The following is a 57,671-nucleotide window of genomic DNA, read 5'->3' as shown; positions in this document are numbered from 1 at the left end:
AAGATAGTCCGAGTGAAGAGTTAGCAAAATCGATTCGAGATGTGAATTCTGGAAGAAGGGTATACGCTCCGGAATTGATGGATGATATGTACGCAGGAGATAATCCACTTACTGATCGGGAGTTAGAGGTTCTTGAACTTGTGGCAGATGGGCGGAACACAAAAGAAATTGCCGAAGAACTGAGCATTAAAACAGGTACAGTACGTAATTATATTTCAACGATACTAGATAAATTAGACGTAAAAAACAGAATCGAAGCCATTACTCATTTTAAAGAAAAAGGTTGGTTTAAATAACAGTTCATAACAGCTTTGGAAAATGTATGAAACGACTTTATTTAAGGGCATACTACTCAAAAAAGGAGTAGTTTGAATGTCAATAGAGGTTGGTGCAAAGTTTCAAATTTCAAAAGATATTAAGGGATATTATAATTCAGCAAGATCGTTAACGATTACGAATTTAAGTGGCGGTACCGTTCAGTTTACGTTAGCCGAAGGAAAGGGCCATGGCTCTATGCCTCTCCAACATTTGCAGTATTTAGTGAAAAGAACTGAACTAACTCAAGTCGCTAGTAAACGTCAATATCTTCACGATGAACAATCGGAAGAGGAAATTAGTTAAAGAGAAAAAGGAAGAAGCTGGGACATAACTAGCTTCAGATCATGAGAAAGGTGAATCCTGAGGGTACTCAAATCACCTTTCTCTATTTTTGTATGAACGCAAGACCCATTTCGTTTTTTCCACGTTCAAAAAAATCGAGTGAAACGCAAATTAGCCTTCAAGAATCCCACTCGATTTCCGCTTTGTCTAAAATTCTACTATAAGACCCTAGTTTGCTCCAACTCTCTCACCCCTTAAGCGGAATTTTTCCTGTTATCTCCCCAATGGAGTCCCTTTTAGAGGAAATAACGGAAGATTTTCCGCTTATAGAAGGCAAAATCGTTTATTTTAGCATTTTTACAGGGAATAGCAGGAATTATTCCTGTTATTTCGGCTCTTTTTCATGATGGTTGCTCATTAAGCGGAATTTTTCCTGTTATTTTTTCATACCGATAATCCAACTGTTTATACGAACAATTTATCCGCTCCAAACTGGAATCAACAAGTCGTTACCACCGACTTGTTGATTCCAGCCTCTCTCTTTACACTAAACGTTTCAACAATTGCTTTTCTCGATACATTTCCTGATCTGCTTGTTCAATCATTTCTTGCAGTGTCATGTCTTGATTCGGATCATATGAAATTAAGCCATGGCTAACGGAAATTTGATACGGTTTTGGGGTAGTTTCAGATAAAAGGACTACGATCCTCTCCCACAACTGATGAACTTCATGAACTTCCTTTTCAGTGAACACGATGATGAATTCATCACCGCCATAGCGGAAAAAGAGATCTTGTTCCTCGATCTGTTCTTGGATAATTTGACAAACGGTCTTAATTAAATTATCTCCTTCAGCATGTCCATACTTATCATTGACTATTTTCAAATTATTAACATCAATAAAACAGAGGATAAAAGATTCCCCTGATGTTTTACTATTAACCAGAAGCTCATTAAGATATTGAAGCCCACTTCGACGATTACGAATACCCGTTAGAGGATCAATTGTGGCATGAAGCATAAGCTCGGCTTCGATTTCTTTTAAGCTCGTTACATCTGTAACACCTGCAAGAATACATTGTTCTCCTCCATATTCAACTAACTCATAATTTAATTGGACCCATTTATATTCTCCATTTGCGGTTTTTTGTTCGAGCACGAGATTTTTTACAAAACCATAATTCTTTAGTTGTTCTATCATGTCTACCCGCTGTTTTTCGTTCTTATAAAATTCTCCTGCACGTACTTTGTCGAGTTCATCCTCATTTTTCCCGTAAAATCGAAGGGCTCGTTGGTTAATCTTCACTATTTTCCCATCATTGATCTTCGTTAAGACAAGTGGGTAAGGGTTAATTTCAAAAAGTTTGGCAAAATTCTCTTGATGAAAGTACTCTTTCTTTTTATTTGAGTAGAAAATGATGCCAATAAATAAAGCGATGATGACAGTTGCAGTTGAATTAATTTGCTTCGTTACTAAATCTGCAGAATCATGAACAGTGTAGAGTAAACCGATATAAAGAATAAGATGGGCAATAAGAAAGGCAGGAATGAGAAAAATTGGACTTAGATGAAATAAAACAGCTACTCCTATTACAATTGTGATATAGGCATCTATGTTTCCTGAAAAGTTTTGACTGTTTATAGAGCCTGCTGCACCGAGCAACAAGTACATGGAAATATATGAAACAATTAAGATCGTCGCCTTTTTAGAGTTTATAAATGTCGCGCTCTTTTTTATATTCGGGTAGATACATAAATAAATGATTGAAATGAATAAGCTTAAGAGATGAATAACAATGAGAATGTATCGGAATAAAGTATTTTCAACACTGTTCAACATGACAAAGTCAGCGTATAGATAAAAAAGATACAGTATCGTAAGAATGATGGATACAATGTTTAATCTTTTTAATAGCTGTACATTATTCTCATGGATAAACTCTTGTGGAGTTTCTTTCGTTTGTTTAGATATGAAACGTTTAAATTTGTCTATTAAATTTTTCAATATTCTCAATCCTTTTCTCAATGTCTCTAGGTATTTTAGCATATAGATGAGGGAAAAAAATCCTTTTTTTCTGAATAGCTTATAAAAATTATTCAATCAACCTCTTTGATTAATTTACAGAAAATTTTAAATTAAACATGATATAATTGGTTTGTTAAGAGCAAAAATAGGTTGGTGGATTTATTTGTAAGCGTTAACAAATTATTAGGATAATAAAGTAGTTTCATAACATAGGATATTTTAAGGAGGTTTCTATATGAGAGAAGTCGTGATTGTGGAAGCTGTAAGAACACCTGTTGGAAAAAGAAACGGATTATTGAAGAATGAAAGACCTGATGAATTGGCGGCAAAGGTGTTAAAGGAATTGGTGATTCGTGCAGGCATTTCAGCGGAAATGGTAGAGGACGTTATTTTAGGATGTGTATCTCAAGTAGAAGAACAAGGAGTAAATATCGCTCGTTCGGCTGCATTAATGGCAGATTTTCCTATTGAAGTACCAGGGACTACGATTGATCGGCAATGTGGCTCAGGTCAACAAGCCGTTCATTTTGCAGCGCAAGCTATTTTAAGTGGAGATATGGATATTGTAATTGCTGGTGGAGTGGAAAGTATGTCAAGAGTACCGATGAATTCAACGAGGAAAACAACTGACTGGAGTAAAGCTCTTACTTCCCGTTATGAAATGATTAATCAAGGACTTTCTGCAGAGCGCATTGTTGAGCAATGGGGATTAAAGAGAAATGAGCTCGATAAATTTGCTTTTGAGAGTCATCAACGAGCATTACATGCCCAAGACAAAGGCTATTTTAATCGAGAAATCATGCCAATAGAGATTACTCTTGATGATGGAACGAAACAGATGATGACTCAAGATGAAGGGCCAAGACGAGAAACATCTCTTGAGAAACTGGCAACATTGAAGCCAGTATTTATTGAAGATGGTAAAATTCATGCTGGAAATTCAAGTCAAATGAGCGATGGGGCTGCAGCACTTTTATTAATGTCTAAAGAAAAAGCAGAGGAACTCGGCCTTAAACCAAGATTTAAAATAATTGCTCGTACAGTCGTCGGTTCTGACCCAACATTAATGCTGACGGGACCGATAGAAGCAACAAAGGATGTACTGAAAAAAGCAGGACTTTCAATAGATGCTATTGATACGTATGAAGTAAACGAGGCATTTGCCCCCGTACCGCTTGTTTGGTTAACAGAAATAGGGGCGGATTCTAAAAAGTTAAATCCGAATGGTGGAGCGATTGCATTAGGACATCCGCTTGGAGCAAGTGGGGCTCGACTCATGATTACAATGATGCATGAACTAGAGAGAACAAATGGTAAATATGGCCTGCAAGCAGTATGCGAGGGAGGGGGCATGGCGAACGCTACCATTATTGAAAAATGCTAGATTATGATTAATAAAGGAGATGAGTAGATGAAACTACATAATATCGTAGCCTTAGTCACAGGTGGTGCGTCTGGCTTAGGCGAAGCAACGGTAACACGAATTGTCGAGCATGGAGGCTATGTGGCGATTTTGGATGTAGCAGAGGAAAAAGGGATGGCATTAGTAGAGAAGCTTGGTTCTGAACGTACTCTTTATATCGAGACGGATGTAACAAGTGAAGAACAAGTATTACATGCCATTCGTAAAACGATTGAGAAGTTTGGAGCTCTTCATGCAGTGATCAATTGTGCAGGGATTGGTATTGCTAAAAAAGTACTAGGGCGTGAAGAACCTCATGATTTATCAACCTTCTCGAAAGTGATTCAAGTGAACTTGATCGGAACATTCAATGTCATTCGTTTAGCTGCAGAAAAAATGATTGCGAATACGCCAAACGAAGAAGGAGAACGAGGTGTTATAATTAGCACCGCTTCAGTAGCTGCTTTTGAAGGTCAAATTGGTCAGGCTGCTTACAGTGCTTCGAAGGGCGGAGTTGTTGGGATGACTTTGCCGATTGCAAGAGAGTTAGCTAAATATGGAATACGAAACGTCAGCATCGCACCAGGCCTGATTGATACTCCTATGTTTGAATCACTTCCTACTTCAGCAAAAGAGGCGCTTGGGGCTATGGTTCCTTTCCCTAAGAGATTAGGCTATCCTGCTGAATATGCAATGTTAGCAACAAGCATCATTGAAAATCCAATGCTCAATGGAGATACGATTCGACTTGATGGAGCTATCAGAATGCAACCAAAATAAAGAATGAAAGACAATAAAGAACGGTTATGTAGTCGTCTTTATTGTCTTTTTCAATTTTATGAGAGGAAATGAGATAGAAATTTTCGCATCAACGCTCGATTATTGGTACTATCATTTTATAGGTTTTTTTCTGTACGATTAATGGTTTTGGACTGGCCTAATGTCGACCATTCCGAATAATACGATACCTTAGTAGCACAGATGGAAAAGTCTGTTTTAGGAGAATGAAGGAATGTTTAATTACGCTGATCTATTATTAAAGCAAAGAGCTTATTTTCAAACAGGTGAGACGAAAGATTTAGCCTTTCGCATTGAAGCTTTACAAAAGTTAGGCAACGCAATTCGCGAAGGGGAACAGCAGCTCATACAAAGTTTGAAGGATGATTTGAATAAGTCTGAATTTGATGCCTATTCTACTGAAATTGGCATTGTTCTTGAAGAAATACGCTTCACTTTAAAAAATCTCCGGCGCTGGGCAAAACCGCGAAAAGTGAAAACACCGTTCACTCACATTGGTTCAAAAAGCTATATTTACCCTGAACCGTATGGAGTAACCTTAATAATTGCCCCATGGAATTACCCGTTTCAACTGGCAATTGCTCCACTTATTGGTGCCATTGCGGCAGGGAATTGTGCGATTGTAAAACCATCAGAACTCACACCTAGAACATCAGAAGTTCTTGCTGAACTAATGAAGCGCCATTTTCCAAAAGAATACATTACAGTCGTCGAAGGTGGGGTTGAAACGAGTGAAGCCCTTTTGAATGAAAGACTTGATTACATCTTTTTTACCGGCAGTGTTGAAGTGGGAAAGATTATCATGAAAGCAGCATCGAAACATTTAACCCCAGTGACACTTGAATTAGGTGGAAAGAGCCCATGTATTGTTCATCAAGATGCAAATCTAAAGATTGCTGCGAAACGAATTGCTTGGGGAAAGTTTATGAACGCTGGTCAGACTTGCATTGCTCCTGATTACATATACGTACATAAAAGCATTAAGGAAGCGTTTTTAACTCATTTAAGAAATGCGTTGACAGAACTTTATGGTCTGGAACCTTTAAAAAATATGGAGTATACAAGAATTGTTAGCAAGCGCCATTTTAACAGGCTCGAATCATTTTTATCAGAAGGTTCCATTTTTCATGGTGGGGAAACGTCACTGGAACAATTATTGATTTCTCCAACTGTACTAACGGATATAACATGGGAGGACAAAGTAATGGACAATGAAATCTTTGGTCCAATCCTTCCAGTGCTTGAGTATGAACAGCTACCAGAAGTAGTAACAGAAATCGTTAACCATCCAAAGCCGTTAGCGTTGTATTTATTTACAGAAAGCAATACCGTGCAAGAGAAGATTCTCGCTCATGTTTCATTTGGTGGTGGTTGCATTAATGACACAGTGTACCATATTTCAAGTCCTTATCTACCATTTGGTGGAGTAGGAAATAGCGGAACTGGAGCCTACCATGGTAAGGAAAGTTTTGATACCTTTTCACATAAAAAAAGCATTTTAAAGCAAACGACCTTATTTGATATTCCTCTACGCTATCCTAATGTTAAAAATGGTCTAAAGTATATAAAAATGGTTTTTAAATAGTAAGCAAAAGATTAGGCGCATACATTGTAGTAATTGAACTTTTCCTATAATGAAGGAGGTTTGTGCAATGTATGTGCCTAAAGAAGTGGAAATTATCGAAGTCGGTCCTCGCGATGGTTTACAAAATGAGCCGAAACCGATTGCAATGGTTGATAAAAAAACATTAATTAAAAGATTGGCAGAATGCGGTTTTGCAAGAATTGAAACGGCATCCTTTGTCCACCCTAAATGGGTTCCACAAATGGCAAACGCTGAGGAAATTGCTCACTATTGTCAGGAATTAGGACTGACCTATCTGGCACTTACACCTAATTTGAAAGCACTTGAACGGGCGATTTCTGTTGGGGTTCCACAAGTTGCTGTTTTTATTGGGGCCAGTGAGACATTTAATCGAAAGAATATTAATCGATCCATTGCTGATTCGTTAGTAGAGTGTAAGCAGTTAATTAAATTGGCAAAAAAGAAAGGAATATTTATCCGCGGATATGTTTCCATGTCTTTTTCCTGCCCTTATGAGGGGGATGTTTCGTTTGAACAAGTACGTTACATTTGTGAATCATTGATTCACTACGGAGTAGATGAAATGGACATGGGCGATACGAATGGTCAGGCCAATCCCAAAATAGTCTATGAGCGTTTTATGAGATTGCGAGAGTTCTTTCCAGAAATGACGTTTGTCGCACATTTTCATGACACAGAAAGAATGGCATTAGCGAATGTAATTGCAGCGTTACAAGCAGGAATCACAAAATTTGATAGCTCTATTGCTGGACTCGGTGGTTGTCCTTATTCTCCTGGGGCGACAGGGAATATTGCGACAGAAGATTTGGTCTTGATGCTAGAGAAAATGGGCTGTAAGACAAATGTAAATGTCGAGTTACTGAAGCAGATAATTCCTTATGCTAAAGGATTATCTAGTCATTAATGGTTAATAAATGATAGAACAGGAGGATGAAACTTAAGTAAACACTGTATCCAAAAAAAGAGTAATAGTGTTGCCATGCAGCGTGATGAACAAAAAGGCCAAGGGACTCTGCAAATTTTTCAAATGCTGCCATTAGCGTACTTAATGTAAGGATAAACATCAACTTCATCCACTTTTGTAGCCTTAAGGAAAGGAGTATAAACACGATAATAAAAATGGGGAGGACAATGGTAGTAAATAATAGATTAATCGTAAAGATAGACGGAAAAGGTCGAAGCGGAAAGGAATATAACCCTTTTCCGACAAAGTAGAGATCTAAATAGGTTCCGATTAAGGTAGCTAAAAGGACAGTCGGTAATAGTCTATCCCAATAGTGATACGGCTTTTTTGGCGATGGCTGCGAGTTCAAGTCTTTCAAGGGTTTTACAGTAATCATTTTCGATCTCTCCATTTTCTTCATTTTTTGCTTCGTCGAGCAAATAGTAGATAACTTTCCAGCTTTTATACCAATCTCCTAATTCAGCAGTCTCATGAGCTTGATTATTCCACGCATTCGTTAAGGCTGGGCTATAGAAACGATACGCTCCAGGAATCAGTTGACAGCCTTTCAAACGTCTCTTTAGTTCGGTTCCTGGTACAACTTCTTCAATCGAATTAAAAATATGGGGCCAATAATCCTTTCTTGAGCCGGTATGTGGTGTCCTTTTAGCCCATTCTTGAATTTTTTCTAATCTCCTTTTATCATCGTATAAAATGTTATAGAGTCTTTTGCCGAGGAGGATACGCTCATGCAGACTTTGAAAATGATGAAGAGTTTCTCCGACTAATTGTATTTGTCCATTCTCTTCAAATGGAAATAAAATGTGGTTCATGGAGAGGATGTCCTGTAGCATAAACTCTAAAGAATCTAACACTTCCTTCTTATATGTTGGGTGACGAATGACTCGTTCTTCTAAATAGCTCTGTTCGTTTATGATTAATGCTGTCGTTAATAACGAGGGATCACGATGGGACCAAAAGTCATTCCAGATGGTTTCCATAAATTGAGAAACGTGAAATTGTGGTAATAAATGAAAAAGCTTTTCTCCTCTTTTTAAACTTTCCTCATATAAAAGAAATTGAGGATAGGCATCTTGAAAAATCAGCCAATTTCCTCTCTCTAAAAAGTTGAAGAAGCTGAGAGCTTCATTACTAGAAAGAAGTTTTGTGAGGAATCCACCTTTTAAATCGGTCATATTCCAACCGCCATTTCTGGATACCATATGACCTAAAAAAGCCCATTGGACTTCAGGACGTTTCAAAGAAAAATCAAGATAAGCTTTTGTTCTCGTTACATTATTTACATTCCATTCTTTTGTTTCTTCTTCTATTTTTTTTATGATGTTCCTCTCTTCTAAGGAAGGAGTATGTGGAGACTTTTTCTTGTTTGCTCGTAACCCTTTTTTAATTCGCCTCAAAGACTCAGGTAGAAAGGGAGACTCTTTTGTAAAAAGCTTGCCCAAGCTTTTCTCCTCCTTTGTTTTATGTAGTCATGATTTCTCGTGAATGTTCGGTTTAAGGAGGGAATATGAATATAGAAACAATTTCCTCTACTGGAGTGATAACATTGCAAGAAAATGTACAGGATGGAATCAAATTCTTAATTGATACTTTGAAAAGGGATCAGTCGGAATCAGGGTCATGGGAGTACCCTTTTGAAACAGGAATCTCAACTGATTGCTATATGATCATTTTATTAAGAACGTTAGAGATTGATGATGAAAACTTAATACAGGAACTGACGAAAAGAATTTTGAGTAAACAGGAAGAGAATGGAGCATGGAAGTTATTTTATGATCAAGGTGAAGGGAACGTAACGGCGACTGTAGAAGCATATTATGCGTTATTATATTCTGGATACCTTGAGAAAACAGATAAACGATTAAGAATAGCAAGAAGATATATCTTAGCGAATGGTGGTGCAAATAAGGCTCACTTGTTTACGAAAATTATGCTTGCGATTACTGGTCAATATAAATGGCCCGCTTTTTTCATCCCTTTAGAGTTCATGTTGTTTCCAGTCTCTTTTCCGATTAATTTCTATCAATTATCCGTGTTTGGACGCGCCAATTTGCTTCCCATTATGATTCTAGCAGACCATAAATTTTCGATGAAAACGAAAAATAGTCCAGATTTATCGGAGTTATTTTTGCGGGAAGAAGGAGGAAACGAAGAAGAAATGGAACAATGGCGTTCCTTCACCTCACTTATAACCGATGGAATTAAACAATTAGTAGGACTACCAAGTCAACTTAAGAAGAAGGCAAAAATGAAAGCAAAACAATATATGCTCTCCCATATTGAAAAGGATGGCACTTTTTATAACTATTTCAGTTCAACATTTCTCATGATCTTTGCTTTACATGCTTTACAAGATGATAGCCTGAAACCGTTGATTCAACGAGCTGTCAAAGGGCTTAAGTCAATGAGGACAATCGTAAAAGGGCACAGCCATATGCAATATACAACGGCATCCGTTTGGAATACTTCTTTAATCAGTTACGCCTTACAAGAAGCAGGGGTAACGCCAGAAGATAAGGTTATCGATAGAGCAAACCAATACTTACTAAAGAAACAGCATCATTTGTATGGAGATTGGGTCATCCATAATCCGAATGCATTTCCAGGAGGGTGGGGATTTTCCCATATTAATACGATTAATCCAGATGTCGATGATACAACAGCTTCTTTACGCGCCATCGCACGTTCTGTCACGACTAATACTCATGATCGTCAAGCATGGGAAAGAGGGATTCTTTGGGTACTATCAATGCAAAATGATGATGGGGGCTGGCCAGCATTTGAGAAAAATACAAATCGTTCATTTTTTAAAATGTTGCCAATTGAAAAAGCTGAATTTATCCTCACGGATCCCCCTTCACCAGATTTAACAGGGAGAACCTTGCAGTTTCTAGGAGAATACACCCATCTAACATACACCCATTCTATTGTTCAGGCAGGGATTCAATCACTTGAACGTAATCAAGAAATGGATGGTTCTTGGTACGGTAGATGGGGAATCTGTTATCTATACGGTACATGGGCAGCCATTACCGGTTTAATAGCTGTTGGTGTATCTCCTGCGAATTCGGCTGTTGCCAATGGACTTCTTTGGATTAAAAAAGTTCAAAATGAAGACGGTGGCTGGGGAGAGTCATGTAAAAGTGATAGTGAGAATAAGTTTGTGCCACTTACAAGCACGCTGACTCATACAGCATGGGCAGTTGATGCTCTCATCGCAGCGAATGAACGTCCATCGAAAGAAATCAAGAAGGGGATCACGTATTTACTAAATCACCTAAAACGTGATGACTGGACAACCGATTATCCGAAAGGACAGGGGATGGCTGGAGACTTCTATATTCACTATCATAGTTATCGTTATATTTATCCATTGCTTGCTTTAGCACATTATAAGCAAAAATATGAAGAAGCAGGTCGTTGAAACAAGGGAAATTGTCTCAGACGACCAGAAATATTATTCGCTTTTGACGATTTTAGATGGGTTATTTACCTTATATGGAGCAGGTTCGGGAACTAAGTATTCCTCTTCTACATCCTTTCCATTGGGAAGTTTTTTCTTCACAATTTTCCCATCAAACTCGAGCTTATCTCCTGGAGAGAGTGCAAATTTTTTCAATGTTTTGGAGTGGCTACACCATGCTAGTCCTATTTCTAATGGTGGTTCCTGTGCGATTACGACATCTTTTAGCACAATAACTTCATCATTTTCTTCATTAAAATGGTTCCAGCTATAAGCGAACTGTTGCACCTCTGCAGAGAAATGAACCTTCTCTAAAGGCAGTTCAATTTTTTTCGGTGCTGCCTTCTTTTCTTTTTTAGGTGCTTTTTCGCTTGTGGTAGTTGTCTTTTTCTCGATTTTTTGGCGGGCTTCTTTTTTCGGTTCAACCATCATTTTTTCTGAATCTGTGATGACTGTTTTTGTGAAGCTTGAGGCTTGCATTTCTTTTAAGTAAGCCGGATGGATGCAACTCAATTGACCATCGTCAAATTCAATCACAAGCGTGTTATATTCTTCGCCCTTGCCATATGCTTCATATCCCTTAATGGTAACTTTGCATTCATGGTTACCCGTTTTGTACCAAAACTCTTTTTTTACTTCTTTTGTTGCTGATAGTCCCCATTCCTTCACTTTTTCAGCATAATGTTCTTCGTCGCTAAAGGTTTGAAAGTCACCTTTTGGTGGTAATAAATTGCTCATGATTAACACATCCCTAATGAAATCTTCTACATCATTAGATTATCACAAATAAATGAGTTTTCTCCATTGAGTGGTATGGTAATGAAAGATAATTCATAAAATCGCCAAGGTAAGGGTTTTCAAAATCAGTCTTCTTCATGGTAGATTATGTTAAGATTTATTTATAGACGGTAAAAAGGAGAGAAAATGATGAAAGCATTCGTTTTAAAAGATAAGGTAAAACCTGGTGAAAGTATGGCGAATTTGTACTATGAGGAAGTGGAGACACCAACAGCTGGAGCAGGTGAAGTAGTGATTCGACTCAAAACAGCTGCTTTAAATCGAAGAGATGTCTTTATTCGTCAAGGTCTCTATCCTGGGATCCGTGTCCCATCTATTCCTGGTTCTGATGGAGCAGGGGTTGTTGCTGAAATTGGCGATGGGGTTGAAGGGTTTAAGATTGGTCATGAAGTGGTCATAAATCCTGGAATGGGTTGGGGAGAAAATCCTAACTTTCCAGAAGCTAATTTTTCTGTACTCGGGGTACCCATTAATGGTACATATGCGCAATATATAAAAGTTCCAGCTGAAAATGTCTTTCCGAAACCTGAGCATTTAACATGGGAAGAAGCTGCTGCATTACCTTTAGGTGGCTTAACTGCTTATCGTGCCGTTGTTACTAAGGGACAGGTTCAAGCTGGTGAGACTGTGATTATTCCTGGTATTGGTGGAGGAGTTGCAACGCTTGCGTTACAAATTGCATCGGCTTTAGGTGCAAAGGTATACATCACCTCAAGTAGTGACGAAAAAATTGAAAAGGCGCTCGAACTCGGTGCAACAGGCGGTGTTAATTATCGTCAAGAAGATTGGGTAAAGCAATTGTCTTCACTATCTGGAGGAGCTGACCTTGCCATCGATTCTATCGGAGGGGATACATTAAAGGACTTAATTAAGCTAGCCAAGCCTGGTAGCAAAATTGTCTCATTTGGTTCTACATTAGGACCTGTCAATCATCTCCTAATGCCGCATATTTTTTTCAAACAATTAACGCTTATGGGTACGACAATGGGAAATCGAAATGAATTTATGAAAATGTTAAATCTTTTTAATGAGTATAAACTTAAACCGGTTGTAAGTGATGTTTTTCCATTAGAGAGGGTAGAAGATGCTCACGATGAGATGGAAAATGGAAAGCATTTTGGGAAAATTGTGTTAGAGATTCCACAGTAAGAAAGGATTTTTAAATCCAAAGATAAACACCGTCAGATTCCCTAGGATTTTTCCATATTATACTAGTGGGTAAATTTTGAAATCTTATCATTTTTTTCTTTTTATGTATACCTTCGGATGGTAGTATAGATGTATTAGATTTCTTACGTAATACTTTCTAGCCAAATGAACACACTAGTAACAAAAAATGTGGTTTTAGACAATAAAAGGGGAAAATACTTAAGATGACAAGCAGAAAAGAGAGAAGTAAGGAAAAGCGCCGCCATAAAAATAGGTTTTTACCCTATTTGATTGGAGTCTTTATGATTATTATTGCTGGCGGTTTTCTAGTTTATTACATGCTGCAAAAAGATGCTAACAATTTAACAGAAATGAGTCATATTCGAGAGATCGGGACAAATGGGATTTTACCTCAATCGACGAAACAGCCTCTGCCAAAAGAGGAGCCGGTCATGGAGACAACGATTAAGATCAGTGCTGCAGGTGACTTTACACTCGGTACAGATGAATCGTTTGGTTATCATGGCACCTTTGTACATGAGGCGGATCAAAATGGACTTTCTCATTTTGTAGGCGGTTTGAAGGATGTTTTCAAAGGTGATGACCTCTCAACGGTGAATCTAGAGACGACTCTTACGAATGCTACAAGGAAAGCAGAAAAAAAATTCCGCTTTAAAGGGGACCCCTCCTATGCAAAAATCCTTTCATTAGCTGGAATTGAATCTGTAAATCTTGCCAATAATCATATTCATGATTATTTACAACAAGGTTATGATGACACAATGACATCATTAAAGAACGAGAATATTGGATACTTCGGCTATGACCATAAATATGTCACGACAATAAAAGATGTAAAAGTAGGGGCATTAGGCTATGAGGGATGGGCTGATACGACTGAAATTCGCAGCCGGATTTCAAACGATATAACAGAATTACGAAATCAAGGTGTAGAACTTATTCTTGTACATTTCCATTGGGGCGTAGAGAGAGAATATGTTCCTACTCAATCTCAGCAAACACTTGCTCGCTTTACGGTCGACAATGGAGCGGATTTGGTTGTTGGCCATCATCCCCATGTTGTACAAGGCATTGAAGAGTATAATGGGAAATTTATTGTTTATAGTTTAGGAAACTTCATGTTTGGCGGAAACCGTAACCCAAGCGATAAAGATACTTATGTCTTTCAGCAAACCTTTCATTTGCAAAATGGAAACCTAACAGACAAAAAGGAAATTAAAGTTATTCCTTTTTCTATATCTTCTCTAACGAATCGAAATGATTACCGCCCAACTATGTTAGAAGGAAAAGAAAAAGAACGTGTGAAACAAAAAATAATTGATGTTTCGAATCAGATTAATGGCTCAGATTGGCTCCAGTATGAGGTGAAGAACTAGGATAAAAAGGATGGCTGGTAGAGGACGATGTCTACCGGCCTTCCTTTTTATTCTTTTAATATCATTTTCAAAAACTGCGGATGGAAAAAACAGCTCGATAGAATCGATTCATTAACATAGCGTGTTTCCTTCGTATATCGATTTGTCATATTTTCTGTGTCGTATTGTTTTGAGCCGATGGTAAAGCTCCATAATCCGCCTGGATAGGTGGGGATTACGGCAGTATAGAGCATCGTCTTCGGAAAAATTTGACTAATTCTCGAGTAGCATTGTTTCATCATTTCTTGATGAAACAGAGGGGATTGACTTTGACAAACCATTAATCCATCATCTTTTAATGCCGAATGTATATTTTTATAAAACTTTTTTTCAAACAAAGCTGCAGCAGGACCAACTGGATCCGATGAATCGATGATAATGAGATCGTATTCTTTCGTTCTGTTTTGAACAAATTTTTGGCCATTTTCATAGAAAAAATGAACACGAGCATCAGATAAATGACCTGATATCTCTGGCAACAACGCTATGCTTACTTGAACAACCTTTTCGTCAATCTCGACCATATCTATCTGTTCGATTAGTTTGTATCGACATACTTCATGGGCAACGCCACAATCTCCACCACCGATTATGAGGACATTCTTTGGTGATGGGTGGATGGAAAGAGGGACATGGGAAATCATTTCATTGTAATAATGACCATCCATTGTCGTCGTTTGAACAACTCCATCTAAGACGAGCATTCTTCCAAAATCATAGGAATCTAAAATCATAATGTGTTGAAATGGAGACTTTTCTTCAAAGATGATTTTTTTAATTCGATAGCTTATTTTTAAATTATCTCGTTCATCTTCCGTAAACCATAATTGACCGTCTTTTTCAGTTACATATTTATTCCGCAAAGGTTCCATATTCATCCTCCATTCTCTTTAAATATACGGTGGAGATTAAATAAAGATGATTGATGAAGGATTTAGACTTTCGCATTCTTTCCAAAACTATTTTCATAAGTTCATTTGTTCGTTGTTCATGGTTGGACTTCTATTAAGGAGCTTGTTATGATGAAAATTATGATGCTAGTAAAGGGGATAGATACATGCTCAGACAAGGAAAAATTGAAGATATTGACGCACTGATGATGATTGTCAAGGATACTGTTACGATCATGGCAGAAGAACAAAATGATCAATGGAATGATACATATCCAAATGTTGAAATATTTACTGAAGATGTTGATAATGTCGCATTGTATGTTATGGAAAAATCTAATAATTTGATTGGTTCCATTACCGTTGATCAAAATGAACCTTTAGAATATAAGGGAATTCCTTGGGAGAATGAAGGTCCTGCGTATACGTTTCACCGTCTTGTTGTCGATCCGAACGAAAGAGGAAGCGGGATAGCAAGTCAGCTAATACAACATGCAGAAAAGATTGCCATTAAAAATGGAGTACCCTATTTAAGAATTGATACGTATTCACTTAATCGTAAAGCACAACGTTTATTTATGAAACTAGGATATAAAAAGGCTGGAGAAATGTCTTTCCATGGTAGGGAACTCCCCTTTTATTGCTATGAAAAAAAATTATGATACAGTGCTTAAACTCCTGCAAATAAACAGGAGTTTTTGTTCTTAATGTTCCTCCGAAAGCTGTAAGGCAGTGTCTGTAATCTGCATGTCGATTTCAAGTTGTTTGCTTAAATCATGAGGATGATAAATCCCCCTTTCAATCATGAAATGGGTGATTCTTTCATGGGTTTGCACAGCATTTCTTAGCTCATCTCTTATGGCAGTCCTTAACTCTGGTGTCGTTGTTTCGGTTAGAGCAAAGGAAAGGTTCCGAATTCCAGCTTTTGTGGAGACAAGGAAGTCTGTAGCAATAACTTTATCGGTCATCGCTCCCATCCCCATAATCGTTTTCATTAAGTTATTCATTTTGATTACTCCCATCTGTTAAATAATTCTTCAGTTTTTCAATAAACATCGTATCAGCTGCGACTTCTTGTGTCAGGATTGCTTTTAATTCAGGGTCTTGAACAAGCTTATTCATTGTTGCTGACTTTGTCAGAGTCAAATTTTTCACGATTAAAAGTTCATGCACCTCTAAAGTTTCATGTAAGGCTAATTGTTTCACCATGTTCATACTCCTTTCTCTTATCGTTTCTAATATTTCAATTTTCTAATCTTAATTATTCATTAATCATTAAAGGGGATAAATTACCAAAAAACATAATTGCTAAAGTAATTTTAGAATGGGGAAAGTAAACGGTATGTAGGGGGTGAGAAGTTGGAACAACAAGAAACATTGGCTTTTCATGAAACGATGGAGACTCATGAAATCCTTAATTTTAAAACGATCTGTTTAGTTAAATGTAATTTTTCATAATTAATCGGAATCTGTTCATAATTCGTCGGAATGATTTTCATAATTCTCCGGAATGATTTTCATAATTTGCTGGACTAAATTGAGTTAAATAAAAAATAGAGAAGTTTTTAGCTTCTCTATTTTCTTTATTTGTAAATGACTGAATATTCTTTGGATAATGGAGGGATTATATGAGAAACTTTTTGATAGTACCTCAGCCTAAGATAGATGAGAGTATAAGTAGTTTTATTATAAGATTGACCACTGAAAATAAATACGAAAAAACAAAGTGGGTATTTGAATGTCTAAATCTTGTAAATTCTCTTCACGTAATAAATCATATTTATAATTGTGATTCCGACCATCCCAGCTTGCAAAAGCTTTCCGACATGACTAACTTAGATATAGAAACAATAATAGGGATGACTTTTTTACCGGCATTAGGGGATTATAATAATACTGATAGCTTTATAGATTCAACTTTGAGAGTTAAGATACATAGATTGAACGTGAAAATTTGCCCTCACTGCCTTAATCAGGATCTATATTACAAAAAAGTTTGGGATCTTCATCAGTATAATATGTGTCATATTCATAAGTGCTTGTTAATTAATAAATGTGATACTTGTCATAGGAAAATTTTTATTAAAACTAAAAGCAATTTATCAAAATGTATATGTGGCAGAGATTATCGTAATATGATGCCTGTTTACTTAGATGAAAATGGGATTGAAAGATTCATTTATGAAAAAATGCATGGAATACATACCTCAAATAATAACTTCCTATACTCATTAGATTTTAAAGATGCATTGTTTATTATCACTAATCTAACTTCGAAATTTTTACATAAAACAGTTAATGCTAATTTTTCAGTTGAGCAAAGAAATAGTATTATGAATGATATATTTAATTCCTTTGAGAATTTCCCCGATTCCTTCTATACATTTTTAGATAATTATCATAGAAAATTGGGTAATCAAAACGAGGGCCTGCTGCGAGGGTTTGGAAGGATTTACAAAGACATGGTTGGAAAATATGGTAAAGATAAGAACTTGTACTTTATGTATGAAGCATTTGCAAACTATATCAATTACCACTGGAATGGTAATATTATGAAGGTTAGAGGGCAAAACAGGGAATTTCTTAATAAACAATGGTTAACTAGACAGGAAGCAGCTGATTTCTTAAACAAAAGAATTGGTACTATAAATAAATTAATTGAAAGTGGGAAGTTAGAAACGAAATCAGTCAAAAAATCAAGGGAACATACTCTTGTTAATTTAAAAAGTTTGTCAGATTACAAAGCGAATGAAGCTAAAATTGACTTGGAAATTGATAAGTTGAAGAGATATACTCTTACACTGCGACAGTCAATTGCTTTAGAAGAAATTGGAGTAATAAAAAAGGGGAAAGTTAGAAATGGTTATCATAAGTTTGAAGCTTCCTCAATAATAAGTTTTTTTCAATTTTTGAACCTAACTGCTAAACCATTTCAACCCCAAAAAAATATAGAATATATTGGTTTTAATTCGGTAGTAAGAAAATACTGTCAGTTTAGAACAGGACTAAGAGGGGTTTTTCAAGATATTATTAATGGAGAACTTTCTGTATATAGAGCAAATGAAGAAGTAACGTCATTAAGTTCATTGGTTTTTGTTGAAAGTGAAGTTAATCAGCTAGCAATTAGAAGACAATATAACACTAAAGGTGACATAGCAAAAAAACTTGGGATTTCTACAGAGAAGGTTGCTTATTTATTAGATAATTTATATTTGGAATCCAAGAATATTGGTAGTTACTTAGTAGTTGAAGAAAGCGATATTCAAAAATTTAAAAGTAAATTTATATTTTCAAATGAAATTAAAGATATGATTAAGAAGTTTGACGATGGTATCAGCAATCAAATAGTACAAAATTATATTTATTTAATGAAAATCGATCCACTAAATAAAAAGAAAAAAAGTAACGATCCATTAATATATGACAGACAAGAATGTATTGATAAACTTAATAAGTTTTTAAATCATCTTACTAGTGTAAAAGTTATTATGTAGTTTTACCCTGAGATGTACTTTTTCATTAAAGACGCAATAATCTCTCAGAGTGAATTTTCTCTGAGCTTTTTTATGTAAATGTAAAACTGTGTTGTTTGAAAATTTAGAAAAATTCATACAAACGAGTCTATAAATTTTAAGAAAATAAGAGATAGCACAGTATCAAGCTGCAAAAGAAATTCTAAAAATGGGGAAGACAATGAGAAGAATGAAGTTAGAAGATCTTGATAAAGTTATTGAACAAGAAAGAAAAAATGCAAATCAAATCATAGCTTCACATTTAAGAAGAAGAAGAAAGCGCCATAGAATAAGAAGTAAAGGTGAAATTGAGGCGTTAAATCAAATATCAATATACAAGTGGAAAAAAGCAGTAGAGGATGGACACATTAAGTATATCTCTGATAGAGTTTGGTTTTATGATTACACAAAATTCTAAGGAATGTAACTGTTGACAATTTGCACCTGTGAATAAGAAACTCACAAAAATTTAACATTAAAAACATAAGCAAGATATCGAATGTTTCTGAAATGGGTGCTTTATTCGAAAAGATTCAACGTGAACGCGACAAAAAAATCAATGAGGTCTATTGGGAATATATCAATTAATGATTGGGAAAGTCATTTTTTATTCAAGTAGGATAGAAAAATTAGGGATAATATGTCTAATTCATAAAGATTATTTATCAAGAATTTGAAGTGATTACTTCCTTAATACAATTTCGAGATATTACCTTATGCACATTTTTACATCGCTGCACTAGCGGTGTTTTTTATTAAGCATTTTTGTTGAAAAGGGTAGCTTTTCACTATTGTGAAGGTAAGTAAAATAATTTCGTGCATATTAGAATTGAAACAATAGCATGAATATGGTACAGAAGGGATACGTTTATATTCAGTAATTATAGCCAATGTAATGTACCGTCTTTAATATAGTTTTTATCACTGTAGGACAGATTGTTTACTAGTTCATAACTTCTAGAAAAGACTAAGAAAGAGCTATTATTTAAAGCATGGTACCAGTTGTGATAATTGACAAGATAAATTTACTTGAATACAAAATACCTATAGCAGTATATTAATCATTCGAAAAATACAAATACTATAAAAAAGGAAACGGGGGTGTTAAAATGGTCAAAGTAACACATGCTGCAATTTCAGCCATTATCAAAGAGGTTCAAGATATCATCGATGAGGGTAGAAAACCGCTGATTCGCTTTTCTATGGGCGTTGGCTGAGGGGGACCGCAGCTTCGTCTGACTCTGGAAGAGTCAGCTTTAGAAAATGATGAAATAACAGAGCAGGATGGAATCAGCTTTTTAATAAATGAAAGAGATCAAGTATATTTTAATGATGTAAAGATTGATTATGTAAAGACATTATTCGGAGGCGGACAGTTTACTGTGCTTCGAGTTTAAAGTTAAAGGGCTATTTTTAGCCCTTTTTTACATATTTGATTAGGGCCGGAAAGGAGAATATTATGAACAACCATTGGAATAATCGTTTTCAAACTGAGAATTATGTTTATGGGACAGAGCCAAATGTGTTCATATCCGAAATGCAGGAAAAACTTCAATTATCCGGGGATGCTTTGGCTATTGCTGAAGGTGAAGGCCGGAATGCCGTTTTTTTAGCTGAACAAGGAATGAGGGTGACTGCTTGGGATTATGCGGAGTCTGGACTGCAAAAAACAAGAAAGCTTGCCGAGAACAAAGGAGTAACTGTTCAAACAGAGTATGTAGATTTGAATGAAGCTGTTTGGGAAACAGAAATGTGGGATGAAATTATTTGTGTTTTTGGACACTTCCCCAAGGAAATACGTAATAAAACACTTGCAGGAGTAAAAAAGGCAGTAAAGCCAGGGGGGTATTTTATAACAGAAGTATATTCAATTTATCAACTTCCCTATAAAAGCGGGGGACCAAGAGATATTGATTCCCTATATTCTCCAGAAGAGTTCCTGCATACCTTTTCGGATTGGCGGATTGTTCACTTCTTTATGGGTGAGGCTATTCGATATGAGGGAGAATTGCATACCGGCTTAGCACATGTTATTCAATTTGTAGGCCAAAAACTGGACTAATAAAAATGCTGGTAAAAAAGGAGAGAAGGCTCCATATTCAACCGGGATACTCAACCTATTTTGTTTTGTAGATTTTTTATGATTAGTAAAAAAGTCTGGAATCAGTGGCATATATCCTAAATAACTATAAAGGCAGTGTATTTGGGCTTGTCACTCAAAAGTTAAAGTTTTTGTATTATGTAGCTAATTAGCAGGAATGAATACAGTTTAGAACCGGACTCTTTCCTGCCAATTTCATAAAAAAGTTGAATTATTATTGATATAGTCTTGGTTATTCTTATTTATAATTCCCATATGTGCAATAGTCTCATATTTAATTAACACTTTTCTTAACGGTATATAACAAAGAGAATAAAGGTCCCCAAGACGGATTAACACTTTGTGAACTTTTTTTAATTAATGATATACAGCTGAATATGTTTTCCAACCACCATCAAGATTCTTTACTTTAAAACCGTTGGCCATTAAAGTTCTTGTAGCAAGATATCCTCTTAACCCTACTTGACATGATACATAAATTGTTTTGTCCTTAGGGAGTTCTTCAAAGCGGTCGCGGATCTCTCCTAATGGAATATTGACTGATCCTTTGATGTAACCAGCTTCTCTTTCACTTGGTTCACGAACGTCAATAAGCAATCCTCCATCTTCTACAATTGCATCGATTTCATACCATTGAACGGTTTCAACACCTTCATCAATCATGTTTGTAGCAACATATCCAGCCATGTTAACTGGGTCTTTGGCAGATGAGAATGGAGGAGCATACGCTAATTCAAGCTCAGTTAAATCAAATACAGTTAATCCACCTTTGATTGCGGTAGCGATAACATCAATTCTCTTATCTACACCATCTGCTCCAACTGCCTGTGCTCCAAAGATTTTTCCTGTTGATTCTTCGAAAATCAATTTAAGCGCGATTGGATGTGCTCCTGGATAATAACCTGCGTGTGAAGCTGGATGGATATGAAGTACTTTATAATTTACTCCAAGTCTTTGTAGTACCTTTTCGTTATTGCCTGTTGTAGCAACTGCTAAATCAAAAACCTTGGCAATAGCTGTCCCTAGAGTCCCACGGTACTTTTCATTTTTCCCATAAATATTATTGGCAGCGATACGTCCTTGACGGTTTGCAGGTCCTGCGAGTGGAACCATGGCAGAGGTTCTGCTAATAAAGTCAACAACTTCAATTGCATCACCAAGCGCATATATTGACTCATCACTTGTTTGAAGGTACTCATTTACCTTAATTCCGCCACGTTCAGAAACTTCAAGACCTGCATCGGCAGCTAATGTGTTTTCTGGACGAACGCCAATAGATAAAATAATCATATCTGTAGATACTTTGTTTCCGCTTGATAAAACAACAGTTTTACCTTGATCTTCAAATGCTTTTACACCATCTTCAAGTAGGAGGTTTACTCCTTTGTCAATGAGGTGTTTGTGTACAATAGTAGCCATTTCATAATCAAGTGGAGCCATTACTTGGTTTGCCATTTCAATTATTGTCACCTTTACTCCACGTTCTACAAGATTTTCTGCCATTTCTAAGCCGATGAAACCACCACCGATTACAACAGCTTCTTTTGGTTGTTTATTATCAACAAAGCCTTTAATTTTATCAGTATCAGGTATATTGCGAAGTGTAAATACGTTTTTAGCCTCGTTTAAACCTGGAATAGGTGGAACAAGTGGCTTTGCTCCCGGAGAAAGAACGAGAACATCATAGCTTTCTTCGTATTCCTCACTAGTTTTTAGATTTTTAACTGAAACAGTTTTAGTATCACGGTTAATCTTTGTTACTTTACTTACATTTCTAATATCCAAATTGAATTTTTTACTCATTCCATCTACTGTTTGAACAAGTAGTTTTTCACGTTTTTTGATGGTTTCTCCTATATAGTATGGTAAACCGCAGTTTGCGAAGGAAATATGTTCTCCTCTTTCAAATAAAACGATTTGTGAACTTTCATCTAATCTTCTAAGTCTTGCTGCAGCAGTAGCTCCGCCCGCAACGCCACCGACAACTACAATTTTTTTACCCATCTATAATCTCTCCTTATAAGAAAAATTTATCTTCAACAATACCCCCACCCCTATACTAATCCGGGGTAAATAAAAAAGATGTGATAAAAATCACATCAGCGAAAGAAATTTGTGGAAGTGCCCTAGATGGTATTCAATTAGCCTAATTAGAAATAATAGTCTTGAAAGGAGGCGTATCATATGGCGGTAACAGCGAATCGAGTTCTTGATGCGAAAGGTCTTGCATGTCCAATGCCGATTGTAAAAACGAAAAAAGAAATGACCACGCTTGAACCAGGACAAGTAATGGAGATCCAGGCAACTGACAAAGGATCTACTGCAGATATCAAGGCATGGGCAGAGAGCACGGGTAATCAATATTTAGGGACGGTCACAGAAGGGGATACATTAAAGCACTATCTTCGTAAAGCAACGTTGGAAGAGGAAAAACCTGAAAAGAAACACGATGCTGTGGTTACACTCGAAGATCTTAAAAATTCAATTGATGGTAACGAAAAAATTACAATACTTGATGTGAGAGAACCAGCTGAATATGCATTTGGGCACATTCCCGGTGCTATTAATATACCTTTAGGCGAGTTAGAAAACCGCTTTGAGGAAATAGATAAAAGCGAAAACCTTCATGTTATATGTCGCACAGGGAGTCGAAGTGATTTAGCAGCTCAACAGCTTACAGCAAAAGGGTTTCAACATGTAAAAAATGTTGTGCCGGGTATGAAGGACTGGAAAGGCCAAATCGAGAGTAAATAAGGAGGAATTAATCATGAAAGTAGCGATTATTGCTGCAAATGGTGGTATGTTCGATGCATATAAGGTTTTTAATATAGCAACTGCTGCCGCAGCAACGGATGCAGAAGTAGGAATCTTTTTTACATTTGAGGGGTTAAACCTCATTCATAAAGAGGGACATAAAAACTTACCAATGCCGGCGGGTACAGAGCATTTCCAAGAGGGCTTTAAAAAGGCTAATGTTCCCCCTATTGAAGAATTAGTTTCCATGGCAAGCGAAATGGGTGTCAAAATGATTGCCTGTCAGATGACAATGGATGTGATGAGCTTAGAAAAAGAGCATTTTGTGGAAGGTATTGATGTTGGAGGAGCCGTAACCTTCTTAACGTTTGCGAAGGATGCAGACGTAACACTTACATTCTAAGGAGGGGACAAATTTGGCACAAACAATTACTGTAAAAGAGCTCGTAAAAAAAATACTAAGCAAAGAGACGATTTTTATTCTTGATGCAAGAAACACGGATGATTTTGATGATTGGAAAATTGAAGGTGAAAATGTTGAAGTTATCAATAAACCCTATTTCGAGTTAATTGATGGAATTGAACCTGTTGAAGATCAGTTACCAAAAGATAAAGATATCTATGTCATTTGTGCAAAAGGTGGCTCCTCTGAATTTGTAGCCGATCAAATTACGGAAGCTGGTTTCACTAATAATGTGTTTTCTATAGAAGGTGGAATGAAAGCCTGGAGTGAACACTTGGAACCAATAAAAATTGGTGACTTAAAAAAAGGTGGTTCTATTTATCAATTTGTTCGTATTGGGAAAGGTTGTTTGTCTTACCTAATCGAATCAAATGGCAAAGGAGCAATGATTGATACAAACCGAATGATCGAGCAATACGAGGAGTTCATTAGTGAGCACAACATCCAGATGACACATGTACTTGATACTCATCTACATGCAGACCATATATCAGGTGGGAGAAAGCTTGCCGAAAAACATGGTGCTACTTATTGTTTACCACCTAAGGATGCTGATGAAGTCACATATGAATATAACCATATTCAGGATGGTGATGAATATCAGGTAGGAGAAACGACAATTAAAGCAGTATACTCACCTGGACATACAATCGGGAGTACATCCTTTGTCGTGGATGATCAATATTTATTAACAGGAGATATTTTATTCATTGATTCGATTGGTCGCCCAGATCTTGCAGGAAAAGCTGAGGATTGGGTTAGCGATCTTCGAAATTCCTTATATAAGCGATATAAGGAACTAGCAGATGACCTTTTAGTTCTCCCAGCACACTTTATGACTCATCATGAAATGAATGATGACGGAAGTGTATCTGAGAAACTTGGAGTCCTCTATAAAGAAAATCATGGATTAAATATACAGGATGAAAATGAATTCAGAAGGACAGTAACCGAAAATCTTCCTCCTCAACCGAATTCATATCAGGAAATACGTGAAACAAATATGGGTAAGATCAATCCGGAACTAGAGCAACAGCGGGAAATGGAAATTGGACCAAATCGATGTGCGGTTAGGTAGTAAGGAGGAAACACAATGTCTGTTCAATCAACTAAGGTGTTGGATTGTAAAGGTCTCGCCTGTCCTATGCCCATCGTTAGAACAAAGAAAGAAATGGACACATTGGAATTAGGAGATGTTTTGGAAATTCATGCGACCGATAAGGGTGCTAAAAATGATTTAACAGCATGGGCGAAATCAGGTGGACATGAACTAATTAAAGATGAAGAGGAAAATGGCGTACTAAAGTTTTGGATTAAAAAAGGATAACAAATAAGATAGGTAGCTATAAGTCCTCTATTCCCTGTGAAGTGAGTAATATTCATATGACTGGAAAATAGCGTCTCTACTGAAGTAGAGGCGCTATTACTAATTTAAAGTGAAAAGAATTTCGTTATTTTCATAGAATTTTCACATTGGACTTTTATTATATTTTTTAGGGACTACTAAATAGTTTGTTTTTATTAAATATATCAAATGGAAAGAGGGGTTTCTATGAATGTAATTGGAGCAGATACGGTAATAATTGTAGGAATGTTACTAGCTATGTCTGCTGGAGCGCTATCTTTTCTCTCGCCTTGTGTACTTCCTATTTTTCCAGCATATCTATCCTACATAACTGGAATAAGTGTGAAAGAACTACATGAAAAACAAAATACCAAAATACGCGGGAAATTATTAAGTCATTCTATCGTATTTTTATTAGGTGTTTCACTAGTTTTTATTAGCTTAGGTGCAAGTGCTTCCTTTTTTGGTGAATGGATTCAAACGATATTAAACGGTGAAACAGGACTGTTTATTCAGAGAATTGCAGGTATCTTTTTAATTGTAATGGGGTTGTTTGTTGCGGGGTGGTTAAATATCTCTTTATTGATGAAGGAAAGGCGTTTTCAGTTTGCTAGAAAACCTTCAGGATATTTAGGGACTTTTTTTGTGGGACTTGGCTTTGCTGCTGGATGGACCCCTTGTATAGGACCAATCTTTGGTTCAATATTGCTATTGGCCGCAAGTAATCCGGCACAAGGTATGATATATACAATGATGTATATAATTGGCTTTGCTTTACCTTATTTAATATTGACTTTCTTCCTCGGGTCAACAAAGTGGATAGTACGTAAAAGTTCATTGATTATGAAAATGGGCGGACTAATTATGATTTTAATGGGTCTAGTATTATTCTTAGGCTTAATGCCGCGTATTACGGGCTTTTTACTTGATATCGTAGAAGGAACATGGTTATCAAAATTAGGATAGTAGCTTGGAGGTTAAAGATTTGAGTAAATTAAATAAAATAATTCTAGCTGTAATTATATTCGGGATGTTTAGTTGGGTAATTATTGATGCAGTATTTTCCAATGGTGAGACAACAACGCAAAACACCTTATCAGAAGGAGAAACGAATGATGATATAATGACAACATCTGATAGTAGTGGAATTAAAAAGGGTGAATTAGCACCCGACTTTCAGCTTAAAACATTGAATGGAGAAACTGTTAGTCTGTCTGATTATAGAGGTAAACCTGTCTTTATTAACTTTTGGGCAACTTGGTGCCCACCATGTAGAGCAGAGATGCCTGACATGCAGGAATTATATGAAAAGAAAGATATTGAGATATTAGCTGTTAACTTGACACAAACTGAAACAAGTCAAGAAGATGTTATAAAGTTTGTAGAGAATTTTGGTTTGACTTTTCCCGTGTTGCTTGATGAAAACTTAAGTGTATCGGATACTTACCAAGTACATGCATATCCTACTTCTTATTTGTTAGATTCAAATGGGCATATACAATTTATTTCCATAGGCGCAATGAATTATGATTCAATGGCTCAAGAATTCGAAAAGGTGAAATAAGCATTAGTTGTTTAGTACAATGGACAAGGGGTGACCTATGTGACACAATCCATACTAGTTGTTGAAGATAATCAAATGATTCGCGAGTTAATCAAAATCTACTTAGAGAAGGAAGGATATCATGTTATTGAAGCAGAAGATGGGATAGGAGCAAAAGATGCCTTCTTAACATACCATCCATGTTTAATTATTCTTGATTTAATGCTTCCAAAGTTAAGTGGAGAAGACTTTTGTGTGTGGGTTAGAGAACAAGAGCAAAATGAGGTATCCATAATTATGTTGTCGGCTAAAGTACGTATCGATGATCGGATAAAGGGATTGAAAATGGGTGCAGATGATTATCTAACTAAGCCTTTTGATCCTGATGAACTTCTGGCCCATGTCGAAGCTGTTCTGAGGAGGGCTGGGCAATTTTGCCAAAAGATAACATATGGTGGTTTATGTATAAAACCTAGAAAAGGCGAGGTTATTTTATATGATAAAAAGTTAAATTTAACTAAGCACGAGTTCAAACTTTTATATCATTTCTTAAGAAATCCGAATGTAGTTTTAACAAGAGAGGACTTACTAAATCAATTATACCCCTATGCTGATAAAATGATATTAGATAGGACGATCGATGCACATATTAAAAAGCTACGAGAAAAAATTGAAGATAATCCTTCTTCTCCAAAACGAATACAAACGGTCAGAGGAATGGGGTATAAATTTGTTGATGGATAAAGTGTTAAAATCATGCTTTCCCAAAAAGGTTTTATGGAGATTAACTCTGACCAATATTATAGTTATTGCCATATTTATCATCTTGAGTAGTTGGGCAATCTATAACACAGCTTGTTTCTTGGTTGACGGAATGGGGCAAATTAATGCTCAAAAACAGAATGAGTTCAATACGACACTTTTTCAATATTTATGGTTATTTAGTGTCAGTGTAATCATAATGGGTAGCGTAGTTCATTTTTATTTAACAACGAAGTTAATTAAACCATTGAATAGATTGATAGAGTCTACAAAAATTATGAAGCAAGGGCATTATCCCGAACCAATTAAAGTGAAATCGGATGGAGAGATAGAACAACTTATTCTCCATTTTAATGAATTAGTACAGCAATTAAAGAATAATCAACAATTTCGACAGAAGCTTATTTCGGATCTGTCTCATGAATTTCGAACGCCGTTATCAAATTTAAATGGTTACTTAAATGCACTAAGTAATGGGGTCATTGAAGGTAACCCAAAACTATATGAATCACTTCAGCAAGAATCTAAACGTCTTACGCATATGGTTGAACAGTTTGAGATATTAAAAGAATGGGATTATGCGTCCATACAAAACTTTACTGAAAGACAGCACGTAGATATGCGCTTACTTATAGAGCAATCCGTTGAAATGTTTAAGTGGTTATTGGATCAGAGAGGTATTAAAGTAGAATTACAAACGGAATATGGAATAGTGACTGTTATAAATGGAGGAATTCCACAGGTAATTAGTAATTTGATCGATAATGCAATCCGTTATTATGAGGGCACAGGGCCAATTATAATAAAAGGTGAAGCATTGGATGAAGACTACCTTGTGACAGTAAGTGGACCAAGCCAACGAATTTCAGATTTGGACCAAGAAAGAATCTTTGAGAGATTTTATCGAACTGATTCTTCAAGAAATAGCGAAACGGGTGGAACAGGACTTGGACTCTCGATTTCAAAAGAAATTGTTGAACATCATAATGGAAAGATTGGGCTACTATCAAATCAGAATTATAATTCATTCTGGTTTACTTTGCCTTTAGGCCGCACCACTTAATAAATCTAGTTAACATTAAAAAAACTAATTAGTAAAATAGCTTGGAAACATTACTCCTAGCTATTTTTTTATTCTATTTTATATACCCCATATGGTATTATTGAATAAGTGTTTATGTTAACTATTACAAAAAAACATTTTCTGATCACAAAAGACCCATTTGTAGTTTAGCTGGAAGGAGCAAACATGTATGACAAATAAAAATAGTGAGTCTCTAGATAAGAAAACTGAATCAGAATCTTCTCAGAGTCCTATTTATTCTAGTGAGAAGCAGAATACCTTATACAAGCGAACACTAATGGTAGTTGTTATTTCACAGATTTTTGGTGGTGCAGGTCTTGCTGCAGGTATTACTGTAGGTGCATTGCTTGCAAAGGACATGCTGGGAACGGATGATATTTCAGGGTTACCTACTGCTTTATTCACTTTAGGTTCTGCAGGGGCAGCACTTCTCGTGGGAAGGCTATCCCAACGTTTTGGTCGCAGATTAGGGCTTGCAACAGGTTTCATACTAGGCGGTATAGGAGCTGTTGGTGTAGTCATTTCAGCTGTTTTTAATAATATTCTACTTCTTTTTGCTGCATTGCTCATATACGGTGCCGGTAGCGCTACTAATCTTCAGGCTAGATATGCTGGAACTGATTTGGCAAACTCAAAACAAAGAGCAACAGCAATTAGTATGGCATTAGTATCCACTACATTTGGTGCGGTTGCAGGTCCCAATTTAGTAGAAGTTATGGGAAGGTTTGCATCAAAAATTGGTATGCCTGAATTATCTGGGCCATTTATCTTAGCAGCTGGAACCTATTTTCTTGCAGGTTTAGTGATCCTAATTTTTATGCGTCCTGATCCACTTATTATCGCTAAAAAAATAGCAAGTGCACAAAACAATGATCGTACAAATGAAAAAATAAATATGCTTATGAATAATAAAAGAGGGATTTTTGCCGCCGCAACAGTAATGGTGTTAACGCAAGTGGTAATGGTTGCAATTATGACAATGACTCCAATCCATATGGGTCATCATGGTCATGGTTTGAGTGACGTAGGAATGATAATAGGATTCCATATTGGTGCTATGTATTTACCATCCCTTATAACTGGAATACTTGTTGACAAGATTGGACGAAATACCATGGCTATCGCTTCCGGTGTAACATTATTGGCTGCAGGTGTTTTTGCAGCTGTTGCACCAGGTAACTCGATGTTATTCCTTACCATCGCTCTAGTATTGCTAGGACTCGGATGGAATTTTGGTTTAATTAGTGGTACGGCACTTCTTGTTGATTCAACTGATCCGCACAGCCGTGCAAAAACGCAAGGATCCGTAGATGTTTTGGTAGCAATATCTGGGGCTACAGGTGGTGGATTATCTGGAGTCATTGTAGCCAATTCTAGTTATGCAACTCTCTCTCTTTTTGGAGGAATTTTTTCATTGTTACTTGTTCCCATCATAATATGGTCAAGGCGAAAAAAGTAATATTATAATGATTGATTAGATAGGTATAAAACCTATCTTTTTTTTATGGCAAGTTAAATATTAACTTTTTTGTACCAGCTATTAAGAAGTTTGTGGGAAAAATTCACCTCGTATTTTAACTCCTGTAATTGAAATAATAAGGTTTAGAGGAGGTGGATTGAATTATGGATTTCTTATTTATAATCGTAATTTTCTTAATAGGATTCATTGGTTCATTTATTTCTGGTATGGTTGGAATTGGTGGATCGATTATTAAATACCCTATGCTACTATACATACCACCGTTATTTGGACTAGCTGCATTTAGTGCTCACGAGGTTTCAGGAATTAGCGCGGTTCAGGTGTTTTTTGCAACGATTGGGGGTGTATGGGCATATCGAAAAGGTGGCTACTTAAACAAGACACTTATTATATATATGGGTGTAGCCATATTAATAGGAAGCTTTATAGGGGGATATGGCTCTAAACTTTTGAGTGAGGGAGCAATTAATCTTGTTTACGGGATACTGGCAGTCATTGCAGCTGCAATGATGTTTATCCCCAAAAAAGGAATAGATGACATTCCACTAGAGCAAGTAACCTTTAATAAATGGTTGGCTGCCATTCTAGCACTAATTGTAGGAGTTGGGGCTGGAATTGTAGGAGCAGCGGGTGCATTTATTTTAGTACCTATCATGCTTGTGGTCTTAAAAATACCAACTCGTATGACGATTGCTTCGTCATTGGCAATAACATTTATATCTTCTATTGGAGCAACCATTGGAAAATTAACAACCGGTCAGGTAGAGTATTTCCCAGCTCTAATCATGGTTGTCGCAAGTTTAATTGCTTCACCAATAGGAGCAAATATTGGTAAAAAAGTAAATACGAAAATTCTACAGTGGATATTAGCAGTATTAATCCTTGCAACATCTATTAAGATTTGGGTAGATATATTGTTTTAAAAATAAAGAATCGGAGAATTTTTTACATAGCAATGGATTTCAACCTACTGTTAAGATTTTTCATGAAGCAGTCTATGCAGTTTTAACTGACGTAAAATAATGGGTAAAGGGGAATCATGATGTTTGATTATACGGTTACAACGAATAAGAATATAGAAGAGGCTATAAAAAGCCTAGAGGACAACTTAAAAGAGGAACAATTTGGTGTGTTGTGGAATTTCGATTTGAAGGAAAAATTGCAATCAAAAGGTCTTGATTTTCAAAGAGAGTTTAAAGTTCTTGAAGTATGTAATCCCCATGAAGCGTATAGAGTAATGAGTGAAAACTTAATTGCAGGTTATTTCCTACCATGTAAGATAGTGGTCTATACTGATAATGAAAAGACAAGTATTGGAATGCCAAGACCGACATCACTCATTACCATGATGAATGATGAAAAGATACAGACTCTTGCTAAGGATATTGAAGAAAGACTAATAAGATGTATTGAGAAAAGCGTGTAATAGCTATAGTTGGGTGTATGTGAAAAATGCATCCAACTTTTTTATTTTATATGTTGACAATATACCCATTAGGGTATAACATAGGTAATGTGATTTTTATCACAGCATCATATAAAGTTTGAATAATAATTAAGTAAATAATAGGGTTGACACCCATTTTTATTTTAGTTAACATTATACCCATAGGGGTAAAGGTAAAAATAAAAAAACGGAGGTAATCTACATGAATATAGATAAAGTATTAGATGCAAAAGGGTTAGCTTGCCCAATGCCGATTGTAAAAACAAAAAAAGCAATTGATGGTCTTGAGTCAGGGCAGATCTTAGAGGTTCTTGCAACTGACAAAGGTGCGAAAAGCGATTTAACAGCATGGACAGCATCAACAGGACATGAACTAGTTGAAACAAAAGAAGAAAATGGTGTTCTATATTTTTATATTAAAAAAGGCTAATTTTTTTGAGGAAACGGGGAGGAAACAAAATGACTGAAAGAAAAAAAACAACTATCGTATTATTTAGCGGTGATTATGACAAGGTAATGGCAGCTTATATTATAGCGAATGGAGCAGCAGCCTATGATCATGAAGTGACAATTTTCCATACATTTTGGGGATTAAATGCACTACGTAAGGATGAAGAAATTAAAGCTGAAAAAAGCTTTATTGAAAAAATGTTTGGCAAAATGATGCCTAGAGGTGCAAATAAACTAGGGCTTTCAAAAATGAATATGGCGGGTATGGGGCCAAAAATGATTAAAGATGTTATTAAAAAACACAATGCGTTACCATTACCACAGCTTATTGAAATGGCGCAAGAGCAAGATATCAAGCTTGTCGCATGTACAATGACAATGGATTTACTTGGACTTAAACAAGAAGAACTTTTAGATGATGTTGAATTAGCAGGAGTGGCAGCTTATTTGGCAGATGCTGAAGATGGAAATGTAAACCTGTTTATCTAAAATACTTTGTTGCAAACAGGAGGAATGAACATGGAATACATCAATTATATCGTTTTTGCACTAATTGTAATTTTTATCGTACAACGTCTTATTCCTACAACTGGAGTAAGAAATATTACCACGGCTGAATTGAAGAATGAATTAAAGGACAAAAACAAACAATTTATTGATGTTCGTACTCCTGGTGAGTTCAAAGGCTATCATATTAAAGGATTTAAAAATATGCCCCTTCATCAGCTTGCTCAAAAAACGAATGAACTTTCAAAAGATAAAGAAGTAGTTGTGATTTGTCAAAGTGGTATGAGAAGTCAAAAAGCTAGCAAACAATTAAAAAAATTGGGTTTTAAGCATATAACAAATGTTAAAGGTGGCGTAAGCTCCTGGAGATAAGGATATTTATAGTTAATATTATCAAATTTAATAGGAGGAAATCATAATGAAACAACTAACAGCAAAAGAAGTTGAAACTTTACTAAGTGAAGGAACAACCTTAAATATTATCGATGTTCGTGAAGTTGATGAGGTTGCAGCTGGAAGAATACCTGGAGCGGTTAATATTCCATTAGGACTAATAGAATTCCGTATGAACGAACTTGATAAGTCAAAAGAATATGTTATGGTTTGCCGTTCAGGTGGTAGAAGTGGAAGAGCTTCTCAATTCCTTGAAGGACAAGGATTCAAAGTGATCAACATGGAGGGCGGTATGCTCGCTTGGGAAGGTAAAGTTGAATAACTTTTTTGAGTTGTATAATACCGTTGCTGGTATATTGGTGAAGTACAGCTTCTTATTTAATATGGACATTTATGCAGCTTATGTATAGGTGTCCAAGTATTGATTTTGATTGATGATTTAACGTTAAAATTATTTTTTCGGAGGTAATCGAATGGAGTCATTAAAAACGAATCTTGTATTAGATGCAAAAGGATTGGCATGTCCAATGCCAATTGTGAAAACTAAGAAAGCGATCAATAATTTAGAAGGCGGGCAAGTTATAGAGGTGCAAGCAACTGATAAAGGGTCAAAGGCAGATCTCAAAGCGTGGGCTGCAAGTACTGGGCATCAATATCTTGGCACAATAGAAGAAGGCGATGTACTTAAACATTACATTCGTAAAGCAAGCGGTGAGGAAGTTACAGAGAAAAAACATCCCCATGTAGTAACGAACGATGATTTAGAAAATGCTATTTCTTCTGGTAAAGATATTCTTGTCCTCGATGTTCGTGAAGCTGCCGAATATGCATTTAATCATATTCCGGGGGCAGTTTCTATCCCATTAGGAGAATTAGAGGAAAGAGTGAATGAGCTAAATGAAGAAAAAGAAGTCTATGTTGTTTGCCGCACAGGTAGTCGAAGTGATTTAGCATCACAAAAGCTTACAGAAAAAGGTTTCAAAAACGTAATTAATGTGGTACCTGGAATGAGCAAGTGGGCTGGAAAAACTACTAGTTTAACAAATGAATGAGATAAGGAGTAATGAACTCATGAATAATATTACAGTGTACACGACAACTCGTTGTCCTTATTGTGTAATGTTGAAAAATTTTTTAGCAGATCAAAATATTCCTTTTACTGAAATTAATGTTGAATCAAAACCGGAAATGATGCAGTATGTTGTAAATAAAACTGGTCAAATGGGTGTACCCCAAACTGAAGTAAATGGAAAATGGGTCCTAGGCTATGATCCGAATAGTATCATGACAGCACTAAAAAATTAATAAGTAATCGTAATATAAAAATTTTTAATTTTAATAATACCATAGGGGGTAATTGATAGATGACTGTTAATGTAATGACTGCAAAAGATGTTACGAGAAAAGTGTTTGATAGAGAACCGTTTTTTATCTTAGATGTTCGTAACGAAAGTGATTTTAACGATTGGAAAATTGAAGGTGAAAACTTCGACTATTTAAACATTCCTTACTTTGAATTACTAGACGGGGTTGAAGAAATCCTTGAAAAATTGCCAAAAGATAAGGATATCTTAGTAGTTTGTGCCAAGGAAGGTTCATCTATAATGGTAGCTGATATGCTTTCTGAAGCTGGGCTAACTGTATCCTACCTTAAAGGTGGTATGAAGGCTTGGAGTGAGCACTTAGAGCCAGTTAAAGTGGGCGATTTAAAAGATGGTGGAGAAGTCTATCAATTCGTTCGTATCGGAAAAGGCTGTCTATCTTACATGGTGGTATCAAACGGTGAAGCAGCGATTATCGATGCAACTCGTATGACGGATATCTTCCTTGATTTTGCTGATAGCAAGGGTGCGCAAGTTAAACATGTATTTGATACTCACTTACATGCTGACCATATTTCAGGAGGAAGAAAAATAGCTGAAGCCACAAATGCAACTTACTGGTTACCACCTAAAGATGCAACAGAAGTTACGTTTGAATACGCAGCTTTAGAAGGCGGTCAAGATGTGACAATTGGAAATACAACAATTACTATTCATGCACTGTATTCTCCTGGTCACACAATTGGCTCTACTTCTTTTGTTGTTGATGAAAAATTCTTACTTTCGGGTGATATTCTGTTTATTGATTCAATCGGTAGACCGGACCTTGCTGGTTTAGCACAGGATTGGGTAGGAGATCTAAGAGAAACTCTTTATAACCGTTATAAAGAATTGTCTGATGACCTAGTGGTTTTACCTGCTCACTTCATGATTATTGACGAATTAAATGAAGATGGAAGTGTATCCGAAAAACTAGGAACACTATTTGCGAAGAACCATGGTCTAAATATTAAGGACGAAGCAGAATTTAGAAGAATCGTAACAGAAAACCTACCACCACAACCAAATGCATATCAAGAAATCCGTGAAACAAACATGGGGAATATTTCTCCTGATGAAGAAAAACAACGTGAAATGGAAATCGGACCAAACCGTTGTGCGGTACGCTAATTACGAACTTAATTGATAGGAGGAGTTATTCTTATGAATATAGCAAAGGTATTAGATGCAAAAGGACTCGCATGTCCAATGCCGATCGTAAAAACAAAAAAAGCAATGAATGAAATCGAATCAGGCCAAGTCCTTGAAATTCATGCAACTGACAAAGGTGCTATAAATGACCTAACAGCTTGGGCTAAGTCTGGTGGTCATGAACTAATAAAGCACGAAGAAGATAATGAAGTATTAAAGTTCTGGATTAAAAAGGCGTAAACAACCAAAAAAAGGGAACCGTATATGGTTCCCTTTTCTCAAGAGGAGGTAAACATAAATGGATTTTACATTTATCATTACAATTTTTCTAATTGGTTTTATTGGTTCATATATCTCAGGAATGTTAGGAATCGGTGGATCTATCATTAAATATCCAATGCTATTATATATTCCACCATTATTTGGTTTAGCAGCTTTCAGTGCTCATGAGGTATCAGGAATCAGTGCTGTTCAAGTATTTTTTGCAACTATTGGTGGTGTCTGGGCATATCGTAAAGGTGGGTATTTAAATAAAACACTGATTCTCTATATGGGGATTAGTATTTTAGTAGGTAGTTTTGTTGGTGGATTTGGATCCAAATTTATGTCAGAGGGTGGAATTAACGTAGTCTATGGTGTGTTAGCGTTAATTGCTGCTGTTATGATGTTCATTCCGAAAAAAAATGTAGATGATGTTCCATTTGACCAAGTTACTTTTAATAAGTGGTTAGCTGCTGTACTTGCCTTTATTGTAGGTTTAGGTGCTGGGATTGTTGGAGCAGCCGGCGCATTTTTACTTGTACCGATCATGCTCGTTGTCTTAAAAATTCCTACCAGAATGACAATCGCATCTTCACTTGCAATTACATTTATTTCATCCATTGGTTCTACTGTAGGAAAAATAACAACAGGCCAAATTGAATATGTTCCAGCCATTATTATGATTGTAGCAAGCTTAATTGCTTCACCACTAGGTGCAAATGCAGGGAAGAAGATGAACACAAAGGTTTTACAGATTATCCTTGCAATTTTAATCGCTGCAACTGCAGTGAAGATTTGGATGGATATTCTATAAAATAAAGAGACCGATATGCTTAAAGAAGGAAGGGTAATCTTTATGAGAAATTTTGTTTTCTTTGTATCATTACGTTCAAATGTACCCTTTGTTTTAAAAGAAGCTTTACGCATGGTCGAGAATGGGCATAAAGTAAGTGTATTCTTTGACCTTGATGGTGCAAGAGTTCTTGATAAGAATTATGTAAAGGTTAGAAAAAGGAATCATAATGTTGATCTAGATATTCTTTTACAAAATGCAGTTGATAAAGGAATAAAATTATTTGGTTGTCAAATGAATGTATTAATTGCAGATGGTCTTGAACTTATAGATGGAGCCGAATTAGCTGGTGTTGTAACTTTTCTAGAAAAAGCATATGAAGCAGATGCCGTTTTGAGCTATTGAAGGGGGACTTCTAATGAAAAAACGAAAAGTAGTTGTGTTAGTCTTACATGATGAATTAGAATCGGCATATCCTCCATTGAATATTGCGGTTGGCGCAGCTTCTTCAGGAGCTAATGTTTCATTAGCTTTTTTAAGAAAAGGTGTTAATTTACTTGATAAAGGGTTTGTTCCAGTTGTTTCTGATGGAACTGAATATTTGTCAAAAGCGTTAAAGAATTTTAACGCACCAACTATTCGCGAACTCTTTGATATAGCAGTAGACTCGGGGGTTAAATTGTATGCTGTTGATTTAGATATTCAAAATCATACAAATTTTTTATACTCGATTGAACAGGTTCCGATAAAGTGGATCCTTAATGAAGCGGTGTCAGCTGACCTTTTTGTTCATTTTTAACGTGTAGTTGTACCAAAATTGAAATGGGGTGAAACAATGGAGAAGCCCAACAAGAATTGTGGTAATGGTACTTGAGGAATTAAGACAAACAAGGACTCAAAGGTTAAGGGCATTCCGCCAATATGACCTGGTGTTCTTGTCTGGCTCCTGGTAGGAGTCATTATATTGCTACAAAAAATATTTTAACGAGAAAGGAGGAGCACACCCTCCTTTTTTGTTTGTGGAAATTTTTCTACTATAGATTTTAAAGATGCTCATACTACTCATAAATCAATTACTATGAGGAGTTGGGATGATGGCAAAGAAACTTACAATTATTCAGCAGAATGATACACATGGAAATTTTGAGGAACATAATGAGCTCTTTTGGAATAGCAACTATCATCTCCGGAGGGTAGGTGGCTTTTCAAGGATTTTTCAATTTGTTAAAGAACTAAAACGGAACCAAAATGTCTTGTTCCTAGACGGTGGAGATTTATTTCACGGCACTGCCCCACTGGTTTTGTCGAGGGGCGAAGCGGTCCTTCCGCTTTTACAGGAGATGCAAATTGATGCATTTGTTCCAGGCAATTGGGATTACGCGTATGAACCAGATCAACTTGTAAAATTGGTGAAGCAGCTGCCATTTCCTGCAGTCGCATGTAATGTACATATAAAGGAAACGAGGGTCACCTCATTATTTGAACCCTATATTGTAAAAGAAGTGAATGATGTCACTGTTGGTGTAATTGGAACAACCTATCCATATGTAGATGTAACGATGCCTGAGGCTTTTTCTGCTGGCTTAGAATTTTCAATTGGGGTAGATGAGGTTAAGAGGTGTGTTGAAGCTTTACAAAAGGAGAATGTCGATCTCATAGTCCTTTTAAGCCATATGGGATTACCGCTTGATTACAAACTAGCATCATTGGTTAGTGGTATCCATGTGATTGTGAGTGGACACAGTCATGACCGTATAACAAAACCAATCATTCAAAATGAAACCCTTATCTTTCAATCGGGAGCTAGTGGTTCCTTTCTCGGATTACTGGAAGTAACATGTGAGAAGAACAGAGTTATAGACTACTCGCATAAATTTATTCCGTTAGATGTAAGTCAATTTGAAGATAATGACAAAATTAATTACCTAATTCAACAGGTAATGGAGCCTTATTCGTTTATGAAAGAAGAAATAGTCGGAAAATCTGATACATTGCTTCATAGAATGACGCTAAACGAAGCGCCGATGGACAAGCTCATAACAAACTCTTATCTTTACCCATTTGATGCAGATTTTTCATTTTCTCACGGGTGGAGATACGGTACTCCTGTCGCACCAGGAAACATATCTTTATATGATTTGCATACAATCATCCCTACCAACCCGGAGATTTTTTCGTTGGAGCTAACAGGTAATGAAATCTTTCAAGAACTAGAAAAAAATCTTGAACAAGTATATTCGACAGATCCGTTTCAACAAAAGGGAGGCTATGTCTTACGTTCCAGTGGCTTATTTATGACATATAAGCCCTATAATCCAAAGGGACATCGTATTCAGTATTTAGCGATTAATGGTGAACCCTTTAACCCAGAGAAGGTTTATCGCATTATTAGTGCGGGAGAACAGCTCTTTAAACAATATAGCAACAGAAAACAACCGAAACATGTACACGCAATTGAAGTGATAAAAGCATATTTATCCGAAAAAGGACCTTTTTCTACTGGAGGTCCACCATCCATAATTAGTGTTTAGAACTTTTTTCAAAAGCCTCTTAACAGAAACTTAATAATTCTATGCCATAATAGTGTAAATAAAGTTTTCACTATGCAGGAGGTAGAAACGAATTGTTTGAATACGAAGTAAGAGATGGCTCATGCCGTATACAAACCGAATATCAGGAGTTACATGTCTCAGCAGATCCTCACAAGGGAGTAAGGCCTGTTGAGTTACTTGTTTCTTCATTAGTAGGCTGTAGTTCTGGAATATTTACTAAAGTGCTGGAAAAGAAACGAATACAAGTGGATTCTATAAGGGTTAGAGCAACCGTCGATAGAAATCCCGAGGAAGCAAACCGAGTCACCAAAATAAATCTTCATTTTATAGTAACCGGAAAGAACATAAGTGAAAAACAAATTCAAAAATCGTTAGAAGTTACTCGGAAAAACTGTAGTATGATACAATCTGTTAAGGATTCAATTCAAATCACCGAAACATTTGAGATACGTGGTTTAGCAAATAATTGAATAACCAACTTAGAGTATATTTATATATACCCGGTATGGTATAATGAACATGCGGTTAACCTGTAATCCATGAAATTAAGGGGAAAAACGAATGGCAGTTATTCAAATAGGTTCTTTATCAATTCTACTAAAATGGGTCATTCTTGGAATAGCAATTATAGCAGGGCTTGTTTTTATAAAAGTATGGTTAAAAGTTACTCATGAAAAGGATTCTCAAAAGAAGATTTTTGATATCCTGTCAAACGGTATTTTTATCGGATTTGTCTCCTGGAAAGCCAGCTTACTAATACTTGAGCCACAGCTGGTCCTAAAAAGTCCTCTTTCACTTTTATACTTTACTGGTGGATCAGACGGATTATTAATTGCGGTTATAATAACAATCTTATTTGTATTTTATAAGTTAAAGAAAATGAGCTTGTCGGAACATCAAATGATCCAGATTGTTCTCAATTATAGTTTAGTAGTAGTGGGTGGGTATCAAACGCTTGCAGCTATACTTCTTGGTACTGAAACACTCTATCATGTAGCACTTGGGGTTATCACTTTTATTCTATTACTGTTCATTCTTATACGTAAGCCATCTCTGAATGGACTAGTAAATGTGATGATCATTTGGTTATTTATTATGGTTATTTTACAGCTTACTTTATTACCGCAAAGTGTTCGACTATTTTTATTTACCATGGAGCAATGGTTTTTTATTAGTTTAATTCTCATTTCTTGGTTTTATCTAAATAAAAAATAAAATCAAATCACAGATATAGCTTCAGAAGGGAGTAATCTTGTTCGAAAATATAACTGAGGTTGAGAACCTTAGTGACTATTTACCTTCGTTTACATTTTTTTAATGAGAGGTGATCACATATGATACGAAATATAATCATTATTTTAGGATTAGTAGGTCTGGTAGGTTGGGCAATTTATGATACCCAATTTTCAAAAGCGGATGCGGAAAAAGCGAAGAAAACAGAAGAGGTATCAGAGGATATTGAGGTAGGGATTGAAGAAGGTAATAAAGCTCCGGATTTTGAATTAAAGACATTAAAAGGGGAACAACTTAAACTTTCAGATATGGTTGGAAAAAAAGTGATTTTAAACTTTTGGGCAACATGGTGTCCTCCTTGTAAAGCAGAAATGCCCCATATGCAGGATTTTTACGAGGAACAAGCTAAAAATGGAGTAGAAGTAATTGCGGTAAATCTAACAACTTTGGAGAAGGATACTTCGGAAATAGGAAAGTTCGTTGAGGAATATGGATTAACATTTCCAATTCCTTTGGATAAAGAAGGGGATCTCGGAGGGGATACGTACCAAGCATATACAATACCAACAAGCTATATTATAGATTCAAATGGAATTATTCGTAAGAAAATCGTTGGACCAATGGATAAGGAATTGATGACAGAGCTAATAAATAGTGTAGAATAAATGTGGTGAGAGTTTTGAATAAACGAGGAAAATCAATATTGATTGTAGATAGTGATGAGCAAATCCGAGATACGATAAGGAAACAATTAGAGGATGCAGGATTTGATGTTCTTGGGGCTACTTCTTATAAAACAGCAAAAGACTATTTTTTGACCTTTGACCCATGCTTTTGTATCAGTGAGCTCCTTTTACCAGATAGAAGTGGATATGACCTTTGTAAGTGGATCAGAAAAGAACAAAAAAGTGAAATACCACTCATGGTTGTATCTGGTCTTACTGATGAAATGGCTACTGTTAAAGCTTTACGATTAGGAGCTGACGACTTTATACGTAAGCCCTTCCGTCATGAGGAGCTGATTGCACGGGTTGAAACGGTCTTAAGAAGAACGGCCCATCGTTGTAGTAAAATATCGTATCGAGGTATTGTCCTAAAGCCATTAAAAGGAGAAGTAAGATATCAAGGACATGAGATTTCATTAACTCTGCATGAATTCCGCCTTCTTTACTTTCTGATGAGACACCCAAACCAAACATTGACGCGTCACCAAATCTTGGATGAATTATATCCAACCGATGATAAGATTGTTTCGGAACGAACGATTGACGTTCATATTTTAAAACTCCGCGAAAAGTTTAAGGTGCACATAACTGACGGAGAAATCATTGAATCGGTCAGAGGTATCGGTTATCGATTTATAGCATTTTAATTTTTTCGACTCGCCTAAACGGCGGGTTTTTTATATTTTGAAAAAATAGTTTCTACTTTAAACACAAGGTGAGTTGGGTGATTGACAATATACCCATATGGGTATATAATAATTCTACAGTGTTTCCTTAATTTATTGCCTTAAGGGGTTGTTAAGCTATTGATATTGTTTTTACTTTTGATACTATTTATACTATGGGAATTATATAAGAGGTATTTCCCTGTAGCTGGTATACACTGTGAAGATATATTAAAAGTTAATTTTACGGATGTTGAGGTCATAGATGTAAGAGACTACAATATATCATACAAAGATGTAATCGAGAAATCTATTAATATTCCTGTTGCCTATTTGGAAAGGTATTGTTATGAGATACCAGATAAGAAGGTTCATGTTGTGGCTTTAAATAGACTTGAAAAAAACGTAGCTATCCGAATCTTAAGACGCAAAGGATTCCAAGTGACTGGATATACAGTGAGTGATTCTCAGAAATTTATCGAAGAATTAGCAGTAAAATAGGGAATCATCAAACCTACGATCAAAGGGGGGAATTTACATGGATTACGATGAGAAAATAAAGAACCGCATAAAACGTATCGAAGGACAATTACGCGGTATTTTACGAATGATGGAAGAAAATAAAGATTGTAAAGACGTTATTACTCAACTTTCCGCAGCTCGTACAGCTATTGATCGAACAATTGGAGTAGTGGTTAGCTCTAACTTGGTTGCATGTGTACGTAACGCGGATGAAAAAGGGGAAAGCACAGAGGAACTTGTAAAAGAAGCAGTTGAATTACTTGTAAAAAGTAGATAAAGACCTTAGAAGGTCTTTTCAGGCTGTAGACAAACTCGATAATTCTTGAGTTTGCCTACAGTCCTTTTTATTTTACAATGTTATTAGAGAATATTAGGGTGGTTGGAAAATATGTCGAGAAACAATAGCGTAGAAAGAGAACAATTGGAAATGATCAAGTCGTACCATAGGATCTCCATGTGAGAAAGCTTGAAGCTGCAATTGATTTCTCCTTCATATACCCATTGGTTGAAAACCTTTATTCAACATTAGGTCGTTCAAGTATTGATGCAGGTTGTTCTGATTAAAAGGATATTTATTCATTATGATTTGGCATACGTTCAATGAGACAAACAATCAAGGAAATTGAAACGAATGTAGCTTACCGTTGGTTTTTGGCCACCAACAAAACGCATTTTGCTGGTGGCACCCCAAATTAGAATATTAATATAGTCACTAATAGTAGCACAATGCCGCATAACCAGCAAAATAGTCCATCAAAATTAATTACAATTTGATGGACTATTTCATTTATATTTTTATGTTTTATGATAGATATCTGAAACTGCTACGGTTTTGCCCAGTTTTTTTATGAGGCCGAACATCGTAAGCTATTTATTTGCAGGATTTTATTTCACTGACATCAAGCTGACTTATTTCAATGCTATCTTTATATAGACATTAGCCAGTTGTAAGAGTATCATATATTCAGTTTAAATTGCTGTATTAAGTTATTAATGCAGGGAGATGAGACCGTGAAAACGATTTTAATTGTTGAAGATGAAGTTCCTATTAGCCAGGTGCTGAAGGTTTATTTGCAAAAAGCAAATTTCAAGACGGTACAGGCTTTTGAAGGAAATGAAGCAATAGAAAAATTCTGCCTTCATAAACCAGCGCTTGTTTTATTAGATGTGATGCTACCTGGTAAAGATGGCTGGGCGGTTTTAAAAGAAATTCGCCAAACAAGTGCATGTCCCGTAATTATGCTAACGGCCTTGGGTGATGTTCATTATCGGCTGACCGGGTTGAATGGAGGTGCAGATGATTATATTCCAAAACCATTTATAGCTGATGAGGTGGTGGCGCGTGTCAATGCAGTTTTAAGACGCGCACAAATAGATGATGGTCCAGCAAGAAAATTTGGACAATTGCAAATCAATCTCAATTCTCATAGAGTAACAATTAATGGTAGAGAAATTGAATTAACGCCGCGTGACTTATCTTTGCTTTTGTTTTTGGCAGAAAATCCGAATCAGACTTTTACAAGGGACCAGTTAATAGAGCATGTGTGGGGTTGGGAGTATGAGGGCAGTGACCGGGCGGTTGATTTATCGATTAAAAGACTAAGGAAATCGCTTCGGGATTGGCCTCTCTCAGAGGGAGAAATTAAAACACTTCGAGGATTGGGGTATCAATTTTGTGTCTATCAAAAATAATAAAAGAATATCGCTGCTCCGCTATTGGACAAGCCGTTATTTAATCACCCTCTGTATTGGACTTGTCGTTATAGCGGTGATATCCGCTTCATGGATCAAGCATACAACGCTTGAGCACCGATTAAACATGACAAGGCTGATGGCAGAGGAAATTGCGGATCGATTTGTGAATTTAAGTGAAGGAAGACCGATTCCGAGAGGGGATGTGCCGGGATTTTTAACTGACCGCGGAAGATTTATGAATATAGAAAGTGACCCTTCTATTTATATCATTGATGCGTCTGGTACCATTCTCTCTAGCAACCGTCCGCGGAATCGGCTGTTACGGCAGTTTCCTCCAGCTGTTCTAGATGAGGAAGAGGATGTTCTAAAACTAAAATTAGAAGATGAGAAGACAGATTTCTATGTAGTTAAGACACCGATCGTGTCACAGGATGTCACTTTGGGATGGGTTGTTATTTTTGAATTAGAAGATAATTTAACTCAGGTAAAACAAGAATACCGGCAGTTAGCAGTTATGATCATTAGTCTTGCCTTGCTGGGCTGGGCGGCGATTTATTTTCTATCTCGCAGGCTATCGAATCCGATTAAAGATGTGGCAAGAGCTGCTAAACAGGTTCAAGCTGGAGATTATAATATTAATCTGCCTGATGATATTAAAGAGCAGGAAGTATTTGAGCTTGTTCAGTCTTTCAAGGATATGACAGAACGCCTCCAAAAACTGGAGTCACTCCGTACAGAAATGCTGGCGGGGGTGACGCATGAATTAAAAACACCGGTCACATCAATTAGTGGGCTACTACAGGCACTTAATGATGATGTCGTGACAGGGGAAGATGCAAAAGAATTTTTAGCTCTATCCATAAATGAAACGGCGAAAATGAAAAAGATGGTGGAGGATCTTTTAGCTTTCAATTCATTTGCTGCAAATGCAATACCAGTTTCAAAGGAAAGGCATGACATCAATGAGCTATTACTTGATATTATACATCAATGGAAACTTGTTCAGGGAGACACGAATATAGAGGTATCCGTAACTACGCTTGCTAAACAGCAGGTTATTAGCGTAGATCCGCTACGTCTTCAGCAAATTATTACGAACCTTCTTAATAATGCCAAAGCTGCCATCGAAAGTGCTGGTAAAATTGACTTAATTCTTACGGAAACCTCTAATCAAATAACCATCGATATTAAGGATACAGGGGGAGGAATTCCAAAAGAAGAGCAAGCCCTTATTTTTGAGAAGTTTTTCCGAGGACAAGGAAAAAAGTATAAAGTGAGAGGACTAGGACTTGGTTTGCCATTTAGCAAGATGATTGCACAATCACTTGATGGCAATCTGATGTTAATCGATAGCTCTCCAGCTGGAACAACTTTTAGAATTGTATTGCCAAAATGATAAAGTGATAAAACTACTGATTTCGGTCAGTAGTTTTTTTGTGCGAAAAAAATAGTCTATTACTGTAGATAAAAAAGGCTTAGGTAGATTTCTTTGACATCTTCCTGACACATTTAGCCTTTAAAGTATGATTTGTAAGGCATATAAAAGCCATATTTCAGGGCTAAACCAAGATTAATATAATACAATAGGGTCTCGGAATAAACAACAATTTTTCCGGGTGAAATGAACAAAATTACTGGAAATTGGATTGGAATGGCCTGCTCACTCATTATTTTCATTGTATTTTCAAAAATGTGCATGACAAAAAAACCTATTGCCATTATTTTTTTAAAATTGACTAGGCGGCTTTAGGAAAGATGATTTCTTCAATATTTAACTGCTCTTTCTGACTGCTGTACCAAGCATCGATGTGCTGACACATCATTATGGCGTATAGGCGAATGTACCACATTTTTGTTGACCGGTGGCGTCCAGATTCTAAGTGATAATCTATTTTTTCTCTTTTGTTGGAACGTTCAACAGAGGTTCTTCGCTTATAAATAAGTTTCCATTTTTCAGAGGACCTTGGTGTTTTAGTAAATAATCGTAGATTATCTTCTCTAAATGTATGGAAAGTGCGACCATATTTCGCTTTTGAACACGGTGTTGGGCATGTGTTTTTCGTTCCACAAGCAAGTGGACAACGCCATTTTTGCCGATTCTGAGACTGATCAAACCCGTTGGGTTTCATCTCTTTCCCTATCGGGCAAATTGGAACACCTGTTGGTGATATTTGAATATCACTTTCCGTACTAAAGTTCTTCTTCGTTCGAACATTTAAATCGATGAATGGCTCCACATTTTGATGCTCAAGTAGCTCATAAATGGACTCAGCATCATGTGCGGCATCGAGAAGAATTTTATCAATCGTGCCCAAGGTGTACCGTTGCGAAAATTCTATTGAACTTGCCACTAGGCTGACTGAATCATGCCGGGAAGCAGGATGCAGCCGTGGATATAGCGGTAGGTCGTATTGGCTATCGCTAGTGGATAACATGTAGAGATGATATCCGTTGAAGTACTTTTCCCTCGAACTATCCCAGCCTGAGTCGATGTCAGGTTGTGAATACTTGCGTGGATGAGTGCAGTTCGTTAGTCCTTGGGCACTACAATTACATGTTGATTTACTTCTCGGGTATCTAGCTGTCTCTACTGGTGTCCCATCTCCAACAACACCAAGAGCTTTTGGATCTCCAAGAAGGCCAAGTCTTGCTGAAACTTCAAGAAATTGAGATTGAAAAAACTCGAATAATCGATCTCCTGGCAGTTGTTTCTGTTTAGAACCATAACGAATAGCCCGATCAACGAGTTTACGAACAATTCCAGGATTCTTGGGTTCAGCTTTTGCACCCTTTTTAGTCTTCTTTTTCTTTTTTGTCTTTTTCTTCTTGGGTTTGACCTTCGGTAAAACATTCGGGTTTTCGAAGGCCCATAAACGTTTAAAAAAGTCTTCAAATGTTCCAACACCTGGTGTGAGACCAGGTTCAAATCCGCTAAGAATGGCATATAACGGAACGCGACGGAGTTGATCAACCCAGTGAGTAATACCTTTAGTAGGTTGAACAAATAGGGAAAGCAGATAAGAACGCATCATAGAGGCAGGGTCACGAGGCTTTGGTCCCTTTTTAGAAAAGGAATCACTAAGCCATGTAGTTACTGAAGAAAGATCAGTTATCCATAGCTTTTTAATTACAGGCCAATCCTTATTAACAAGGGTAAGAATGCCACCCGAATAATGGGTATTTAACTGATTTAGAACGAAGTTTTGATAAGTTTCGTGTGCAATAAGCGTTGGTTTCATTTTGGCACCTCAATCACAAGTAGTAAGGGAAAATAATCCCTTCACCGGCGATTATTGTGGTGTTTTTGAAAAGTCAAGTGTTTCTTGTCGAATTCGAGAAAATACTTTGATAATTAATTTCCAGTTTTTAAAAAAATGAACATTAAAAAATCCCACCTAATATAGGAGGGATGAAATAAATTGGTTTGAGGAAAACCCTTAAACCACGAAGCTCGGCAAATGCCGAGAGTCTATTACAAAAAAAGGAGGGCATTTATGAAAGGGACAAGATCTATTTATGATAAAAGCCGCAATATATCGAAATCTAATCCCCTCGCGCTTGAATTATCAAGGAAAGTGACTCAAGGGATTGTGAGTGCGGTTGATCGTACGATTGCTGTTTCAACATCACAGGAGAATGGGATTTAGAAGTCATTGTTGCACAAACCATCACTAGACCAATCTCTGCGATGAGGAAGCATGTTGTCGAATTAGGAAGAGGAAATTATTCGAAGAAGGTAAAGGTTGTATCAATTGAAGGAGAAGCAATCAGTGATTCAACTATCTTCGCAAATATTTGTTTACCGAAGTCTCTATAGGGGATGAAGTTTAGATTGAATTATATAGAAAAGGTATATTAATGAAAGTTCAAGTCACATTAACTAGTAATCAATCATCAAACGAATAAAGGAGAAATTGATGAAACGAATCTATTGGATAACAGGATCTATTTTAGTAGTCATTTTAGTAGTAGTGCTATTTTTCGTGCCAAGGGACCAAGTTGCAAGTGTGAATGGAGAAAAGATCAGTGAGAAGGATCTCCATGATCTACTCGTTTCGCAATATGGGTTGGATGCGCTAGACATGTTAATAACAGATAAAATCATTGAATTAGAAATGGAAAAGGAAAATATCGAGGTAACACAGAAGGAGCTTGAAGAAGAAATGAAGGCCAATGCTGACTCTTATGGCGGAGAAGAGGCATTCGAAGAAATCCTTGCAAGCAGTGGGGTAGATGTCTCCACAATTGAAAAAAATATCGAGATGTATTTAGCAACAAATAAGCTGCTCGAACCTAGAATTGAAATTACAGAGGAAGAGATGACTGCTTATTTTGAAGAAAATAAAGATAGTTATGCACAAGCTGAACAAGTTCAGGCAAGCCATATTTTATTGGAGGATGAGACAACTGCCAAGGAGGTCCTTGAAAAGCTGGAAGCTGGTGAGGACTTTGGTGAGTTAGCCGCTGAATATTCGACAGATGAATCAAACAGTGAAATAGGAGGGGATCTTGGCTTTTTCAGCCGGGGAGAAATGGTCCAGGAGTTTGAAGATGCCGCATTCTCTTTAGGGGTTGGGGAAATCAGTGAGCCGGTTCAGACTGAATATGGTTACCATGTGATCAAAGTTGTAGATAAAATCGAAGCCAAAGAAGCAGTTTATGAGGATGTAAAAGAGGAGATTAAAACAACTTTATTTGATTCAAAGATGGAAACAGAATATATAGCCTGGCTGGATGAGAAATATGAAGAATATGAGATTGAGAAGTTTTTGGAATTCTAAAGGAAATGTTTTTTGGAAATAAAGGAAAATAAACTTTATCAATCTATTAAAAGGAGAAAAAAATAATTTTTTAAAACGTGCTTTATTAAGTGTAAATGCGCGAAAAGGCAAAAGCTTACTGCAAATTTTTGTTTTTTCGGTTATATGTGTGTTAGTGCTTGCTGGCCTGTCTATCCAGACTGCTGAGGAAAAGTCAGGAGATTTGGCAAGACAAAAACTAGGGGCAGATGTCACTCTTCAAGTTGATACAGAAAAATTAAGAGAACAGATGATGGCCCAGCAATCTGGAGGAGAGCGGCCACGGTTTCAGGTAACTCCTATTCCTGTTGAATCTGCCGAGGAACTAACATCATACGGACAAATCAAAGGTTATAATTTTTATTCAGCAACCACAGGGCTAGCTTCCAGTTTTGAACCCATTGAAAATGAAACAGCAGAAACAGGGACTTCAGAAGAAATTCCTAGTAACCAAGGGCTAGTAAGAGGTATGCCTGGAGGAATGGCTCAAGGGGATATAAGCCTGCAAGGTGTTGTATTTACCGATTCTGTATCAGAATTTATGGATGGTACTTCGACTATAGTGGAAGGCAGCCACATTAAAGAAGATGATATGGGTACGAATATAACTATGATTGAACAAACATTGGCTGAGGAAAATGATTTAATGGTCGGTGACACGATAACCGTTAAAAATCCAAGTGATAATTCAATCGCATTAGACCTTGAGATTGTTGGTATCTATAAAACTACTTCGATAGGTTCAGATCAGGCAATGAATTTCACAGCCTTAAATCCTTATAACAAGATATATGTACCTTATACGGTTGCAGCAGCATTCAAAGGTTCCGATTATGAAGGAACCATCGACAGTGCGATTTACTATATTGATGATCCTGCTGACATGCAGAGCTTTATTGATGAGGCAAAAGAAAACAGCAGCATTGATTTTGAGACATTTAATCTCGATGCAGATGATCAGCTGTATCAACAGATGGTAGGTCCAATTGAAAATGTAGCCTATTTTTCGAATAATATCGTTTATTTAGTTTCCATTGCAGGAGCCATTATCTTAGGTTTGATTGTCATGATGTCGATCCGGGAAAGAAAATATGAAATGGGTGTCCTGCTTGCAATAGGGGAAAAAAGATGGAAGCTTGTCGGCCAATTTATTGTCGAAATTTTGATGGTCGCAGTACTATCCATTGTAATCGCCACAGCCAGTGGAAATGTCGTAGCAAATCAACTTGGAGAACAGTTGCTAAATCAGGAAATGGAATCGGCCGAACAAACGAATACACCTGAATCTTTTAGAAGAGGAAGAGGCATGGGATTTGGACCAGGAATGCAGGCTTCACAGGCCCAAACCCAGCAAGTAGAAATGCTTGATGAGCTTGACGTGCAAGTTACTGCAGACGATTTAGGTTTGTTAATGATAATCGGAGTACTTATTGCAATTGTTTCGGCACTCTTGCCATCCTTATCCGTCCTTCGGCTGCAGCCTAAAACAATATTAACAAAACAGGATTAATAAACCTAATGTCTGGCTTCCAATGGTTTACTGTAAAGTAAGTTCCGGTGTGATGAGGTAAGCCAGGCAGTAGATCTCCAAAAAATAAGGTAAGGAGTTATAAAAAATGACTACTCTGCTTGCATTTCAAAATATCAGTTATTGGTATAAAAAGACATGACATCCTTAAAAATATTAATGTTAGCTTCCATAAAGGGAATTTTTATACCATTATCGGCCCTTCCGGTTCTGGTAAGACTACTTTTCTCGCGCTTGCCAGTGCACTAGATATTCCAAAAGATGGAACAGTTCTGTATGAAGGAAAAGATATAAAGAAAATCGGCCTAACAAGGTTTCGAAATAAATTTGTTTCAATCGTATTTCAATCTTATAATCTCCTCCCATACATGACAGCCTTGCAAAATGTGTTAACGGCGATGGAGATTACTGGTTCGAGACAAAAAAACAAGAAGAATTTTGCCTTAGACATGCTTCAGCGGGTTGGAATCTCTGAAGAGCAAGCGCGTCAAAAGGTTTTGACATTAAGTGGGGGGCAGCAGCAGCGTATATCCATTGCACGAGCTTTATGCTGTGAAGCTGATTTAATCGTAGCTGACGAACCAACGGGAAACCTGGATGAGGATACAGCTCAAGAAATCGTGGATTTGCTGCAAACCTTAGCACATAACGAAGGGAAGTGTGTCATAGTCGTCACTCATGACCCGAACATTGCAAAGAAATCTGATATTACTATTAAGCTATCAAAAGGAAACTTAACGATTAAGTCTAACGATGAATTGGTTTATAATTAAAGTCACACAAATAAACTAATTGATTAGGTATTTAAAACAAAAAAATACTTATAGTTGAAAATCCGCATTATCCAGACTGTGCCCCTTTAATGTTAATCTTCCACAATCGTGCGCTTTTCTTTAATATGAAGTCGACTTTTGCATGGACAACACATTTAAGGGATTGAGTTTTTTGAGGTGAAAAGGATTGTGAAGTAATCTTCTTAAAGTAAAGGGTGCTTTAGTTGAATAAGGAAATTAGGAACTTGAGTATAAATATTTAGTTTTCTTTCCAAGTCCTTATTATTGTATTTAAAAACCATTTAAAAATGAACTTAAAACAAGAAAGACAAAGGGGTCCGGAATCCCTTTGTCTAACTTCACATCATTTATTTAGTTAAAGCTATTAGTGCGATTATTGCAGTAAATAGAATGACAACGAAAGTCATGCCTTGAAGAACTAGAGAAAGAACTTCACTTTTCATTTGCAAAACCCCCCTATAAATTAGTACGGGAGTATAAGCGCTTATACAAACTTTTTTATAGTCAGCTCTATATTTTTTTGATTATTTAGTTTCCAAAACTATTCAACTTAAAATTATATTCCATACGATTCATTAATTTTTGCTCTAAACTCTTTTTCTTTTTTCAATGTCTATTCTCTTTTAGCTATCTCTTTTCAATTTCTTTATCTTTAAATTAACTTCTTTTCATTTTTCTTGTCTTTAAACTATTTTTCTTATTTTTATGTTTTGTCTTTAAACTATTCAACTTAATTACTTTGAATTGGAGCTGAATATAGTATAAATGCATTTAAATACATAATATAGCAAGGCTGAGAAAAAGTAAACGAATATTTGTAATTTGTTGATAAAATCTGAATACTTTCGACTTTAGCTATAATAAAGGAAAGAATGAGAATGCTATTGTAAAAAATGGATATACATTTAGAAAGAGTGTAGTCTATTAAAAATTTTGTAATTTATATCTTTTCTATAAAACAATAACCTTTTACCATCATTTAATTCTGGCCCCGATATTGAATTCAAATTCCCCATACTATGCTGTTTGAGAATTTTTTTTGTATGAAGATTCAATTCAATTGATAATTCGAAAGTTGTTATATAATGATTTAAAAATGTTAGAAAGTTGTTAACTGGTAGGTAAACATAATCAGTAGTATTGCTGAATTCACCTAATCGTCCAGTTTCTAGCCAATATATTACATCTGATTTCTTTATTCCTAAGATGAAAATTATATCCCGAATGTTTATTGATCCGCTATTAAAGCTTTGATTAATAATAATTTCTTTTAAGTAAAAATAACAATCTCGCTTATCTATTAACGTATTGGTTAGTTTTGGTCCGTTCAATTTAAATTTAATTTTGCCCGATAGCATTCCTCTTAAGATTAATGCTGCATGGTGTGGACCAGCCCATTGAAATGAGTTGCCTAAAGATATTGGCAATTTTACATGTTGGCTATCACTTTCTTCCAGCTTTGACTCAATGCTATTTATTGACTTAATTGGTATTATCCAAGTACTCGCAGAACCAATTTTATAACAATGAGTTCCCTCGATTAGGTTACTATTCAAGATATTAAATGCTGCCTTAGAACTTAATCCCCAATGGGTCATTATTTCCTCTTTCGTATAACTATTCTCAAATTCATCTAGGAGTTTATCGACCTCACTTTTTTCGATTATGTTGAACTTTAAGCCCTTATAAAAATATGGTTCTGAATTAATAACTTCTGAATAAATAATTCCACCGTTAAATTTAGTATTTATATATTTTATCTCGTCCGACCTGATAAATTGATCACCTTTTAATTTAATCCTGTTCTTAGAAATGAAATTTGTAACTTCCTTTGAAATTGGCCACAAATCAGTTCCTATCAATTTTGTTATTCCATATTTTAAGAAGCTAAAGAAGGCCTGTTCATTATTTTCTTCTGCCATTTCAAGAAATTGATAGAAAGCTGTTGGCCAGTTCTTAATGATGTTGAATACGAAGTTATATATACAAATTGACTGTTCAAGTGTTCTATAGTTTTTCAAATGATTTCTTTCCAATATACTCCCTTTATAGAAGATATTACTATCATGAATAGAGAGGTTATCAGGTTTAACAAGCTTTGCAGCCCAAATAGATAAAAAATCTAATGCGTTTAGAAAAGTAGCTGAATTATTAATCCATGAATGCTCATATTCAAAACTATTTTTTAAGTAGATATTATTTAATAATTTTTGGTATTGAATAAGACTATTATTTTTTACGAAGTTATTTTGTGAAAATGAAAGAAACTTGTTACATTTTGGGCAAATATTTTGTATAATGTCTCTAGTATTTATAATATTATGACAATTTGTGCATTTGTCTATTAAAAATCTCTTATGTTCCAAACATATAATTGAATGGCTGCTGATCCAAATTTTCCTTTGAAAACTATCCTCATCAAGACAAATAGGACAAAATCTAGTTTTATCATACAAAAACCATGGATTTTTCTTAACATTCCTTACTCCTAGTCCAATCCTTTCAAGATCAAAAGAAATTGATAATGCTATTGCTTGTTCAATAGGTAACCTTAAAAAGTTAGCTAAGGCCTCCAGTTCTTCACCATTAAGCCAATTAACCATATTTTTGATAAGTTTAATCGAATAGCGGTTCTCAAGAATGTGAAAAATCCAGCTGGGATCCATTAAATTTTGTTGAGCAACCCGATAAACAAAGCTAAGTAATGTTTCATGTGCATAAGGCTTAGGATATATAAGCATGATATTACCACCTATTATTTTTTCCTAGTTTTGCCTTGTATAAATAAACTATGTAAGGAGAATTGGAAATGAATGGTTCAAGAAAAATTAAAGCGAGCAATAAATTAAGCATAAGAGGAAAACACCGTAGCACAAAAATGCGTAGAATGATTCCTTGGGAAAGCACTTTAGAAAGAGATTTCATTAAGCTATTAGACTTTGACCCGACCGTTATATATTTTGAGTTTCAACCAGTTAGAATAGATTTTGCATACAAAGGAAAAAAGCGAAAATATTATCCTGATTTCCTAGTTCGGAAAAATGATTATAAAGACTATATTTTTGAAGTTAAAGCATTTGAAAAAAGTAAAAATGAACAAAATGTACTTAAGTTTCAAGTGGGGCAGAAATATTGTTCGGAAAATAACATGAAGTACGTTGTTGTGACGGAAGAAGATATTAGACAAGGTTATTTAATTGAAAATCTAGATATACTTTCTGAGGTACGTGAGGATTCAATTAGGAAAAGAGTAATGTATGAAATACGTAGAAAATTAATTGAATTGGGCGAAAAAGCATCTATTCATCAATTAAAACTAGCATGCAATGATATTGATGAAGCAGTTTTTGAGTGTAATCTTTATTATTTAATTTATACTAAAGAAATTTATACTGACCTAGTTAATAATGAAATAAATGAAAATATCATTGTTGAAAGGATGCAAGGATAGATATGGCTGGTTATTATTTTGAAGTTGGTACTAAGTTTATGATAAATGATAAAGAATATATGGTTCGTCGTGATTTGGAATTAGATTATGAAGTAGAAAATTTGAATTATAAGAAGATAGAGATTATTCGAAAACAGGAATTGCTTAATTTATGGTGGAATGGTTCATTGCTCTTTAGGGTAAATAATGAGAAGGAAAATGAAAATCTCTTAATAATACATAATTTAGACGACCTAGATGAGTCATCAAAAAGTGAAGCATTAGAACGTTTTAGAATTTTAGAACCGGTAATAAAGGGAGAGGTATTACCAAGTGAAATAAATGAGTATTTAAAATCATTAGAACGTAAGGTTGGTAAATCTACTTTTTATGACTGGAAAAAAGACTGGGAAAGAAATGAAGATATACGTTCGCTAGTTCCAAAAAAACCAGGACCTAAAGGCTCTAGAACAAAGAAACGGGTTTTAAAATTATTAAATGAAGCAATTGAGAATTGTGTATATAGTGATGGAAAGGTTACATTAGAAGATATACATTCTGAATTAACCTGTTTAATAGATGAGGAGAATAAAGAGGCAGTAGAGGCAAATGAAAAACTAGAATATATATCTCCAGCGACAGTGAGAAGAAGAAAAGAGGAACTAATTGATATATATAGATTAGACAAAGAAAAGTATGGAACAGTTTTAGCAAAATTAAAAAGAGATGGGGCCAAGGAAGAAGTATTAGCTACACGTCCATTACAACGAGTAGAAATAGATTGGACAACTGTGGACGTAATGTTAATAGATCCAACAGATTTAAAACCTAAAAGACCAAATCTAATATATGCTATTGATAAGTATTCTGGTGAACCATTAGGATTTTTTATTACATTTAATCCAGTTGATAGCAATGCCTTAAAGCAATGTTTAATTCATGTCATAATGCCTAAAACCTATATTGAAGACCTATATCCACTTGTTCAAAACAAGTGGGTTGCACATGGAATTCCTCATACAATTGTTGTTGATAATTCGACTGTTAATGATTCATATGAATTTGAAGAAGCGTGTTATCAGGTAGGGGTGAAGGAGGTTCAATTTTGCACCATTGATTCTGGGTACCAGAAAGGTACTATTGAAAGGGCATTCAGAGAATTAAATACAAAGTTTATTCATGATTTAAAGGGAACGACATTATCTAATATTATGGAAAAAGGTAGATATGACTCTATGGGAAAAGCTTGTATCACAATACAAGGCTTTATCTACATGGCACATATTGCAATAGTTGATATGGTTTCACATAAGTATCATACAAGAAGAGGTAATTCTCCTCATAATATTTGGAAAGAAGGCATAGCATCAAATTCAAGATTAGAATTGCAGCTCCCTAGAAGTATAGATTCGCTAAAGATTATGCTTATGGGTGGTTCGGAACTAAGGAAAATTCAGCAAACTGGAGTTGTCATTGAAAATGAGTATTATCAAAGTAAGGAACTAATGCAATTAAAGAATGAATTAGAGAAATACAACAGAAAAGATGAAAAAGTAAGGGTAAGATTTGATTTAAGTGATATGAGGAAAGTTTATGTTTATAACACGTTTAACAATCGATATATAATTGCAGATGAAACCGGATTCAAGAGAAAGAAGATAGATATGACATTGCCAGTTCCTTATGTAACGCTTGAATTAGATTCAAAAAGAAAATCAGAAATTAAAAAAACTTTCAACCCACGTAGTCGAGCTATTTCTAAAAGAAGTATAAAACTTATTCAGGATCAAGATGAAAAAATAGTAGCAAAATGGAAGAAAGGTCATGAACCAAATGAAACAGTAAGTTCTTCATTCATTACCGAAACTGTTTTAAAAACAGAAACAAATGTGAATATACCTTTGGGTAATGATGATATAACGATTTTAGAAAATGAACAGCCAACGAAAAATACAAAGAATAAAAAAGATGATTCTAAAAATGAAAGTCAGGATAAGGATATTTCTTATATGGATTATGAAATTACTGATATTGAAGATCTACCAAGTTGGGAAACAAAAACAAAAACTAGCCCAAAGGTGGGGTAATGTGAGCGAAAATAAGAAATTTGCAAAATTAAATGGGTTTCCTGCAAGTCCTGTTGAAGTGAAAAGTAGGAGAGAACATACAAAATCTATAATAGTCTCACATCCCAGATATCAAAAAATTATGAACAGGATAGAAGAATTACATTTTTATTCTAGTGGTTCCTTACAAGCAGAAACGTTATTCTTATACGGTGAAACGGGTGTAGGAAAATCCACTGTATTAGAAGAGTATACTGAACGATTTCAACGAGAGATTATAGATGGGATTACAATTGTACCAATACTTTATAATAAGGTCCCTGTTGGAGCAACCCCAAAATCGGTTGCATCTAGTCTATTAAGTTCTCTTGGGGACCCTGCATATGACAAGGGTACGGAAATTTCTCAAACCGATAGACTTCTACATTTTATTAAAGTATGTAAAGTTGAATTAATTATTATCGATGAGTTTCAACATTTAATTGATCGTGATACAAGAACTGTATTGAGGAAAGCATCTGAATGGATAAAGAAGTTTAGTGATGACGCTAATGTTCCAATTATTTTATGTGGGATGCCAGAATCGAAAAGAATCTTTGAACATAATGAACAGCTAGACAGAAGGTTTCTTGATAAAGAAGAAATATACGGATTCCAATATATAACAAAAGAAGAACAAATCGAATTTAGAACATTCTTAAAGGCTGTAGACGAAGATCTTCCTTTTTACAATAGAACATACCTTGCAGATAAGAAATTGTCCGATAAGATGTTTTATGCTACTAATGGAAATCCGTATTATGTTAATAAAATCCTAGTTGAAGCTACAGCTTTCGCTGCCAAAAGTGGAAATGATTCAATTGACGAAAATCACTTATATGAGGCATTTAGGAGAATAAAAAATTCAAAAAGACCCTTTGTCACAAATCCTTTTACAAACGATAAATTTAATTTATTTGATGCATTTGAATTAGAACAAAATAAAAACAAAAAATTAGCTAAAAACATAGGATAACACTATTGCAATTGCGGTAGTGTTTTTTTCATGAAATGTGCAAAGTGTATTCAACAATAAAGGTATACAGATATGTGTATTTCTATAGATTCAAAATGTGCTATGC

General features: G+C 35.8%; 60 protein-coding genes and 2 pseudogenes (1 of these 62 running past the window's edge). 52 read left to right on the top strand and 10 right to left on the bottom strand.

The genetic code is table 11. From position 1 onward, the window contains the following. Window positions 1-296, top strand: partial view of a response regulator transcription factor gene (locus BMSHG_RS16645; protein WP_019155593.1) — the final stretch only. The gene continues 304 nt to the left of window position 1, outside the view; the window shows 296 of its 600 coding nt (coding positions 305-600); the start codon falls outside the window, past its left edge; its stop codon occupies window positions 294-296. Between the two features lie 76 nt (window positions 297-372). Beyond that, window positions 373-621, top strand: coding sequence for a hypothetical protein (locus tag BMSHG_RS16640; protein ID WP_019155592.1), 249 nt, complete (start codon window positions 373-375; stop codon window positions 619-621). Between the two features lie 521 nt (window positions 622-1,142). Here BMSHG_RS16640 and BMSHG_RS26425 read toward each other — a convergent pair. Continuing rightward, entirely contained in the window at window positions 1,143-2,606 is a 1,464-nt protein-coding gene (locus BMSHG_RS26425; protein ID WP_161601791.1) for a sensor domain-containing diguanylate cyclase, read from the bottom strand. A 256-nt stretch (window positions 2,607-2,862) separates the two neighbouring features. Between BMSHG_RS26425 and BMSHG_RS16630 the strand changes: the two genes are divergently transcribed. From BMSHG_RS16630 to BMSHG_RS16615, 4 genes are all read left to right on the top strand, one after another. Further along, window positions 2,863-4,011 carry a thiolase family protein gene (locus tag BMSHG_RS16630; protein ID WP_019155590.1) on the top strand — a complete coding sequence of 383 codons (1,149 nt, stop codon included), beginning with the start codon at window positions 2,863-2,865 and terminating at the stop codon, window positions 4,009-4,011. Window positions 4,012-4,038: 27 nt separating this feature from the next. Continuing rightward, a complete protein-coding gene (locus BMSHG_RS16625) occupies window positions 4,039-4,809 on the top strand; it encodes a 3-hydroxyacyl-CoA dehydrogenase (RefSeq protein ID WP_019155589.1) in 771 nt (256 codons plus the stop codon). Window positions 4,810-5,041: 232 nt separating this feature from the next. After that, window positions 5,042-6,412 (top strand): aldehyde dehydrogenase, encoded by a 1,371-nt coding sequence (locus BMSHG_RS16620; RefSeq protein ID WP_019155588.1) that lies wholly within the window; start codon window positions 5,042-5,044, stop codon window positions 6,410-6,412. A 67-nt stretch (window positions 6,413-6,479) separates the two neighbouring features. Beyond that, complete coding sequence (locus BMSHG_RS16615; protein ID WP_019155587.1) at window positions 6,480-7,337, top strand: hydroxymethylglutaryl-CoA lyase; 858 nt, start codon at window positions 6,480-6,482, stop codon at window positions 7,335-7,337. On the opposite strand, the gene BMSHG_RS27170 is transcribed toward BMSHG_RS16615, so the two are convergent. Together BMSHG_RS27170 and BMSHG_RS16605 are read right to left on the bottom strand one after the other, a co-directional pair. After that, window positions 7,327-7,773: a CBO0543 family protein gene (locus tag BMSHG_RS27170; RefSeq protein WP_051030942.1), complete on the bottom strand. Its 447-nt coding sequence runs from the start codon at window positions 7,771-7,773 to the stop codon at window positions 7,327-7,329. The genes BMSHG_RS16615 and BMSHG_RS27170 overlap by 11 nt on opposite strands. Continuing rightward, a complete protein-coding gene (locus BMSHG_RS16605; protein ID WP_019155585.1) occupies window positions 7,700-8,839 on the bottom strand; it encodes a DUF2515 domain-containing protein in 1,140 nt (379 codons plus the stop codon). Before BMSHG_RS16605 ends, BMSHG_RS27170 begins: the two co-directional genes overlap by 74 nt. Before the next feature lie 65 nt (window positions 8,840-8,904). On the opposite strand from BMSHG_RS16605, the gene shc reads away from it, so the two are divergent. Next, window positions 8,905-10,821 carry a squalene--hopene cyclase gene (shc, locus tag BMSHG_RS16600; protein ID WP_019155584.1) on the top strand — a complete coding sequence of 639 codons (1,917 nt, stop codon included), beginning with the start codon at window positions 8,905-8,907 and terminating at the stop codon, window positions 10,819-10,821. 33 nt (window positions 10,822-10,854) lie between these two features. On the opposite strand, the gene BMSHG_RS16595 is transcribed toward shc, so the two are convergent. Then, entirely contained in the window at window positions 10,855-11,598 is a 744-nt protein-coding gene (locus tag BMSHG_RS16595; RefSeq protein WP_019155583.1) for a hypothetical protein, read from the bottom strand. A gap of 189 nt (window positions 11,599-11,787) precedes the next feature. On the opposite strand from BMSHG_RS16595, the gene BMSHG_RS16590 reads away from it, so the two are divergent. Both BMSHG_RS16590 and BMSHG_RS16585 read left to right on the top strand, forming a co-directional pair. Continuing rightward, entirely contained in the window at window positions 11,788-12,807 is a 1,020-nt protein-coding gene (locus tag BMSHG_RS16590; RefSeq protein ID WP_019155582.1) for a quinone oxidoreductase family protein, read from the top strand. Between the two features lie 224 nt (window positions 12,808-13,031). Continuing rightward, window positions 13,032-14,204: a CapA family protein gene (locus BMSHG_RS16585; protein ID WP_019155581.1), complete on the top strand. Its 1,173-nt coding sequence runs from the start codon at window positions 13,032-13,034 to the stop codon at window positions 14,202-14,204. Between the two features lie 47 nt (window positions 14,205-14,251). Here BMSHG_RS16585 and speE read toward each other — a convergent pair whose 3' ends face one another. Beyond that, window positions 14,252-15,115 carry a polyamine aminopropyltransferase gene (gene speE, locus BMSHG_RS16580; protein ID WP_019155580.1) on the bottom strand — a complete coding sequence of 288 codons (864 nt, stop codon included), beginning with the start codon at window positions 15,113-15,115 and terminating at the stop codon, window positions 14,252-14,254. A 185-nt stretch (window positions 15,116-15,300) separates the two neighbouring features. Here speE and BMSHG_RS16575 point away from each other — a divergent pair, with 185 nt between their 5' ends. Continuing rightward, window positions 15,301-15,795, top strand: coding sequence for a GNAT family N-acetyltransferase (locus tag BMSHG_RS16575; RefSeq protein WP_019155579.1), 495 nt, complete (start codon window positions 15,301-15,303; stop codon window positions 15,793-15,795). 42 nt (window positions 15,796-15,837) lie between these two features. On the opposite strand, the gene BMSHG_RS16570 is transcribed toward BMSHG_RS16575, so the two are convergent. Beyond that, the gene (locus BMSHG_RS16570) at window positions 15,838-16,140 is read right to left on the bottom strand and encodes a spore coat protein (RefSeq protein WP_019155578.1); all 303 of its coding nucleotides are present in this window, start codon (window positions 16,138-16,140) and stop codon (window positions 15,838-15,840) included. Next, window positions 16,133-16,342 (bottom strand): hypothetical protein, encoded by a 210-nt coding sequence (locus BMSHG_RS16565; protein ID WP_019155577.1) that lies wholly within the window; start codon window positions 16,340-16,342, stop codon window positions 16,133-16,135. The genes BMSHG_RS16570 and BMSHG_RS16565 overlap by 8 nt, the downstream gene beginning before the upstream one ends. Before the next feature lie 419 nt (window positions 16,343-16,761). On the opposite strand from BMSHG_RS16565, the gene BMSHG_RS16555 reads away from it, so the two are divergent. From BMSHG_RS16555 to BMSHG_RS16540, 3 genes are all read left to right on the top strand, one after another. Then, window positions 16,762-18,627 carry a TniQ family protein gene (locus BMSHG_RS16555; protein ID WP_019155575.1) on the top strand — a complete coding sequence of 622 codons (1,866 nt, stop codon included), beginning with the start codon at window positions 16,762-16,764 and terminating at the stop codon, window positions 18,625-18,627. A 199-nt stretch (window positions 18,628-18,826) separates the two neighbouring features. Next, a complete protein-coding gene (locus BMSHG_RS16550; protein ID WP_019155574.1) occupies window positions 18,827-19,063 on the top strand; it encodes a hypothetical protein in 237 nt (78 codons plus the stop codon). Window positions 19,064-20,104: 1,041 nt separating this feature from the next. Then, window positions 20,105-20,707: a class I SAM-dependent methyltransferase gene (locus BMSHG_RS16540; RefSeq protein WP_019155572.1), complete on the top strand. Its 603-nt coding sequence runs from the start codon at window positions 20,105-20,107 to the stop codon at window positions 20,705-20,707. A gap of 396 nt (window positions 20,708-21,103) precedes the next feature. Here BMSHG_RS16540 and BMSHG_RS16535 read toward each other — a convergent pair whose 3' ends face one another. Next, window positions 21,104-22,750, bottom strand: coding sequence for a CoA-disulfide reductase (locus BMSHG_RS16535; protein ID WP_019155571.1), 1,647 nt, complete (start codon window positions 22,748-22,750; stop codon window positions 21,104-21,106). Window positions 22,751-22,930: 180 nt separating this feature from the next. Here BMSHG_RS16535 and BMSHG_RS16530 point away from each other — a divergent pair, with 180 nt between their 5' ends. The 32 genes and pseudogenes from BMSHG_RS16530 to BMSHG_RS16380 all read left to right on the top strand — a co-directional run bounded on the left by BMSHG_RS16530 (window position 22,931) and on the right by BMSHG_RS16380 (window position 45,329). Beyond that, a complete protein-coding gene (locus tag BMSHG_RS16530; RefSeq protein ID WP_019155570.1) occupies window positions 22,931-23,500 on the top strand; it encodes a sulfurtransferase TusA family protein in 570 nt (189 codons plus the stop codon). 13 nt (window positions 23,501-23,513) lie between these two features. Then, on the top strand, window positions 23,514-23,903 hold the full coding sequence (locus tag BMSHG_RS16525) for a DsrE/DsrF/DrsH-like family protein (protein WP_019155569.1): 390 nt from the start codon (window positions 23,514-23,516) through the stop codon (window positions 23,901-23,903). Window positions 23,904-23,916: 13 nt separating this feature from the next. Beyond that, the gene (locus tag BMSHG_RS16520) at window positions 23,917-25,041 is read left to right on the top strand and encodes an MBL fold metallo-hydrolase (protein WP_019155568.1); all 1,125 of its coding nucleotides are present in this window, start codon (window positions 23,917-23,919) and stop codon (window positions 25,039-25,041) included. 15 nt (window positions 25,042-25,056) lie between these two features. Beyond that, window positions 25,057-25,290 (top strand): sulfurtransferase TusA family protein, encoded by a 234-nt coding sequence (locus BMSHG_RS16515; RefSeq protein WP_019155567.1) that lies wholly within the window; start codon window positions 25,057-25,059, stop codon window positions 25,288-25,290. Between the two features lie 225 nt (window positions 25,291-25,515). Further along, window positions 25,516-26,274 (top strand): cytochrome c biogenesis CcdA family protein, encoded by a 759-nt coding sequence (locus BMSHG_RS16510; RefSeq protein ID WP_019155566.1) that lies wholly within the window; start codon window positions 25,516-25,518, stop codon window positions 26,272-26,274. Window positions 26,275-26,293: 19 nt separating this feature from the next. Beyond that, window positions 26,294-26,872 carry a TlpA family protein disulfide reductase gene (locus BMSHG_RS16505; protein WP_019155565.1) on the top strand — a complete coding sequence of 193 codons (579 nt, stop codon included), beginning with the start codon at window positions 26,294-26,296 and terminating at the stop codon, window positions 26,870-26,872. 39 nt (window positions 26,873-26,911) lie between these two features. Continuing rightward, window positions 26,912-27,595 carry a response regulator transcription factor gene (locus BMSHG_RS16500; RefSeq protein WP_019155564.1) on the top strand — a complete coding sequence of 228 codons (684 nt, stop codon included), beginning with the start codon at window positions 26,912-26,914 and terminating at the stop codon, window positions 27,593-27,595. Next, the gene (locus BMSHG_RS16495) at window positions 27,588-28,676 is read left to right on the top strand and encodes a sensor histidine kinase (RefSeq protein WP_034659059.1); all 1,089 of its coding nucleotides are present in this window, start codon (window positions 27,588-27,590) and stop codon (window positions 28,674-28,676) included. The genes BMSHG_RS16500 and BMSHG_RS16495 overlap by 8 nt, the downstream gene beginning before the upstream one ends. 190 nt (window positions 28,677-28,866) lie before the next feature. Then, window positions 28,867-30,156, top strand: coding sequence for an MFS transporter (locus tag BMSHG_RS16490; protein WP_019155562.1), 1,290 nt, complete (start codon window positions 28,867-28,869; stop codon window positions 30,154-30,156). 164 nt (window positions 30,157-30,320) lie between these two features. Next, on the top strand, window positions 30,321-31,100 hold the full coding sequence (locus BMSHG_RS16485; protein ID WP_019155561.1) for a sulfite exporter TauE/SafE family protein: 780 nt from the start codon (window positions 30,321-30,323) through the stop codon (window positions 31,098-31,100). Between the two features lie 119 nt (window positions 31,101-31,219). Beyond that, complete coding sequence (locus BMSHG_RS16480; RefSeq protein WP_019155560.1) at window positions 31,220-31,603, top strand: DUF302 domain-containing protein; 384 nt, start codon at window positions 31,220-31,222, stop codon at window positions 31,601-31,603. A 223-nt stretch (window positions 31,604-31,826) separates the two neighbouring features. After that, entirely contained in the window at window positions 31,827-32,054 is a 228-nt protein-coding gene (locus BMSHG_RS16475) for a sulfurtransferase TusA family protein (RefSeq protein WP_019155559.1), read from the top strand. A 29-nt stretch (window positions 32,055-32,083) separates the two neighbouring features. Continuing rightward, window positions 32,084-32,563, top strand: coding sequence for a DsrE/DsrF/DrsH-like family protein (locus BMSHG_RS16470; protein WP_019155558.1), 480 nt, complete (start codon window positions 32,084-32,086; stop codon window positions 32,561-32,563). Between the two features lie 30 nt (window positions 32,564-32,593). After that, window positions 32,594-32,953, top strand: a complete 360-nt coding sequence (locus BMSHG_RS16465; protein WP_019155557.1) for a rhodanese-like domain-containing protein — start codon at window positions 32,594-32,596, stop codon at window positions 32,951-32,953. A gap of 46 nt (window positions 32,954-32,999) precedes the next feature. Continuing rightward, on the top strand, window positions 33,000-33,296 hold the full coding sequence (locus tag BMSHG_RS16460; protein WP_019155556.1) for a rhodanese-like domain-containing protein: 297 nt from the start codon (window positions 33,000-33,002) through the stop codon (window positions 33,294-33,296). A gap of 151 nt (window positions 33,297-33,447) precedes the next feature. After that, window positions 33,448-34,026, top strand: coding sequence for a sulfurtransferase TusA family protein (locus BMSHG_RS16455; RefSeq protein ID WP_019155555.1), 579 nt, complete (start codon window positions 33,448-33,450; stop codon window positions 34,024-34,026). Window positions 34,027-34,045: 19 nt separating this feature from the next. Next, window positions 34,046-34,279: a glutaredoxin family protein gene (locus BMSHG_RS16450; protein WP_019155554.1), complete on the top strand. Its 234-nt coding sequence runs from the start codon at window positions 34,046-34,048 to the stop codon at window positions 34,277-34,279. A 59-nt stretch (window positions 34,280-34,338) separates the two neighbouring features. Continuing rightward, complete coding sequence (locus tag BMSHG_RS16445; protein ID WP_019155553.1) at window positions 34,339-35,466, top strand: MBL fold metallo-hydrolase; 1,128 nt, start codon at window positions 34,339-34,341, stop codon at window positions 35,464-35,466. Window positions 35,467-35,499: 33 nt separating this feature from the next. After that, window positions 35,500-35,727, top strand: a complete 228-nt coding sequence (locus tag BMSHG_RS16440) for a sulfurtransferase TusA family protein (RefSeq protein ID WP_019155552.1) — start codon at window positions 35,500-35,502, stop codon at window positions 35,725-35,727. 58 nt (window positions 35,728-35,785) lie between these two features. Then, window positions 35,786-36,562 carry a sulfite exporter TauE/SafE family protein gene (locus BMSHG_RS16435; RefSeq protein WP_019155551.1) on the top strand — a complete coding sequence of 259 codons (777 nt, stop codon included), beginning with the start codon at window positions 35,786-35,788 and terminating at the stop codon, window positions 36,560-36,562. 42 nt (window positions 36,563-36,604) lie between these two features. Next, window positions 36,605-36,946: a DsrE/DsrF/DrsH-like family protein gene (locus tag BMSHG_RS16430; RefSeq protein WP_034659055.1), complete on the top strand. Its 342-nt coding sequence runs from the start codon at window positions 36,605-36,607 to the stop codon at window positions 36,944-36,946. Window positions 36,947-36,959: 13 nt separating this feature from the next. Beyond that, the gene (locus tag BMSHG_RS16425) at window positions 36,960-37,340 is read left to right on the top strand and encodes a hypothetical protein (RefSeq protein ID WP_019155549.1); all 381 of its coding nucleotides are present in this window, start codon (window positions 36,960-36,962) and stop codon (window positions 37,338-37,340) included. A gap of 295 nt (window positions 37,341-37,635) precedes the next feature. Continuing rightward, entirely contained in the window at window positions 37,636-39,072 is a 1,437-nt protein-coding gene (locus BMSHG_RS16420) for a bifunctional metallophosphatase/5'-nucleotidase (RefSeq protein ID WP_019155548.1), read from the top strand. A gap of 92 nt (window positions 39,073-39,164) precedes the next feature. Then, window positions 39,165-39,563 carry an OsmC family protein gene (locus tag BMSHG_RS16415; protein ID WP_019155547.1) on the top strand — a complete coding sequence of 133 codons (399 nt, stop codon included), beginning with the start codon at window positions 39,165-39,167 and terminating at the stop codon, window positions 39,561-39,563. A gap of 91 nt (window positions 39,564-39,654) precedes the next feature. Continuing rightward, a complete protein-coding gene (locus BMSHG_RS16410; RefSeq protein WP_019155546.1) occupies window positions 39,655-40,308 on the top strand; it encodes a hypothetical protein in 654 nt (217 codons plus the stop codon). A 119-nt stretch (window positions 40,309-40,427) separates the two neighbouring features. Further along, the gene (locus tag BMSHG_RS16405; protein WP_019155545.1) at window positions 40,428-40,991 is read left to right on the top strand and encodes a redoxin domain-containing protein; all 564 of its coding nucleotides are present in this window, start codon (window positions 40,428-40,430) and stop codon (window positions 40,989-40,991) included. 5 nt (window positions 40,992-40,996) lie between these two features. Then, on the top strand, window positions 40,997-41,698 hold the full coding sequence (locus BMSHG_RS16400) for a response regulator transcription factor (RefSeq protein ID WP_235776403.1): 702 nt from the start codon (window positions 40,997-40,999) through the stop codon (window positions 41,696-41,698). Window positions 41,699-41,857: 159 nt separating this feature from the next. Continuing rightward, window positions 41,858-42,217, top strand: a complete 360-nt coding sequence (locus BMSHG_RS16395) for a rhodanese-like domain-containing protein (protein WP_019155543.1) — start codon at window positions 41,858-41,860, stop codon at window positions 42,215-42,217. Window positions 42,218-42,254: 37 nt separating this feature from the next. Then, window positions 42,255-42,515, top strand: a complete 261-nt coding sequence (locus BMSHG_RS16390; RefSeq protein ID WP_019155542.1) for a metal-sensitive transcriptional regulator — start codon at window positions 42,255-42,257, stop codon at window positions 42,513-42,515. A gap of 150 nt (window positions 42,516-42,665) precedes the next feature. Beyond that, window positions 42,666-42,892: pseudogene (locus tag BMSHG_RS27685) on the top strand (transposase); the annotation flags it as partial. Window positions 42,893-43,249: 357 nt separating this feature from the next. Continuing rightward, window positions 43,250-43,930, top strand: coding sequence for a response regulator transcription factor (locus BMSHG_RS16385; protein WP_019155541.1), 681 nt, complete (start codon window positions 43,250-43,252; stop codon window positions 43,928-43,930). After that, window positions 43,914-45,329 carry a HAMP domain-containing sensor histidine kinase gene (locus BMSHG_RS16380; RefSeq protein ID WP_019155540.1) on the top strand — a complete coding sequence of 472 codons (1,416 nt, stop codon included), beginning with the start codon at window positions 43,914-43,916 and terminating at the stop codon, window positions 45,327-45,329. Before BMSHG_RS16385 ends, BMSHG_RS16380 begins: the two co-directional genes overlap by 17 nt. 340 nt (window positions 45,330-45,669) lie before the next feature. Here the strand turns inward: BMSHG_RS16380 and BMSHG_RS16370 are convergent, their stop codons facing one another. Further along, the gene (locus BMSHG_RS16370; RefSeq protein ID WP_019155538.1) at window positions 45,670-47,172 is read right to left on the bottom strand and encodes a transposase; all 1,503 of its coding nucleotides are present in this window, start codon (window positions 47,170-47,172) and stop codon (window positions 45,670-45,672) included. A gap of 255 nt (window positions 47,173-47,427) precedes the next feature. Here BMSHG_RS16370 and BMSHG_RS28285 point away from each other — a divergent pair, with 255 nt between their 5' ends. The 4 genes and pseudogenes from BMSHG_RS28285 (at window position 47,428) to BMSHG_RS26420 (ending at window position 51,033) form a co-directional block, all read left to right on the top strand. Further along, on the top strand, window positions 47,428-47,580 hold the full coding sequence (locus BMSHG_RS28285; RefSeq protein WP_235776420.1) for a hypothetical protein: 153 nt from the start codon (window positions 47,428-47,430) through the stop codon (window positions 47,578-47,580). Window positions 47,581-47,850: 270 nt separating this feature from the next. Next, window positions 47,851-48,714: a peptidylprolyl isomerase gene (locus BMSHG_RS16360; protein ID WP_019155537.1), complete on the top strand. Its 864-nt coding sequence runs from the start codon at window positions 47,851-47,853 to the stop codon at window positions 48,712-48,714. 37 nt (window positions 48,715-48,751) lie between these two features. After that, window positions 48,752-50,242, top strand: coding sequence for an ABC transporter permease (locus tag BMSHG_RS16355; RefSeq protein ID WP_026073491.1), 1,491 nt, complete (start codon window positions 48,752-48,754; stop codon window positions 50,240-50,242). A gap of 106 nt (window positions 50,243-50,348) precedes the next feature. Further along, window positions 50,349-51,033 (top strand): annotated as a pseudogene (locus tag BMSHG_RS26420) (ABC transporter ATP-binding protein). A 926-nt stretch (window positions 51,034-51,959) separates the two neighbouring features. Here BMSHG_RS26420 and BMSHG_RS16340 read toward each other — a convergent pair. Next, window positions 51,960-53,795: a TniQ family protein gene (locus tag BMSHG_RS16340; protein WP_019155534.1), complete on the bottom strand. Its 1,836-nt coding sequence runs from the start codon at window positions 53,793-53,795 to the stop codon at window positions 51,960-51,962. Window positions 53,796-53,863: 68 nt separating this feature from the next. Between BMSHG_RS16340 and BMSHG_RS27165 the strand changes: the two genes are divergently transcribed. The 3 genes from BMSHG_RS27165 to BMSHG_RS16325 are packed head-to-tail and all read left to right on the top strand — an operon-like array spanning window position 53,864 to window position 57,565. Continuing rightward, on the top strand, window positions 53,864-54,505 hold the full coding sequence (locus BMSHG_RS27165) for a TnsA endonuclease N-terminal domain-containing protein (RefSeq protein WP_019155533.1): 642 nt from the start codon (window positions 53,864-53,866) through the stop codon (window positions 54,503-54,505). 2 nt (window positions 54,506-54,507) lie between these two features. Continuing rightward, on the top strand, window positions 54,508-56,571 hold the full coding sequence (locus BMSHG_RS16330) for a Mu transposase C-terminal domain-containing protein (protein WP_019155532.1): 2,064 nt from the start codon (window positions 54,508-54,510) through the stop codon (window positions 56,569-56,571). Between the two features lies 1 nt (window position 56,572). Further along, entirely contained in the window at window positions 56,573-57,565 is a 993-nt protein-coding gene (locus BMSHG_RS16325) for a TniB family NTP-binding protein (protein WP_019155531.1), read from the top strand. Window positions 57,566-57,671: the final 106 nt, after the last annotated feature.

The organism is Robertmurraya massiliosenegalensis JC6, from assembly GCF_000311725.1.
GTDB lineage: Bacteria > Bacillota > Bacilli > Bacillales > Cytobacillaceae > Robertmurraya > Robertmurraya massiliosenegalensis.
Note: the sequence above shows the minus strand (reverse complement) of the source record. Positions and strands in the feature narration are given on the sequence as shown.

Coding starts and splice junctions, on each gene's coding strand:
- BMSHG_RS27170 (WP_051030942.1), bottom strand. CDS start 7,773: ATGATTACTGTAAAACCCTTGAAAGACTTGAACTCGCAGCCATCGCCA.
- BMSHG_RS16340 (WP_019155534.1), bottom strand. CDS start 53,795: ATGCTTATATATCCTAAGCCTTATGCACATGAAACATTACTTAGCTTT.
- BMSHG_RS16585 (WP_019155581.1), top strand. CDS start 13,032: ATGACAAGCAGAAAAGAGAGAAGTAAGGAAAAGCGCCGCCATAAAAAT.
- BMSHG_RS16390 (WP_019155542.1), top strand. CDS start 42,255: ATGGATTACGATGAGAAAATAAAGAACCGCATAAAACGTATCGAAGGA.
- BMSHG_RS16510 (WP_019155566.1), top strand. CDS start 25,516: ATGAATGTAATTGGAGCAGATACGGTAATAATTGTAGGAATGTTACTA.
- BMSHG_RS16450 (WP_019155554.1), top strand. CDS start 34,046: ATGAATAATATTACAGTGTACACGACAACTCGTTGTCCTTATTGTGTA.
- BMSHG_RS16480 (WP_019155560.1), top strand. CDS start 31,220: ATGTTTGATTATACGGTTACAACGAATAAGAATATAGAAGAGGCTATA.
- BMSHG_RS16490 (WP_019155562.1), top strand. CDS start 28,867: ATGACAAATAAAAATAGTGAGTCTCTAGATAAGAAAACTGAATCAGAA.
- BMSHG_RS16565 (WP_019155577.1), bottom strand. CDS start 16,342: ATGGTGAAACAATTAGCCTTACATGAAACTTTAGAGGTGCATGAACTT.
- BMSHG_RS16640 (WP_019155592.1), top strand. CDS start 373: ATGTCAATAGAGGTTGGTGCAAAGTTTCAAATTTCAAAAGATATTAAG.
- BMSHG_RS16590 (WP_019155582.1), top strand. CDS start 11,788: ATGAAAGCATTCGTTTTAAAAGATAAGGTAAAACCTGGTGAAAGTATG.
- BMSHG_RS16465 (WP_019155557.1), top strand. CDS start 32,594: ATGGAATACATCAATTATATCGTTTTTGCACTAATTGTAATTTTTATC.
- BMSHG_RS16620 (WP_019155588.1), top strand. CDS start 5,042: ATGTTTAATTACGCTGATCTATTATTAAAGCAAAGAGCTTATTTTCAA.
- BMSHG_RS27165 (WP_019155533.1), top strand. CDS start 53,864: ATGAATGGTTCAAGAAAAATTAAAGCGAGCAATAAATTAAGCATAAGA.
- BMSHG_RS16425 (WP_019155549.1), top strand. CDS start 36,960: ATGAAAAAACGAAAAGTAGTTGTGTTAGTCTTACATGATGAATTAGAA.
- BMSHG_RS16495 (WP_034659059.1), top strand. CDS start 27,588: ATGGATAAAGTGTTAAAATCATGCTTTCCCAAAAAGGTTTTATGGAGA.
- BMSHG_RS16595 (WP_019155583.1), bottom strand. CDS start 11,598: ATGAGCAATTTATTACCACCAAAAGGTGACTTTCAAACCTTTAGCGAC.
- BMSHG_RS16525 (WP_019155569.1), top strand. CDS start 23,514: ATGAAAGTAGCGATTATTGCTGCAAATGGTGGTATGTTCGATGCATAT.
- BMSHG_RS16555 (WP_019155575.1), top strand. CDS start 16,762: ATGAGAAACTTTTTGATAGTACCTCAGCCTAAGATAGATGAGAGTATA.
- BMSHG_RS16420 (WP_019155548.1), top strand. CDS start 37,636: ATGGCAAAGAAACTTACAATTATTCAGCAGAATGATACACATGGAAAT.
- BMSHG_RS16440 (WP_019155552.1), top strand. CDS start 35,500: ATGAATATAGCAAAGGTATTAGATGCAAAAGGACTCGCATGTCCAATG.
- BMSHG_RS16630 (WP_019155590.1), top strand. CDS start 2,863: ATGAGAGAAGTCGTGATTGTGGAAGCTGTAAGAACACCTGTTGGAAAA.
- BMSHG_RS16430 (WP_034659055.1), top strand. CDS start 36,605: ATGAGAAATTTTGTTTTCTTTGTATCATTACGTTCAAATGTACCCTTT.
- BMSHG_RS16470 (WP_019155558.1), top strand. CDS start 32,084: ATGACTGAAAGAAAAAAAACAACTATCGTATTATTTAGCGGTGATTAT.
- BMSHG_RS16330 (WP_019155532.1), top strand. CDS start 54,508: ATGGCTGGTTATTATTTTGAAGTTGGTACTAAGTTTATGATAAATGAT.
- BMSHG_RS16475 (WP_019155559.1), top strand. CDS start 31,827: ATGAATATAGATAAAGTATTAGATGCAAAAGGGTTAGCTTGCCCAATG.
- BMSHG_RS16615 (WP_019155587.1), top strand. CDS start 6,480: ATGTATGTGCCTAAAGAAGTGGAAATTATCGAAGTCGGTCCTCGCGAT.
- BMSHG_RS16515 (WP_019155567.1), top strand. CDS start 25,057: ATGTCTGTTCAATCAACTAAGGTGTTGGATTGTAAAGGTCTCGCCTGT.
- BMSHG_RS16360 (WP_019155537.1), top strand. CDS start 47,851: ATGAAACGAATCTATTGGATAACAGGATCTATTTTAGTAGTCATTTTA.
- speE (WP_019155580.1), bottom strand. CDS start 15,115: ATGGAACCTTTGCGGAATAAATATGTAACTGAAAAAGACGGTCAATTA.
- BMSHG_RS16575 (WP_019155579.1), top strand. CDS start 15,301: ATGCTCAGACAAGGAAAAATTGAAGATATTGACGCACTGATGATGATT.
- BMSHG_RS16435 (WP_019155551.1), top strand. CDS start 35,786: ATGGATTTTACATTTATCATTACAATTTTTCTAATTGGTTTTATTGGT.
- BMSHG_RS16370 (WP_019155538.1), bottom strand. CDS start 47,172: ATGAAACCAACGCTTATTGCACACGAAACTTATCAAAACTTCGTTCTA.
- BMSHG_RS16460 (WP_019155556.1), top strand. CDS start 33,000: ATGAAACAACTAACAGCAAAAGAAGTTGAAACTTTACTAAGTGAAGGA.
- BMSHG_RS16485 (WP_019155561.1), top strand. CDS start 30,321: ATGGATTTCTTATTTATAATCGTAATTTTCTTAATAGGATTCATTGGT.
- BMSHG_RS16405 (WP_019155545.1), top strand. CDS start 40,428: ATGATACGAAATATAATCATTATTTTAGGATTAGTAGGTCTGGTAGGT.
- BMSHG_RS16540 (WP_019155572.1), top strand. CDS start 20,105: ATGAACAACCATTGGAATAATCGTTTTCAAACTGAGAATTATGTTTAT.
- BMSHG_RS16535 (WP_019155571.1), bottom strand. CDS start 22,750: ATGGGTAAAAAAATTGTAGTTGTCGGTGGCGTTGCGGGCGGAGCTACT.
- BMSHG_RS16455 (WP_019155555.1), top strand. CDS start 33,448: ATGGAGTCATTAAAAACGAATCTTGTATTAGATGCAAAAGGATTGGCA.
- BMSHG_RS28285 (WP_235776420.1), top strand. CDS start 47,428: ATGAAAGGGACAAGATCTATTTATGATAAAAGCCGCAATATATCGAAA.
- BMSHG_RS16445 (WP_019155553.1), top strand. CDS start 34,339: ATGACTGTTAATGTAATGACTGCAAAAGATGTTACGAGAAAAGTGTTT.
- BMSHG_RS16570 (WP_019155578.1), bottom strand. CDS start 16,140: ATGAATAACTTAATGAAAACGATTATGGGGATGGGAGCGATGACCGAT.
- BMSHG_RS16625 (WP_019155589.1), top strand. CDS start 4,039: ATGAAACTACATAATATCGTAGCCTTAGTCACAGGTGGTGCGTCTGGC.
- BMSHG_RS16530 (WP_019155570.1), top strand. CDS start 22,931: ATGGCGGTAACAGCGAATCGAGTTCTTGATGCGAAAGGTCTTGCATGT.
- shc (WP_019155584.1), top strand. CDS start 8,905: ATGAATATAGAAACAATTTCCTCTACTGGAGTGATAACATTGCAAGAA.
- BMSHG_RS16410 (WP_019155546.1), top strand. CDS start 39,655: ATGGCAGTTATTCAAATAGGTTCTTTATCAATTCTACTAAAATGGGTC.
- BMSHG_RS16550 (WP_019155574.1), top strand. CDS start 18,827: ATGAGAAGAATGAAGTTAGAAGATCTTGATAAAGTTATTGAACAAGAA.